This window comes from Rummeliibacillus sp. TYF005, from assembly GCF_003844195.1.
In the GTDB taxonomy this organism is placed as follows: Bacteria; Bacillota; Bacilli; order Bacillales_A; family Planococcaceae; genus Rummeliibacillus.
In genome coordinates this window covers 1-57,671 of the sequence record NZ_ML122551.1, presented here as the reverse complement: position 1 = coordinate 57,671, position 57,671 = coordinate 1, and the positions used below count along the sequence as shown (strand labels likewise).

The following is a 57,671-nucleotide window of genomic DNA, read 5'->3' as shown; positions in this document are numbered from 1 at the left end:
TTAAGGTTTATCGCACTATATAATTTCTAAAATTCGTATATTAATGTCACCTTTCTATTTACACTCCTATGAAATGATTGTTATATACCATAAAATAACATGCTATTTAAAAGAAATATATTTTATACTAATGTAACCTAAGGTATTTTGAGGAGGAATTTTACGTATGTTTTCGACAACAGCAGTTGGAATCGATTTAGGCACAGCCAATACGTTAGTATATACAAAAAATAAAGGTATTATTTTAAATGAACCATCCGTTGTAGCTTATAATATTAATACAAATGAAATTGTTGCAACCGGTAAAGAAGCAAAAGAAATGGTAGGGAAAACACCCCAAAGTATTCGAGCAATCCGTCCTCTTAAAGATGGTGTAATTGCAGATTTTGATATGACCGCTGCCATGATTAAATCTATGATGGAAAAAGTGGCAAAGAAAATGGGATCTTCCTTACGTAAACCAAATGTTGTCGTTTGTACACCATCTGGCGCTACTTCTGTTGAACGACTAGCAATTCAAGACGTCGTGAAACAATGTGGAGCCAAAGAAGTTCACCTAATAGAGGAACCCGTTGCTGCAGCAATTGGTGCAGAATTACCAGTTAGTGATCCAATTGCAAGTGTGATTGTTGATATTGGTGGGGGTACAACAGAAGTTGGTATTATTTCATTTGGTGGGATTGTTACATCTAATACCATGAAACTAGGTGGCGACCATATGAATGAAGAGATTATTCAATTCGCCCGCAAAGAGTTTAATGTTTTAATAGGAGAACCAACAGCAGAAAAAATCAAACAAGAAATTGGGTATGCATTAATAGAACACCCTTCTGAAATAATTGAAGTATGTGGTCGCGATATCGTAACAGGTCTTCCAAAAACTATTGCAGTATCATCATTGCAAATTCAAAATTGTTTAAAAGAAAATCTATTATCTATTTTAGAGTTAATCAGTAGATCTTTAGAAAGTTGTCCCCCAGAATTATCTGGTGATATCGTAGATCGCGGTATTGTTCTAACTGGCGGAGGTTCTCTATTAAAAGGAATGGCTGAATGGCTTTCTAAAAAATTAGATGTTCCCGTTCATTTAGCTCCTGAACCATTAGAATCCGTTGTAATAGGAACAGGAAAAGCATTAGATACGATTCATTTACTAAAAAAATAAAATTTTCAGTATTTCCTTTTTCTAAGTAGTTATTTTACAATTAGAAAGAGGAGGAGATACAGTTATGTCTATTTTAAACGAAGTCATTACATTCAATAAATCGTTCGTAGAAGAAAAACGATATGAACCTTATATTACTAGTAAATATCCTGATAAACATTTTGTTATTCTAACTTGTATGGATACACGGCTTGTCGAATTATTGCCAAAAGCGATGAATCTTCGCAATGGTGATGTTAAGATAATTAAAAGTGCTGGTGCAACACTCAATCATCCGTTTGGCGGTATTATGCGAAGCTTGCTTGTTGCAATATACGAACTTCAAGCAGATGAAGTTTTTGTAATCGGGCATTATGACTGTGGTATGAGTGCAGTAAACCCAGATAAAATGCTTCAAAAGATGATAGATCGTGGAATTACACAAGATACACTCGATTTGCTTACTTATTCAGGTGTCGATTTAAAACAATGGTTACATGGGTTTGAGGATGTACAAGAAAATGTTCAACATAGCGTTGAAATGATAAAAAACCATCCATTAGTATTGGACTCAATCCCCGTTCACGGTTTAGTCATTGATCCTAAGACGGGTAAATTAGATATAATTGTAGACGGCTCAAAGATATAAAAAACAGCGATTTCCTTATGAGGAAATCGCTGTTTTTGTATTTATCTCATCACTATAAATATTATTTAAGAAATACATCATACAGTAAAAGCACAAGTTTTCAATAATTCGACAGATTTCCCAGGAAATCTTCAATATCATTTATATTACATTCCATTGAATAATCTATGGAATTTGGTCCTCCATCTCCGCCAAGCGGCCTTACCCTTTCAATAGTCCCCTTCCATTAGTGCATATAAATAATGGTCTTGCCATTTCCCATTAATATAAAGTAGTTTACGCAATAACCCTTCCCTTAAATAACCTGCTTTTTCTAATACGCGGACAGATGCTACATTTTTGGGAGAAACATATGCCTCCAATCGATGAATACAAAGATCTTCAAATGCAAATTTTGAAACAAGTGAAAGTGCTTCGGATACAATCCCTTTTCCAGTATGTGCCTCATCCATTGAATAGCCTACAAAAGCACTGGAGAAAGGGAGACGTCTAATCGAATATATAGAAATATGCCCTATTATCTCCGTACTCCCAGAAGCGAAAATACCAAAACTATATTCCCGATTCGCGCGCATTTGCCTTATAGACTCTTGAATTTTCTTTATTTGGACTTTTTCAGTGTAGTATTCAGGTGGATGTAATGGCTCATGGATTGACCAGTAATGCATATTACGTGCAACCATTTGAGTATATGGTGTTACATCCGCTAACTCTAAAGTACGCAAATAACAACGTTGTCCCTCTAAAAATACCATACAGTATTATCCATCCTTTTCGATATATTGAAGATATCATTTGAATATTGTAAAAGGTCGTTTAACAAGAGATTCAGAATTCCATACTTAAACACTGAAGTAAATATAAAATTCATGCATAAAATTAAGTGACAAAGTCTCTTTCAACTAGAACCAAAATAAATTTTTCTTTTACTATTTTGTTTATCTATGATAAAACTATGTAAACTTAAATATTATACTTCTTTAGTTAAAGATTCTGTAGGATCTGTAACTTGCAAGCCCTGACGTTCGCATTCTTTTTTTACATGTTTTATCGTCTCTTTAAGAACTTGTATACGTGCGTATTTTTTATCATTGCCCTCGATTAAAATCCAAGGTGCATTCTTTTGATCTGTTTTATCGAACATATCATTAGCAGCCTCAATATATAAAGGCCATTTATCTCGATTACGCCAATCTTCATCCGTAAGCTTCCACTTTTTATAAGGATCTTCTTGACGCTCTTTAAATCTATTTAACTGTTCTTCATTTGATACTTGTATCCAGAATTTCAATACAATGTAATGATCATCTGTTAACAATTTTTCGAATTGATTGATTTCTTCATAAGCACGTCCCCATTCGTCTTTTGAAGCAAATCCTTCAATTCTTTCAACAAGTACTCGTCCATACCACGTACGATCGAAAATACCTATCTGTCCTCTTGCAGGAAGTCGTTTCCAAAATCGATGAAGATGATTATACTTTAACTCTTCTTGAGTAGGAGCAGCTATAGGATGTACTATATATCCCCTTGGATCTAAGCGCTGTGTTAATCTCTTAATAGCGCCGCCCTTCCCTGCTGCATCCATCCCTTCAAAACCTATTATCAATCCAATATTATGCTTAAATAGGAATTGTTGAATGTTCAGCATTTCAAATTGGAGCTTTTTTAGTTCTTTCTTATAGGAGATTTTATCGTCTAGCTTTTTATTTAAATCCAGCTTTTCAATATGTGTAGTCACTTTATCCACTCCTTTTTATATCTTTATAATATTTTACCGCAATGTTCACTAAAATGGTATTTGTTGTTACACTAAAACGATTGTATACTATAGAGTGACTAATTATTTATGGAATTTGATGTACATCATATCAATTATTAGATTGTTTCACTAATCTAATCAGAAAGGAGAGATTGTATTGGGCAGACTATTGATCGTAACCATTATATATTTGGCCATGGTTACATTTAGCATAGCTGCTAACATTATTCCACTTAATGGCCATACAACAAGTGAGATCTCCAATAGCTATACTGTCCTATTTAGTCCTGCAGGGTACGTTAATATTATTCGGGTATTTATCTATATTATTTTGACCTATTGGATTTATCTTTTGTGGAAAAATCGTCGTACCGAATACCATATAACATTTATGCAAACTGTTTATTTTGTCACGAGTTCGGTACTTAATATTTTATGGATTTACTTATGGCATTATGAATATTTTACCTGGTCAGTTATCATTATTATTTTAATGTTATTATCCTTGATAGGTTTGTATTTTACCTATCCCGTTTGGAATCGGTCATGGGTAGGACGCTTACCCATTTCTATATACCTTGCATGGGAAAGTATTGTCACTTTTATGAACATCGCTTTCCTGTTTACCCATAATCATTGGAGCTTCTTAGATTTAAGCGAACCTTTATGGGCAGTAATTATGCTTACATTTGGAGCAGCAATTGCATTACATGTCAGATTTCATTATGAAGATATCCTTTTCCCTATTATTTATATTTGGACTTTTATTGGAATTGCATTTAAGAATGGTTTTGAAGAATTACTTGTTACAACTGCTGCTCTTTTCTTGAGTGGTGTACTTGTTGTAGGAATTATTTTTATCAAAAAACAAAAGCCCTCTGAATAAATTCAGAGAGCTTGAATAAGTGGCTTAATGGTTTCAAACTTTTAAGCTGCTTTTTATTTTAACTTTTTCTAGTCAATTTTTGTTGTAATAATTGGTTCGCCTTTTGTAACAATGATTGTATGTTCAAGTTGAGCGACTAAAGATTTATCTGGTGTAATAAAAGTCCAGCCATCACCAGCTTCTACAATATGCTCAGCTTTTTGTGAGATAAATGGTTCTACTGCTAATACCATTCCCTCTTTAAGAATTGTACGATCCCAAGCATCAAAGTAATTTAACACATATTGTGGTTCTTCATGTAGAGAGTGTCCAACACCATGTCCAGTTAAATTCATAATAACTGATAACCCATTATCATGAGCTTCTCGTTCTACTGCTTTACCAATTTGGCTTAAACGAGAACCAGCTTTAACCTTTTTCATAGCACGATCAAATGCACTTTGTGCTACATCACAAATTTTTTGAACTTCTGGTTTTTCAACATCTCCAACGATAAATGAAATACCTGTATCTGCATAATAACCGTTAACATGACCTGACACATCAATATTAATCAAGTCACCGGCTTTAAGTTTATGATGATTTGGAATACCATGTGCCACTTGTTCATTAACACTAATACAAGTGTATCCTGGGAAATCATATTCTGCTTTTGGTCCTGAAACGGCACCTTTTTCTTCGAATAATTTACCAGCTAAATCGTCTAATTCTTTTGTTGTAACACCTGGTTTTGTTGCAGCTTTCATCGCTTCACGAATTTCAGCCATTGCACGGCCTGCTTTCATTAAAGCATCTATTTCTTCTTTCGTTTTTGCAATCATTTGTAACGATCCCTTCTCATTTTATCTACTCTTAACTATACCACAATTTACGAAAAGCAGTTTTAGAAAACCTTTCCTAAGCTTATAGCTATCATATTATAGATACATGAAAAGTTTACTTATACAAACATTTTCCATCGACATCATGAAATTAAAAAAATCTTATCGAATAAAATAACCTAGTTCCTATTAGTATAGAAAACTAGGCTTATTTCTTATCCTCTTTATCTTTTATGTTCTAGTAACTTTGGCGCTGTAGTGAAGAGAAGAGATGCTACAATGATTGTTAATATAATTGCCGGTATCATATAGGAACCATTATAAATAATTGAATATAAGTATACATTTTGCTTTCCAGCATATTCTGCAAAGAATACAATACCAGCCACTGTGTGTGCAATATAGCGTAATAATCCCCCTATAAAAGTACCGAGTGTAATATACGCTACCATTTGCTTTTTCTTTCCTTCTTTACTAACCTTAAGTAATTGACGTCGGATGATTCCGGCTAAACCTACAACTGTAAAAGCAAAGAAATAATCGATAAAGCCTTGTAATGGGGTTAAAATATAGCCCCCCATTATTGCTTGTAAAGTTCCTATTAGGAATCCAGTTACAAGACCTGGTATTGTTCCCCATCGAAAAGACATCAACACAATTGGTACCATCACAAGACTAATAGAACCTCCCTGAGCCCATAGTCTAAATGAGAGCTGGTCTAAAACTAAACCAATCGCTGCAAAAATTGCAATTTCAATCATCATTAATAATTTCTTATTGTTCAATTTTCATCCTCCTTAGTTCAGATGTAGATCACATAAGTCCTAAAGTGTATTCTGGTATTGCCAGAATTAGATATTTCACCATAAAAAAACGACATCAGGATAGCCCTGACATCGAAATAGTCGGTTTTCTATCCACATTCCTACGCAAGCATTAACTTACAGGTTCAAAGGGTTAGAACTTCGGGTTCACTCTCAGCCGTCCTTTACGGCTCCCCTTGTGGTCGATACATCATTAAATTTTTTTGAACATATTTATTGTACTTAACTTATGCTGGAAATTCAATAGCGAATAATCCTTTGTCTCTTGTAAAAAACAAATGAATCTTTTATTCGCTTTTATCCGTAGATGTATATGAATGATTGAATGGAGGTGATGAATGTGAATAATAATCGTGTATTATCATCGCTTTGTTATTTTAGTGTATTTTTTGCTGGGCTTATTTTACCATTAATCGTTTTCTTTGTTGCAAATGAACCTGAAGTTAAAAGACATGCAAAACGTGCTTTTCTCTCTCACCTATTGCTAATCATACCTACAATTATTGGTGTAATAATCTTCATAGTTGTTGTAATGAGTTTTGGTTTTCAGTCAAGTAGTTATGAGTCAATTGGATTAAATTCAAATGGTTTGTCATACTCATCAAGTGGTGATACATTTATCATAATTGCATGGTTAATATTTATTGTCTTTGAAGTAATTTTATCCCTTGCAGTGTTTATATGGAATATTGTTCAAGGCATAAAAGTTCTTAAAGCTTAGATACTATCTATATGGGGATTTATCATGTCGAAATACAGAGAATCCAAAGAATGGAGTGCATATTATGCAAGTAAGAAAAGTTGTAAAAGCTGCTATAAAAATCGCACCAATCGTTTATCCAATCATCATAAAAGCCATTGACGCTAGAAAGAAGAAAAATCCTTTAAAAAAATAATGATAATTTCTCAATTTATTACTAGAATTAAAAAGCCCTTCAATAATAAGCCGTACATTCTTATAGGCTGTCATTGAAGGGTTTTTATCTTGTTCAGCAATGCAGTTTAGAATGCCCAACTTCCTTTTCTAAAGATAGGCTCTACAGTTCCATCAGGTAGAACACCATCAATATCCATCTCTCCACTACCTACCATGAAGTCCTCATGCGTAATAGAAGTATTGATGCCTTTTTCTTCAAGTTGCTCTTTTGAAAGCGCGCTCCCACCTTCATAGCATGTTGGATAAGCTTCACCGATTGCTAAGTGGTTGGATGCATTTTCGTCAAATAATGTATTGTAATATAGGATGTTCGATGCTGAAATTGGTGATTCATGTGGTACAAGTGCTACCTCACCGAGATATCGTGATCCTTCATCTGCTTTTGTTAGTTCTTGAAGAAGTTCTGCACCTACTCTAGCTTCTGTTTTTACAATCTTACCGTTTTCAAAAGTAATTTTAAAATGATCGATAATATTACCTTGGAAAGCAAGTGGTTTGGTATTTGACACATAGCCATTAACACCATATTTTGATGGCATTGTATATACTTCTTCAGTTGGCATATTAGCGACAAACGATGTACCTTCTGGTGTGTAGCTTGCCCCTGTGCACCAAATATGCTTATCAGGTAATTCGACTGTTAAATCTGTTCCTGGTGCTGTGTAATGTAATTTTGCATATCGTTTTTTATTTAATATAGCTGCGCGTTCATCTAAATTTTTTAAATGTTGTTCCCAATTATCGATTACATTTCCTTCACCGATATGTACTGTTTTAAAAATAGCTTCCCATAAAGCTGGTACTTGTTCTTCTTCTTTTAGATTTGGAAATACCTTTGCAGCCCATTTTTTAGAAGGTACAGCAATAATTGACCAAGCTATTTTATCATTCATAACAGCATCACGATAGTTTTCTAAAGCTTTGCCAGATGCTTTTTGATGAGCAGATAATTTTTCAACTGGAACACCTGTTAAATTATCTGGATCTGCTGCGTCAATCCAAAGTAATGCCCCTTTTCGCTCAATTAGTTCATCTCGTTGTTCACTAATCCAACGAGGAAATTTTGCGAACTCAGCATCTGGTGCATTATCAAAAAACTGACGGTTTATCACATCATCCGAAAAATTAACTGTTACACGAGCTGCTCCTACTTCGTAAGCTTTTTTAACAACTAACCTTGTAAATTCGACAGTATCTGTAGTTGTATTAATAAGGAGTGTTTGACCTTTTTGAACATTGGCACCCACTTTAACAGTTAACTCAGCAAATTGCTCTAACTTCTCTTCAAATGTCATTAATCAGTTACCTCACTTTTTTTTATTGTTTAGACGGTTCTTTTTGCTAAAAAACTTTTTGTTTTCCTGTTTTTTAAAAGAATTTCCAAATGAGCTACTTTCACTTTTCTTTTTAGAATATGAGCCTGAAGATTTATTATTCCCTCTCTTTTGTTTAGGAGGTTTTACTTCCGCATGTCCTTCGATTAATTGACCATTAGACCAAATTTTTTCAACTGGTTTAATAGATAATTCTCGCATACGTTTATGATAGGCTTGTTCTTCATGATAAGCTAATAATGTAATAACCTCACCGTCAGCTCCAGCACGACCAGTACGTCCTGAACGATGCACATATTGTTCTTTTGTATATGGAACATCCACATGGATAACATGTGTTAACCCTTTAATATCTAAACCACGTGCCGCAATATCTGTTGCAATTAGGACTCGTGCTTCTCCTTTACGGAAACTATCTAATGAGGTTTTTCTTTCTTCCTTCTTCATCTCAGAATGTAGTGCAACGATTGGTGCATTACGGAAATCCAGTTTAGATTTTTTCATTAGTAGTTGATCTAAATTATTTATAAAAGCAAGGGCTCTCACGCCTGATATATGTGAAATTTTACGAAGAAACTCTGTTTTATCTCGTTGTTCAAGCTTTACAAAAGAATGTACTACCTTGCTATCACCTAGTAAGTCTTTTTCAACCTCTACTTGAAGTCTGATTGGATCATGAAGCATACGTTTTGCAACTAACTCAATTTCATCTGTTATTGTAGCTGATACAACCGCTACTTGGCGATTATGATCAGCACCATCGATAAAAGATTTTACAATTACTCGATAGTCCCTACTTAGTAACTGATCACCTTCATCTAAAATGATTGTAGTCAGTTCATGCAGTTTCAACTTTCTTTCATTAACAAGCTCATTTAATCTTCCTGGTGTACCAACTGCAATTGTTGGTTTCTTTTTTAACTTTTCAATTTGTCTTTGTGGATTTGCTCCACCAATTAAAGGGACAACAGTAATAGGTGTGCCAGCAATCCATTCACGAATAACCTCTACAATTTGCATACATAATTCTTGAGATGGCGCTATGATTAAAGCTTGAGTTGCTTTTTTTGTTCCATCTACTTTTTGAAGTAACGGTAATAAGTAAGCTAATGTTTTACCTGTACCTGTTGGAGATTCAGCTACAACATCCTTACCTTCTATAAGTGCTGGAATCATTTGATCTTGTATTGGCATAGTGGATGGGAAGCTCCACTTTTTTTGTAAGTCTTCATTTAATAAATTTAGGAATGTCATTGTTTCCCACACCTTCTCTCAGTGTAATTTTATGATGATTTGTTTCATATATAATGAAATTGATTTATTTAAAAAGTATTTAAGTAAAAACCTGCCCTCCGAAAAGGACAGGTGTTTCAATTTAGTCTAATAGTTCATATCCACAACTAGTAATTGCAGTGTCTGCTAATACAATTAGTGCATCGATATATAAATTACTATCTAGAGATAAATCACGATTCACAACAGATAGTTCTGTGCATCCTAATATAATATAGTCACAACCTGCTTTTATCATAGCCGTCTCAATGGGTTGCCATTGTTCTTTTGAGATTTTCTTTCCTGCTTTTACATAGTCATAGATCACTGACATAAGGTCTTTTTGCATTTCTTTGTCTGGTACAATTGGTTCTATTCCTTCATCGAGTAAAGCCTCTTGATATAAGTTAGAAGTCAAAGTACCGATTGTTGCAAGAATCCCCACACGTTTTGCATTCAATAGGTGTGCTTTCTTTGCAGTTTCTCGAATCATATGCAGAACGGGAACAGGTGAACCTTCTTGTAAACCTTCATAAAATCTATGCGCTGTATTACAAGGAATACATATCATATCTGCTCCTGCGTTTGCAAGCTTATGAGCATCTTCTACCATCACTGGTAGTGGATTTGGTTTAGAGTGATCTAAGATGTAATCTGTTCTATCAGGAATACGTGTATCATTATCAATGATAAAGTGCATATGTTCTTGATCTCTAAACGCAAAAGTTCTTCGGACAATTGTTTCGCCTAGGAGCATTGTTGCTAAAGGTCCAACTCCGCCAATAATGCCAAGTACTTTCTTTTTCATAACTTAAGACAGACCTTTATTGTTAAAATATTTTTTGTATTTACGGTAATAATTTAAGCTATTTAATGTTAGCTTGTACCAACGTTTGAAATTCATATCTTCTTTATAGAATAATGAGTTTGTTGCTTTTCCTTCTTTAATAAGCTTACGTGCTTTTGCTTTTAACTCTTTATTTTGTGCATATTTAAATAATACGCCATTTGGAATGATACTCCACAAATGTTCGTTATTCGCATAGGTACATTCTTGTTGAATGTGCAACATACGGTCATCAGCAACATATTGCATTAAGTTATAGCCTGCAGCCGTTACATAATAGCTACTACGTCCATTACGTAGATTAATCTCGAATAATTTATACTTACCGTCACGGTAGTCATATTTCATATCGAAGTTTGCAATACCTGTAAAACCTATGTCTTCTAGGAAGAAACGAACTTGGTCCATCAAGTCTTTATCATAAGTAGTAATGATTGCAGCATAACTACCTATACCTTCTGGAGAGTGTTCTTCAAGAATTGGGTTACCTAGGCACATTAGCTTCACTTTACCATCTGTTGCAACATATGCATTCAATACACGCATATATGAGTCATCTCCAGGGATAAACTCTTGAATGATTAAGTGATCTTTATAAGAAGAACTATAGATTGCTTTTAATATAGCATCTTTTTCAGCTTCATCATGAGCAACGAATACTTTCTTCTTACCAGGGAATTTACATGCCCAATAAGCAACGGAGTTAGATGCCTTAATAATGATTGGGTAGTCAAATTTCACTTGGAAGTTTTCATATGTCTCAAACGTACAAGTGTCTGTTTTAGGATAACTGAAGTTATATTTTTCGCACATTTTATAGAAATTTTCTTTTAGTAAAATGCGATCCATCAAAGATTCATCAATGTATGGAACTGTGAAATATTGTTCTAGGGCTGGTTTGTTCTTAATAATGAGTTTGACATAATCATCGCCACAACCCATTAATAGCAAATCTTTGTTTTCGTATTCTTTTGCTAATTTTTTCATTTCTTCTACAAAGTTTTCTTTTAAGTTTGGAACTTGTTTGAAGTGTAGAATATTACTGTTTTGTGTTGCTGTTAAATGTGCTCGTCCAACTACGATTGCTTTAATGCCATAAGCTTCATAAAAAGCTCGTGCCATACCATATGCATTCATATCTGATCCGATTAATATTGGTAAAAATGGTTGTTCTGCCATTTCTGATCATCTCACTTATTTGTACTTATTTTAATGCCATTAGTTTATCATATTTTGCGTTTATAAACGAACAATGTCTTAAATTGTTATAGTTTATTTTTCTATCGAAATTGCTTGTGAACCCATTTCTTTGTAGCTTTTGAAAAATTTTGTCGTATCATGAGAAACGTAGCCATGAAGTGGATCCATAACGATAACTTTATCATCCTCATACCCAGTTAGCACTACTACATGTAAATTTCTATACATTTTAGGTTTACGGTCGGTCCCTTTAATATACCAGCCTTCTTTTTTCTTTGGCTTTGATAAATCCAATGTTACCCACATCATCACCGGTATACCTTGTTGAACAGTTTCTATTATTTTCTTTTTGCTAGCACCAGTAAGATTCGTCACTTGAAGATTTGATTTATAATCTCTTGCTACTTTTTTTGCAGTTTTTGTGATCGCTGGAGCAAAAATATATGTACCTGTTAACTTGTCTGCAGGATTTCCTGCGTATGCTTTGTTTGGATCTGGACCTATTCGTTTTCCATTTTTATCAACAATCTCTTCTGTCGGCAAATATTTCTTAGCCATCTTCATCTTAGAAAGATTTAAACCGTAATAGTTAAATGCAGCTGTCATTGCTGTTATTTCACAACCGTGTGGAAGTTGGGGATTTTGCAGTACAACAGGAACTTCAATACGCTGATTTTCCTTTTGATAGTAGGTTTCAAGAACGACATAGGAAGTATCTTTTTTTACTTTTACTATCTTTGCTACACTATTAGTTTTTTTTACAAGCCCTAAGTCATCATTAGAAGATGGTACAAATAAATAACGTCTACCGGCTTTTAAATGAGGGAGTTTCACTTGCCCCTCAGAATCACTAGTAGCAGTAGTAACTAATTCATCTGTCTCTATATCTCTTACGCTAACTTTCATATTAGGAATAGGTTCTCTGCTTCCAAATGCGACAATTAGTACTTTAATGCCTTCATCTATTTTCTCTTCTTTTGCTGGTAAAATACTTGAACATCCACTTGTCATAATTGCAAAAAGCATTATAAAGCAAAAGAGGAGCAAATGCCGAGGCATTATACTTCTCTTCACCATGGTCGACAATCTCCTTTTAAGCTAAAGGAATTATTAGCCGAAGTATTTTTTATACCATACTAAGAACATGTAAATTGTCCACACTTTACGTTGGTTTTTCGCTTTACCTTCGTAGTGATCTGTTAATAATTTAACAATTGCTCGTTGATCGAAGAATTGAGCAGCTTCAGGTGATTCAAATGTAGCTTTAATTTGGTTAAAGTATTTATCTTCTTTTAACCAAAGTCTGATAGGTACAGGGAAACCAATTTTTTTACGATGTGCCCATTCATCTGGTAGCGCTCTTTGTGACGCTTGACGGAATGCATATTTTGTATCTTTTTCGTTCACTCGATAATGTGATGGAACTTTAGAAGCTACTTTCATAATTTCGCGGTCAAGGAATGGAACACGTAACTCAATTGAATGAGCCATACTCATTTTATCTGCTTTTAATAGAATGTCATCTACTAACCAAAGATTTAAATCTAGAATTTGTTTTTTAGTTAAGTCATCTTCACCAGCTGCCTTTTTGTAAATTGGCATTACAATATCTGCAACAGATGGCGCATGATTGTACTTATCTGTTAAAATGTCAGTCGCTTCATGTTCTTCGAAAATATGAGCTTGTCCAATAAATGTTTGTTCTACAGGAAGACCACCGCGCATTAGGAAGTGTTTTCCGCGCATTTCTGGAAGAGCTTTAGCTACTTCTGCGATTGGACGACGGATAAATTGTGGGATTTTTTTGTATTTACGCATTGTAGGAAGTTCATCGTATTCTGCGTAACCTCCAAATAATTCATCTGCACCTTCACCTGAAAGTACAACTTTAACATGTTTGCGAGCAAGTTCTGCTAAGAAATATAAAGGAACAATAGATGGATTTGAGTGTGGTTCATCCATCATATATTGAATCTCATCTAATTTGTTGAAGCATACCTCTGGGTCTAGTACTTCATTTACATTTTCAATACCTAATTCTTTTGATAATTCTTTTGCATTATCAATTTCTGAGAATTTTTCTGCTGCGAAACCAACAGAGAATGTTTTGTCTGGTTTTAATACTGAAGCTACATAACTTGAGTCAACACCAGATGATAAGAATGAACCTACAAGAACGTCAGGATCTGAGAACTCATGAGCTTTAATAGATTCACGAACTGTTGAGTCAATTTCTTCTACGATTTCATCAAGAGGACGTTCTTCTGGGTTGAATTTAGGTTCCCAATATCGAGTGATTTCCAATTTACCATCTTCATATGTTAAGTAATGAGCTGCTGGTAATTTAAATACACCTTTAAAGAATGTTTCTTTTAAAACTGGGAATTGGAATGTTAAATAAGGTTTTAATGCTTTTTCATTTAAAACTTTTTCAAAATGTGGGTGTGGTAAGAAACTTTTAATTTCTGAACCAAATAGTAATGTTCCGTTCATTTTAGCATAATAGAATGGTTTAATACCGAACATATCACGAGCTGCAAATAAACGTTTTTTATTACGATCCCAAATAACGAATGCGAACATACCACGCAATTTTTGTACTAATTTAGTGCCATATTCTTCATATCCATGAAGTAAAACTTCACTGTCTGTATCTGTTTTAAAAATATGACCTGCTGCAAGTAGATCTTTTCTAATTTCCTTGAAATTATAAATTTCACCGTTGAAGATTAATACTAATGATTGATCTTCGTTATAGAGTGGTTGACTCCCATTTGCTAAGTCAATAATACTTAAACGACGGAAACCAAGTGCTGCTTGACCATCTGTAAATTTCCCTGCTGAGTCTGGTCCACGGTGAATGATTTGGTTCATCATATTCTCTAACACTACGTCAGAGTTTGAAACCTCACCAACAAATCCTGTAAATCCACACATATTTTTTATCTCCTATCTTATTTTCATCTATTTAATTGATACATAATATACATTTTACTGTATTTTTCCTTGATTCGACATCATTTCATTATACTCTTTTTTTCACTTGACATATACCGAAAAAGATTGCCACAATGTAGCAATCTGTTAATTTATATGCTTTTTGTATTCTTTCATCAATTCTTCCAAAGATACTTGATATAATTGCTTATCATTTACTTTAAATACACCAAGATTCATTAGATGATCGATGATATGATTTTTTTTTCGCTCTTCAGCTGTTATTTTCTTGTTGTTCAAAAAATCCCCTTCTTGCCTTACCGTTAGTGACTATTTTCTGATACTCCTCTAAACAAATACTTTAAATCTATTTCTTAAATTAGGTATTTGTTTTACTAAGTACTTATAGATGGCAAAACCGATTATGGCGCCTAATGTGTTCAACCATAAATCATCCACGTCTGTACTTCTATACTGAGGTAGTTGCATTATTTCTATAAACAATGACAATCCTAGTCCAGTAACTAATACAATGAAGAATCTCTCCATTTTACGCCAAAGTAAAGGAAGTAAAAAACCAATTGGCATAAAAATTGCTATGTTACCAAGAAAGTTAATGAAAAACGGTTGCCATAAGTCTAAATAATGAATGGCATTGTACACATCCGTAAAAACACGAAACAAATGAAAGTTTATTCCTAGTGAATCTAGATTTTGAAGTCTCATTTCTGCATATTGAAAACTAACGCCATTTTTCGGAACAATCGTTTCATAAAATAAACCGATTAAGTACACCCATAAAGTCATTATTCCAAATTCATGCCATCGATTGATTAGGACTTTGCTCTTTTTTTCTCTTGATTTAAAGCGTATATACACAACAAATGGAATTGCAATAATCATGACAATCATCATATCAAGTGTATATTGAAGTATATAAGACAACTTCGTCACTCATTTCTTCTTTCTATAATAACAGGACAAATTATATAACAATAAGTTGCAAAAAAACATTAAATTTCTTTTACAACTTCATTTTATCCTCTATAAACATATAAAAGCTTCTATTAAGTAAAGTTTAACTTAATATACTGTCCTATTTATTTTCTACGATACCACATTATTTGTAGCTTCGTACAAAGACTATTTTCCCTTTTCCTATAATTTTTATCGGGATACCTACACAGTATTCAAATAGGTCAGAATCATGTTGAATATCTTCTATATAAAAAGAACCATTACACGTTAGCGAATACTCACATGTAAGGGTCTTATAAATTCACTTTAAAGTTCTACTGTAGATAAGGCTCTTTAGACGAAATAATGATTTCTTTTAATCTTGTTAACTTTTCAATGACAATTTTAGAATACATTTCTACTTCAACTAAATACTTTTCAGCTAATTCTATATTTCCGTCGTTATATGCTTGTACCGCTTGTCTTGCTACTTCATGAACAAGTTGATGGGGTTCCTCGATTTCTTTAAAAACAGGTTCATCACCATATAACTTTTTTCCTTGGGTATAATACCATTTTCCAAGATGAGAATCTCTATAGGATGTAATATCAGCAACTGTCATCTTTTCAAAACCTAGTAAAAGATTATAAATACGCCATCTCCATAAAAGATGATCTGTAATAGTCAAAGATACGATATCTTCCTGACTTATAATAAAGTTCTTTGAAATAGTGTTAATACGGTAATTATTAATCATTTTACTTAGAGTGTATATTGCTTCACCTGTATCATTTGAAATTTTTCTACTTCTTTTTGCATTTTCGGCAATATTTTGGTTCCTTGTCGTGATATCATTTGCAGCAGCAGCCTGTTGCTGTGATGCGGCTGCAATTTGTTCAATACTTTCTCCTTGATGCTGTAAAGTCTCATTTACTAACGATAAGGTAGTCGTTACTTCCGCTGTTTTCTTAACACTTTTATGTAAGTCTTCTGAAGTTTCATTTGTAAGCGAACTAATATTTTTTGTAATGACCAGAAGACGTTGAATATCTTCGTGAATGGATTGTGCAGATGATTTTGCATTATCAGCTAATTTTCTTACTTCCTCTGCTACAACAGCAAAACCTTTTCCTGCTTCTCCAGCACGAGCAGCTTCAATTGAAGCATTTAATGCTAATAAGTTGGTTTGTTCTGCTATTTCTTTGATAAATTCGACTAATTGTTCAACGTTGTTTACTCTATTTACTAATTCATTAACATTTAACTTTACATTTTCGTGGCCTTGATTTGTTTCTTTTAAGATATCATTGATCGCTTGAAGGGATAATGTTCCATCGCTTAATTCCTCCAATGAATTTTGAGTATTCTTTGATAAATCTATTATTGAAGCTGAAACCTCTTCAATACTTGTTTCAAGCTGTTCCATTGAAACACCAGCCGATATAACATCAAGCTTTTGCTGCTCTTCAAACTGTATTAAATTTTTTATCTGATCTAGTTGTGTGTTATAGGCAATAATTTCTCCCAGTCCGTTTATAATTGAACCTGCTTGGATTTCAATATACGTTTCTACAATAATTTGTTGATCGATACTTACAAGAGTTTCATAAGCGAGAAGGACATCCAACATTTTCGAACGATCATGTTTATACTTTTCTGCGATTAACGGTATAAACACCTGATTTATAATTGTATAGGCTGAAATCATCCAGTCTGGCAATACTCCGATCTTTGCATGTGTATAAGCAATTTTCCGCCGATCAAATATATACTGTAAATCTAATTTACTATCAAATAAGCTCTTTAAATGTTGATCAAAGGTTATCTTCAATCGGTCTACATTAGAATATTGATTGATCACGCTACTAAATTTAGTAAATGCCATCAAACGATTGTAGAAGGTATCTAATATTTCTTTATTGTGTGTTTCATATAATTTTTTTAAATTCTGCACAGCTGCTCTTCTAATAGAAGATAACCCAAGAAAGTCTAATTTCAGTTGAAAACGTTCATTTGCGTCAATATCCGATTCTAACTTCTCTGAATAATATTGATAGTGTTTTTTTGCCTTTGTAAACATCTCTACTTCCTCCTATAACCTTCTCTATAGTTCACACATATCCGACTATATATATTATCCAACAATTGTAAAATTCAATACGATTTATTTATTATAATACACACAAAAACACTTTTATGCACCTTTTAATTTAATTCATTTTAACTATGTATATAGTACTTTATTCATATTATTACCAAAAAAAATCATTTAAATAATAAATGTTTTTGACTTAAAAATAAAAAAGAGCTTCATTAAGAAGCCCTTTTTCATCTTAAAATATATAATTATTATTTCACTATAAAAATTACTGTAGGAACAAAAGATAAAGCGAAGAATAATGCATACCAGCATGAAACTCTTTTTAATGAGAAGGAGCGTCTTTTTTTCTCAGCATAAAAGGCATCAAAGAAAATAGCGCATACCATTGGAATGCTCATACATGCAATGGCTACTAAAAGTATATCAGTATAATTCATTTGGCATCCCCCTTTACATCTGCTTTTAAATGTGACAATTTTATGTCATTATCATACAGCACTTGGACACAAAATGTCAACATTTTATTCACATTTTGGACAAATTTGTTCAAATCATTCCCAATAGTGTAAAGGTTAAGCCATTATTTATAGCTAAGATGTAAAATCAATCAATTCCTTATTGAATTTCTTACGTTCCTCCCAAAAGAGTCCATGACCACTATACTCAAATGGGATAAGCTTTGAACCCTTAATCTTGTCATTTAAAATTTCCGCTTGTGAAAAGGGAATTACTTTATCATGGACTCCATGAACGATTAATGTAGGAACTGTTATCATAGAGAGTTCGGTATCAAATTTCTCATCTCTTAACGTTTTAATAATTGCAGCTGTAGACCAACTCGCCGCATCTAGACCCATTTGGAAAAACCAATCCGAAAAAGGCTTCGTGATATATTGGAAGAAGAATGTGTCTGTGATCTCTCTCATCATATTTGGTCGATCATTATAAGTTTCCGTTAGAAACTTTCTAGCTGTTTCTGATGTAAAACCAGTTGGAGCAGCCGCATCTATAAGAACAAGTTTTGACACTCCATATTCCTTATATCTTGTCATGTAACGAAGAGCTATTGCTCCACCAGTAGAATGCCCCACTAAAATAATATGATCTAGCTGAAGTGTAGATATAACCATAGCAATATCATCTGCTAATCTATTAAAATCATATCCTTCCAACGGCTTATCCGATTGACCAAAACCTCTCCAATCGATTCCTATACAACGAAATCCCATTGAAGGAAGAACATTAAATTGATACTCGAATTGTTTATAATTTAACGGCCATCCATGCAAAAATACAATTGTCTTATCACCTGTTGGATTAATATCTTCTATATATAGTTTGATATCCGTTTCAACAGTTACAAAATACCCCAACCTATTCCACCGTCCTTCTTTTGTTTCTTCCATACTTTATTCATAAATGATGAACATGGTGAATAAGCATTTAACGCTTCAATCTTTTCAATAAAAAAAGCTATCCAGACGTTTCTGGATAACTTTTTTATAGTTAATTGGTTACTCTTTATAAAATTTATAAATTAGTTTCAACTAAACCTGTGAAATCTGGTTTTTCCTTTAGGAATTTTAAGTCATAAGAAGATTGACCAAATTTTTGAATTACATCTTCATCAACATCAGAAGTAAAAGTAATATTACTCATAGCCTTTTTAACAATCTCTTGATCCATATCTTGTTTTGTAAGATCCTTGATTGACTTAATGGCTATTTTTTGTGCTTCATCTGGATTATTGTTGATAAAATCTACTGCTTCTTTTTCAGCTTTAGCAATTCCTTGAGCAATTTCTTTATTATCTTTGATCAATTTATCACTTGTTACTAATACTGTATTAGGTAGTGTTTTACCATAAGCAATTTTATCTGTACTAATAATAACTTTTGCCCCGTTTTTAACAAGAATTGAGGCCCATGGTTCTGGAACCGCAGCTAAGTCTACTTTGCCTGTTTCAAACATTCCTTGATAATTTGCAGGATTTCCTGTGACATGTTTTAATGTTCCACCGATACGAGATGAAGTTAACTTTTTAATAGCTTGATCTTCTAAAGATGTTTCGAATTGTACATCATGCGTACAACCAATTCCTGGTGTGATAAATGTTTTACCAGCTACATCTGATAAATTATCTATGCCGCTTTTCTTACTTGCTACAACAACCGTTCCCCCTACAGATGCACCCCCGATAATTTTTACGTCAGCTCCGCTGAAATAATTATTAATAACAGGACCAGGTCCAACCAGACCCGCGTCAATATCTCCAGATTTTAAAGCAGTCATAAAAGTACCGCCATCAGGGAATGTACGATATTCAACATCCACTTTATCTCCAAGTGCTTTTTCGTAAAAACCTTTTTCACGCGCTACCATGGCTGGTGCATGATCGATATTTGGAAAATAGCCGATAACAACTTTTTCTTTTGTACTTTTCCCATCATTACTTGCCTTTTCATCAGAATTACTTCCACAAGCAGCAAGAACTCCAATCACCAATAGTAAAGTTAGAGACAATATCCATTTTTTCATTTCTTTCATTCCTTTCTTTTATGCTTGTTGCTCGAGTCCCCATTTATCCATGACCCGTTGCTCTATTTTTTGGAATATCAATACATCTACAATTACACCAATCACACCAATGACAACCATAATTGCTATAACCATATCCATTCTTCCAAAATCAGAAGCGTATTTTAATGTGTAACCAAGTCCGGGACCGGCACTTAACAATTCACCTGCCATCAATGCTCGCCATGCAAAAGCCCAAGCAAGTCGAGTGCCAGTTACAGCATAAGGAATAGATGCGGGTAAAATTACTCTAATAAATAAGCTCACCCCTCCTACTCCCATAGTCTGAGCAGCTTTTATATAGAGCGGTGTGACATTTTTAATACCTGTTCTCATATTCACTGTCATCACAATGGCTGCTCCAAGTACAATAATGAAAATAACTGATTTTTCATTTAATCCAAACCACATGATTGCTAAAGGAAGCCACACAATACTCGGAATACTTTGTAAAGCAATGATTAATGATCCTAAAGTTTCGTCAGCTGTTTTGACTTTTGCAAGAAATATCCCTAGTAAAACGCCTATAAGTAGAGCAACAATAAGGCCAATTACTAGTCTAGTAAAACTTGCACCTAAATCTTTTAAAAGAGATCCATCATTAATACTTTCTTTTAAACTCGATAATACATCCATTGGCGAAGGTAAAATAACTGCAGGAATCTCAAATAATTTAATCGCCAATTCCCAAATTACGAAAATCAATAGATAAAAAATAATTCTTTTAATGGCTAGCTTCATATTGTAATTCCTCTTCTACGACTTTATCAATCTCAGCTTTCAATAATTCCATAATCATTTGTTCATATTGAACCATTTCTTCCAGATGCCTATCTCGTGGTCTTTCAATATCAACATGAATATCTTTTAAAATAGTTCCAGGATGTGTCCCCATTACAATAATTCGATCAGACAACTTTACAGCCTCTTGAATGCTATGTGTCACAAATAAGACTGTTTTTTTCGTTTCTAACCAAATATTTTCTAACACATCATGTAATCGAGTTCTAGTTTGTTCATCAAGTGCCCCAAATGGTTCATCCATCAGTAATACTCTGGGGTTCATAGCAAGTGCCCTTGCAATAGAAACCCTTTGCTGCATACCACCAGAGAGTTCATGTGGAGAATGTTTTGCATATGGACTTAACTGAACGAGCTTTAAATACTTTTGTGCAACTACCTTTGCTTCTTTTTTGCTCATTTCCTTGCGAAAAGGAAACATAACATTCTCTTCGACTGACAACCACGGAAACAATGCTGCTTGCTGAAACACCATACCGCGATCCTTCCCAGGCTTCGTTATTCTTTTGCTATCTAGGAAGACATCTCCTGAGCTTGGGGAAAGTAATCCTGCAACAATATTAAGCAAAGTAGATTTTCCACATCCAGAAGGGCCTAAAAGTGAGATAAACTCCCCTTCCTCAACTTTCAAGTTAATATCTTGTAATACTTGTTCCTTGTTTCCACGGTTTTCAAAGCTCTTTTGAACATCTTGTATATTAAGAAACATGAGTATCTACACCTTCTCCTCATCATCCTTATAATTCATAGTTATATAATAGGAATTATAAATTTAATTATATATTCAGCTTTTAAAATGTCAATCAATTTTTCAGAATTATTTTATTATAAAATTTTTCCTGTTTGATTTATTCTTAGGGTCAGCTATAATAAAATCATTACAAACCAACTATTCTTATATAAATCATAGATTATATATGAATAATGCTCGTAGGCAGGAATATATCTTTGAAAAATAATTACCTATTGAAATGGATTTAAAAAATGGAAGGTGACAATAATGAAATACTACAATTCAATCATTGATCTAATCGGTAAAACACCGATTGTAAAATTAAACAAAATACCAGATTCAAACGGTGCGAATGTCTTTATAAAATTAGAATCTTTTAACCCTGGAGGAAGTGTAAAAGACCGTGCAGCTTTGAACATGATTGAACAAGCTGAAAAAGAGGGAAAACTAATTCCAGGTAAAAGTACGATTATCGAGCCAACGTCTGGAAATACAGGGATTGGCCTAGCTATGGTATGCGCAACTAGAGGATATCGTTGCATTATTACAATGCCAGATAATGCTACTAAAGAACGTATCAAAATTATGAAAGCATATGGAGCTGAAGTTCATCTAACACCATCTGCATTACGTATGCAAGGTTCAATCGATGAAGCAAAACGAATTGCAAAAGATATACCAAACCATTTTATCCCGATGCAATTTGAAAACCCTGCTAATGCTGATGCTCACCGCGGAACAACAGCGGTAGAAATTTTAGACACTTTTGATGGGCAATTAGATGCATTCGTATTAACTGCCGGTACTGGCGGTACTGTAACAGGTACTGGTGAAGAGTTAAAAAAACATATCCCAAATTTAAAAATCTATGTAGTTGAGCCAGCAGGATCTCCTGTACTATCTGGCGGTGAACCAGGACCACATAAAATTCCAGGTACAGGTCCTGGATTTATCCCTTCAATCTTAAATAGAAATATTTATGATGAGATTCTTCATATTGAAGATGATGATGCACAAGTAATGGCACGTCGACTTGCTGCTGAGGAAGGGATCTTTGTCGGAGCATCTGGTGCTGCTTCTGCACATATGGCAATCCAAGTAGCAAAGAACCTTCCTTCAACTGCAAATGTTTTATGTTTAGCTCCAGATACAGGTGAGCGTTACCTTTCATCTGATTTATTTGCAGAATAACAACAAAACTTACACTAAAAAGCCTAGTCCAACATAGACTAGGCTTTTTAATATTATTTAGCTATATAAAACATCTGATGGAGATAGAGTTCCCCCTTTCTTTTTACAATCATTTAGCCTTTCAGAGGCTCAAAACTTCCCTCCTTTTAGAGTTATACACTTCTTGACTCTACCAATTTGGTTAAGTAATATTGTTCCTCCCTTGCCATATGATCTGCCATCGACGCAGTGAACGTCCCTAACACTTCAGCACTTAACTCCAATTCTTCTAATTCGAGCAAGAAACTCTTAAACAACTTCATCTCTACATCGACATCATCATTAAATCTGTTTAATGCAGGAAATGTTTGAAGATTCGTACGCAAGTAACCAGTAAGTTCTAATGCTTTAAGGTAAAATTGATCAAAATGTTGTGTAAACGTATGACTCTTTTCTTTTAGCCTTTTTTCCACCCCATCCAAATTATCATTAATTGTACCCGCATGACCTGAGGCATCATTCAACCACAATAAATGGTGATGCAATTCATGAAAAATTGGTGGTACTTCGCCTTTTCTTAAATAATTTAATACATTCTGATACTCTTCCAATTCATTTACCATGTGATTGATAAATGTAGGAGGTAGATGAATACCTATTTTTCCTACAAGTTGCCTTCTAATAATGGATAATTTAAATTGCTTAAGTTCTTCTACCGTTTCAGTAACTTTTTCAGCAAAGGATATAGCGTTCGTTTCGTCCAATAAACTTACTTCTTTATGAAGTTTGTTAAAACTATCTGCAAACGACTGCGCCTTTTCAATATCCTCCTTTTCTGAAATTGGGTACAATGAATCTCGAATAAATTGGCCATGATTCATCAAGATTTCAAGCCAAAAAAGATGTTCAAATTTTGCACTTTTTAAGTAATCTTCTTGCAAACAGCTTACATCTCCTTTTTCGAGTCATCACTAAAATGTATTCAACTATGGATTGTCCTATTAGAAACTTTTAAAAAATAAAAATGTGCAGGACAATGTACAAAAATCGCGTACAAGTCTGTATATTATTTAAGATCAAAAAAAATCCAACGAAAAATGAGTTTCGTTGGATCTCTTTGTTATAAAAATGTCACTATAGAACTTCAGCCAATCTTCTGATACCCTCTTCAATTGTTTCTGGCTCTGAGTTTGTATAATTAAGTCGTAGTGTACTTGCACCTTTCACATTCGTATAGAATGGATCCCCTGGTACAAACGCAACTTTATTTTTAACAGCACGATTAAAGACTTCTACGGATGAAACACCTTCTCCAAGATCTACCCAAAGGAACATACCGCCTTCTGGCTTTGTAAACGTAACATGAGCAGGTAGATATTTTTCCATAGCTGAGATCATTGCGTTACATTGCTTTTTATAAAGCTCAGTTATTTGGCTAATATGTTTTTCATAATCATTATTTGCTAAATAATCATAAATCGCATATTGTGAAATGACATTTGTATGCAAATCGGATGCTTGTTTTGCTGCGATTAAGTGGCCCATTAGTTCTTTATTGGTTGTACATAGATACCCTACTCGCATACCTGGCGATAATGTTTTAGAGAAAGAACCAAATAATACACTATTATCAGATTTACCACCAGCAATATACGGTAAAGATTCGCCTTCAAAACGGAGTTCACCGTATGGATCATCTTCGATTAAAATTGTATTTGTTTTTTTGATGATTTCATAGATTGCTTCTCGTTTCTCTTTTGAATAGGTTAAGCCTGTCGGATTTTGAAAATTAGGAACCATATATAATAATTTTACATCATCATTTTTTAACGTTTCCTCTAATTCTTCTAAATTTAAGCCATCATCTTCAAGACTAATTGGCAAGAATTTCGGTTCAAAAAGTGAGAATGTTTGAATAGCAGCAAGATAACATGGACTTTCTACAGCCACTTTATCACCTTGGTTGATCAATACTTTCCCCATTAAGTCTAACCCTTGTTGTGAACCTGTTGTAATTAAAATATCATCAGCCGTTACATCCATATCGAATCGTTTTTTATAACGGTTAGCAATCCATTGACGTAAAGGCAAATACCCTTGAGTACCAGAGTATTGGAATACCTTTTCACCAGATGTTTGCAGTACGCGATTCATAGAATCCTGAAATTCTGCTATTGGAAAAGAAATAGGATTAGGTAAACCTCCTGCGAAAGAAATAATATCCTTTGCTTCTGTTAATCTCATAACTTCTGCAATAAATGAGCTATCTGTTTTTAACATTCTATCAGAAAAAATTTGTACCATAATCCATTCTCCTTCTTTGCTACATTCATATATTTTATATTATATCAAATCACAAATTATTACGAATTGTCAATATTATTAAGAAAATTTAGGTAAATTAAAATCTTATACGTAAATGAAAACGCTGAGAATTAGCATAGATCTCTCTATTTAAAATCATTTCTTATAAGTTTCTACTATATTATAGATAGAATTGCTATTTTGGTTTATTCGAATATCTTTCGCCTCATTTTCACATTATTTAACAAGATCAATATATCAAAAAAGCTATTGTATTTTACTATCAAATGATGTTATAGTTTTATTAACCTAGTAGTTTGCTAACACACTAGTGAACTAAAGCAAAAAATTTACAATAATATAAGGTGGTTTTATATATGAAACGTTTTGCGATCATAACTATGTTCGTAGTGTCTATATTAGGCATTTTAGCTGGATGCTCCTCTAACAACTCTGCATCAAAAGACGACAAAACTTTAGTTATTGGTGTTGATGATTCTTTTGCTCCAATGGGATTCCGCGATAAGGATAATAATATCGTTGGCTTTGACATTGACTATGCAAAAGCAGCAGCTAAAGAAATGGGTTACAAAGTAAAGATTCAACCTATTGAATGGAAAACAAAAGAATCCGAATTAAGTAGTGGTCGAATTGATTTAATTTGGAACGGATATACTATAACAGATGACCGTAAGAAAAAAGTTAACTTTACTAAACCTTACTTAAAAAATGCTCAAGTAGTTGTAACACTTGCAGATTCAAAACTTTCAAAGTTAAATGATTTAAATGGTAAAGTAGTTGGTTTACAAGCTCAATCTTCAGCAGCTGATGCACTAAACGCAAATGCTATTAAATCTAAATTAAAGAATATCAGTGAGTATTCTGATAATGTTATGGCACTAAATGATTTAAAAAATGGACGTACAGATGCTGTAGTAATTGATGAAGTTGTCATTGATTATTACATGTCAAAAGAAAAAGGCACTTTCAAAATTCTTGATGAATCTTTAGCACCTGAAGAATATGGCGTTGGTGTTAAAAAAGGTAATGACGAATTACTAAACAAATTGCAAAAAGCACTTGATAAGATGAATGAAGACGGCAAAGCAGCTGAAATTTCTAAAAAATGGTTTGGCGAAAATAAAGTATTAAAGTAAAATAAGTAACAGACAAAATCGGGTTTCCTTTTTTGGAAACCTGTTTTGTTTTTAATATGTAGGATTGAAATTCCATTTTCCTATTAAATTATCATGATTGATAAGTAAATGGTGAATTTCATTAGGAGGAACGCTTGTATGAGCTTTGACTATTTCATTTCGATTCTTAAGCCGATGCTCCAAGGATCTCAAATGACTATACTATTATTTATAATTGCCATTGTATTGTCTATACCTCTTGGTTTTTTATTGACATTGGCAGTAAAGAGTAGTTTTAAACCACTGTCCTGGTTAGCACAAGCCTATATTTATGTAATGCGTGGGACACCACTTTTACTACAATTATTGATCATCTGTTTTGGACTACCAATGATTCCTGGAATTGGTCAGTATCTAGTATTAGATCGCTTTACAGCAGCATGCATTGGATTCATCCTTAACTATGCTGCTTACTTTGCGGAAATTTTCCGTGGTGGTCTACTAGCGATTGATAAAGGACAATATGAAGCAGCACAAGTGCTTGGACTAAACAAATTCCAAACAACTACTCGTGTTATTCTTCCACAAATGTTCCGAATCGCTATTCCATCTTTGGCAAACGAATCAGTAACATTAGTAAAAGATACAGCATTATTATATGCCGTGGCTGTTCCTGAACTACTACACTATGCAGAAACTGCAGTAAACCGCGACTTCACGATTTTCCCATTCTTTGTTGCAGGTGCTATCTATTTAATCATGACACTTGTTCTTACACTAATCTTTAAATGGATTGAACGTCGTTTTACATTTGAATAGAGAGGAGTGATCGATTTGGCTATTATTGAAGTATCCAAACTAAAAAAATCATTTGGTAAACTAGATGTATTAAAACAAATTACTTTTGATGTAAACAAAAATGATGTTGTAGCAGTTATCGGTCCCTCTGGATCTGGTAAAAGTACGATGCTTAGAAGTCTTGTTCATCTTGAAGATATTAATGGCGGAAGTATTGCGGTTGCGGGCGACTATCTTGTGAAGGACGGTATTTATGGGAAACCACAAGAGATTAAACAAGTGACATCTAAAATGGGAATGGTTTTTCAACATTTTAATCTATTCCCCCATCTCACTGTCAAAGATAATCTCGAAATGGCTCCTCGTCTTTTAAAAAAGGAATCGTCCAAAGAAATTAGTAATCGTAGTATGGAACTATTAGAAAAAGTTGGACTTGCTAACAAAGCTTCAGCATACCCTGCTAATCTTTCAGGTGGTCAAAAACAACGTGTTGCGATAGCACGAGCACTTATGATGGATCCTGAAATTATGTTATTCGATGAACCAACTTCGGCACTTGACCCTGAGTTAACAGGAGAAGTACTACAAGTTATGAAGGATTTAGCAGAAGAACATATGACAATGATTGTTGTCACACATGAAATGGGATTTGCTAGAGAGGTTGCCAACCGTGTTCTATTTATGGACAATGGTGAAATTCTTGAATCTGGAACGCCTCAAGAATTGTTCGACAACCCTAAATTTGAACGTACAAAAGCTTTCTTAAATCGTAGCTTGAAATAATCTATTTTCAAGGACATGTCAAAAAGGGATAGCCCATAAGTTTTCGACTTATGCGGCTATCCCTTTTCCTATTTATCAAAAGAATTGAAGAAAAAATCTTATTTCTATGGTCTTACTACTAGAACATCACATTTTGCTGAACGAACAATCCCTGTAGTAACACTACCGATTAAAAATCTTTCCACTGCATTAAGACCAGTAGCACCACAAATTATTAAATCAGCTTCTACTTGTTTCGCAATATCTTTTGTTATTGCTGATTTTGGAGAACCATATTCTACGACAATATTGATATTTTCTAAACCTTCAGCTTTCGCATTCTTATAACTTTCTAATAAGTTTGTAGCAAATTCTTCGGCACGTTTCTTTTCTTCTGTAAAATTATATGCTTCAAGCGCTGAATATACACGGGAATCAATGACATTTACTAAATGTAGTGTTGCATTGTTTCGCTTTGCAATTTCAACCCCTCTTTTGAAAGCTGCTTCAGCTTCTTTAGAACCATCAATACCAACAATAATATTTTTATAATTTAATGTCATAACTTTATACCTCCCTTTAATAAGTAAATTATATCATTCCAACATTTACAGAAGTTGGTCCTAATTTGTGAACATTAGGTTTACAATTATTACAATTTAAATATATTTTTTCAATAATGTTAAGAATATTTCAATTTATATCTATCTTTTGAATCAGAAATAAACTATAATGGTATTTATTAACATAAAGAAACTCTAATAATATAGTAGTTTCTAATAGGAGGAATTTTGTGAAATCGATATCAAAAAAATTCGTAGCCGCTAGTTTGACCTGTGCACTAGCCATTACACCGATCAGTAGTATATCAGCTTCCGCTAAAACAGGTTCTGCTTCAACAATACTTCAAAAGCTTGGAGAGCAAGATCAAAGTTCAAACAAAAGAACAGCCAATTATAGTGAAGACACTCTTATTATCAAATATTCAAGCCCCTTGACTCAAACAGAACACCAAAAAGCTGGAGGTACTGTTTTAAAACAAATTTCCGGTTTAAAATATGTAGCTATTAAGGTTAAAAACAAGAAAAAACTTCAAAAAACTATCCAAAACTATCAAAAGAATAAGAAAGTTGTTTCTGTTGGTCTAAGTCCAAAATACAAACTAACCGGTACAGTAGATCCAAAAGTAAGTGAGCAATATATGCATAGCATACTAAAAACTTCAAATGCTCAAAAACTTGCTGGTAAACATCAAGTAAAAGTAGCTGTAATTGATACTGGACTTGATAAAAAACATCCTGAGATTAAAAGTTCTATTATTAAAAGTACAAATATTATCGATCCGATGAATCCTACTACCCCAGATACTCATGGAACTCATGTTGCTGGCATTATTGCAGGTAAAAAAGATAACGGCATTGGTGGTTACGGAGTAGATCCGGCAGCGAAAATTCTTTCATTAGACGTATTTGGCGGTGATGCTTGGACTTTTGATTATACAATTGCGAATGCTATCTTAGAAGCGGTCAATCAAGGTGCGGATGTCATTAACATGAGCTTAGGTGGATCATTCCCTTCAGAGGTTTTAAAAGAAGCTGTCGATAAAGCTATTAGCAAAGGTGTTATTATCGTGGCAGCAGCTGGTAATGACGCATCTGATATGGATTTCTACCCAGCTAAATATGAGGGAGTAATAAGTGTAGGTTCTATTAATAAGGATAAAAAACTAAGTTATTATTCAAATTATGGTCCTGCAACCGATGTAGTTGCACCTGGTGAAGATGTATATTCTTCTTATTACGATACGAAAAAAGGATCTACTTTTACAAAGTTAAGTGGAACATCTATGGCATCTCCTGTTGTGGCTGGTACTGTCGCTTTACTATTATCAAAGCATCCAAATTTAAAACCTGCAGAGGTCGAATATATTCTTGAAAAGACGGCAACTGATTTAGGTGAAAAGGGTTTTGATAATAAGTATGGTAATGGTTTAGTAAATCCTGTTGCCGCACTAAAATTTGATGTCAAAAAGATTCCTTCTTTAGTAACTTCAACTTGGGGTGAAAAAGAAATATTAAATAATGCAGAAACAGTTGGATCCCCTGCAGAAGTCACACATAACTTCACTAAACCATCGGAGCAAAAATGGGTGAAACTTCCTGTTGAAAAAGGCCAATATATTCAAGCTTCTTTATCTGGGTCTTCAAAATATGACTACAAAATGAGCATTCAGTTCTTTGGTGACAGTCAACAACAAAAAACAGATGTCAATGATGTTACTGAAGGAAAAACGGAAGGAAAACTAATTCAAGCTCCATTTAGTGGAACCGTTGCAATTGGCATAAAAGATGTCAATGGTAGCTATGATGATTCAAGTGCAAAACAGTCCCATGCTACGCTAAAAGTTCAAAAGCTCGATCAATTACCTGATGATGAATCGACAATTAGCGAACCTATCGCTATCGAAAGTTTACCTTTTAGTAAAGATGGTCTCTATTTGACTGATGAAAAAGGTGATGAAGATTACTTCCACTTTACATCAAAAGATGCACAATTTATGAAGTTTAGCACAACAGGCATCCCAGGAGTTGATATTGGACTAGCTGTTTATGAAAAAGAACAATTATTCCCTCCAGTTACTGATGATAACGGGAATCCGCTCCCTTCTGGCGAAACTGAAGAAGTAAATCCAGAAGATGTGTCACCACTAAGTTCAAGCAATACAGGTGGATATGGGGCAAGCGAGACGGTAACATTCCAAACAGAGCCTAACAAAGAATATTATTTAAAAGTTACTAGCAAATCTTCTTTCGCAGATATGGATATTTTCCAATTATTCAGCGGATTTTATGGAAGTGAACCAAGACAATCAGCACTACCATATAGCGTAAACTTAGTTGGCAAAACGATTCCAGCAGACGAAGACAATTTTAGTGGTTATAAATCAACAGATGATGATTTAGTATCCATTATCAATACGAATACAGGTTCAAAGATATCAATAATTTCAGGTTTAGATGATTGGGATGATTCTGAGCTAATTGGCCAATTAGAAACAGTTGCATTACCGTATCAATTAGGTGGTTCAGCACAAGGATATCTTCAAAATACAGAAGACCAAGACTGGTTTAAAGTAAATCTGACTACAAATGGTGTCTATAAGTTTAATATACCAACGCCTACTAGTAACATTCCATATGTTACATTATTTGAAGTAGTCAAGGATAAAGACGAAAATGGTAAAGAATATCAATTTCTTTCAACAGTAGCAACTAATGAGGATTGGTATTCATGGGATGAGTGGATTACAAACAATTTTATGGCTAGCCTAGAAAAAGATAAAACTTATTACATGTCCATTAGCCCTAACCCAGAAACAGGGCAAATCCCATACGATGGCTATCAAATTACGTCAAAACTTTTAGCTGAAAATCCTGGAGATAAATATGAAAATAATAATGGTCCAGAAAACGCGAAAGACTTCCCAAAAAATGGTGTAACAGCAAACTTTGGAACAACAAATGATGTAGACAGCTATTATTTCACTGCAGCGGAAAGCGCTGTATACGGAGTAAAATTCTCTAGAACTACATTAACTTCATCACTGAAAGCGAAGTATCCAAAAGACCTTTTAGCTCCATACTATGGTTATATTGAAATTTCAGAAGATGTTAACAAAAACCGTAAATTAGATGAACAAGATATGGACCGTACTTCATACATTTTGAATATGACTGAAGATGGAACAACTACAGGTTCCTTTGAAGCTAAAAAAGGAAAATCATATTTCGTTACTACGTACGCTTCTATTGATTCAATGGCAGGATTAACACTATGGCCATATCAATTAAAAATCAATGCAGTCAACAAAGTAGATGAAGACGCTAAATCTAAAATCACTAAATACAAACCATCTAAGCCATTAAAACTAAAGAAAAATAGTAGTAAGTCTTACTCAGCTACTGGTTATTTCAATGCAGGTTATGAAAATGGTGATTCAGACTGGTACGTTTATAAATCTACAAAAACTAATCAAGTAACACTTTCGCTTGATGCAGGAAAAGAAATAGATGGTGTCATTGAAGTTTATCGTAATGGTAAAAGAGTGGCAAAATCTGATATCTACGAACAAGGAGATAAAGAAATCCTTAACTTAAAGATGAAAAAAGGAACTTACTATGTGAAAGTTCGAGACTCAAAAGGAAGAGCTTCTATTGATTCTTACAAATTATCTTTAAAACTTAAATAATCATTTAGAGAAGCCCCAAAAGCTCTATACGCTTTTGGGGCTTTTTTTGTTCTCCTATTTGAAATTGCTTCAATTTTAATCCCCCTTCTAAATCGATCTTACTTCTTAGTGATTTAGACAATCGAATTACAATGTAGTTTTCGTATAGGAAAAAGAATAGCTAGCTATACTAAAAATGACAGACTATACGACAAAACTTTACTGATTTTCACATGGAATTACTGCTGAAAATACAATCGGATTGGTAGGAGGAATTACTATTGGATAAGACAAAAGATTTATTATCTATTTATGCCTTAGGCGGTATCAACGAAATTGGTAAAAATATGTACGCAATTCAATATGCTGATGATATTTTACTTGTTGACTGTGGTGGGAAATTTCCGGATGAGAGTCTATTAGGGATTGATCTAATCATACCTGATATCACTTACTTGCTCGAAAACAAAGAAAAAGTTCGTGCACTAATTGTTACTCATGGACATGAAGACCATATTGGAGGTATTCCTTATTTTCTAAAAAAATTAAATATCCCTATTTATGCGACTCGTTTCACATTAGGGTTGATTGAAATAAAATTAAAAGAGCATAAAATTCTAAGAGAGACGAACCTTATAAAAATCCATGCTGAATCTAAATTACATTTTGGCCCAATTTCAATCACATTTTTTAGAACAAGTCATAGTATTCCTGATTGTCTTGGTATTGTTTTTCATACGCCAGAAGGAGTCGTTGTACATACAGGCGATTTCAAATTTGACCTAACGCCTGTTAATGATCAGGTTTCTGATATTCATAAAATGGCTAAAATCGGGTCAGATGGTGTGTTAGCACTAATATCTGAAAGTACAAACGCAGAACGACCGGGCTCAACACCATCGGAAAAAGAAGTTAAAAAACATATAGAAGATGCCTTTTTAAGTGCTCATCGAAAAATCATCATTTCTACTTTTGCTTCTAATGTAAATCGTATTCAACAAATTGTTGAAGCAACAAAAGTAACTAATCGTAAGCTTGCGCTACTTGGAAGAAGTATGGTGAATGTTGTTTCTGTCGCAATCGAAAGAGGGTATTTGAACATTCCTCCTGATATGCTAATTGATGCACGTAAAGTCATGCAACTCCCTCCAGAGGAAGTGGTTGTTCTTTGTACAGGTAGCCAAGGTGAACCTCTTGCAGCACTTTCCCGCATGTCCAATTCTGATAATCGAGATGTTCAAATTCTGCCTGATGATACTGTTATTCTATCTGCTTCCCCTATTCCTGGAAATGAAAATGATGTATCTCGCGTTGTGGACAACTTATTCCAACTCGGAGCTAAAGTTATCTATGGCTCGTCGAGTGTGACCGGTATGCATGTTTCTGGTCATGGATACCAAGAAGATTTAAAATTGATGATTACGTTGATGAAACCAAAATACTTTATCCCCATTCATGGCGAATTTAGAATGCTATACCTGCATCGTGAATTAGCTGAATCTGTAGGTGTAGAAAGGGATCATACATTCATTATCAAAAATGGCGATGTAGTTGATATTGAAAACGGTGAAGCTAGGCAAACTCGTAAAATCCCTGCTGGAGACACATATGTGGATAGTGTAGATATCGGAGAAGTTGGAGAGATTGTGTTACGTGACAGAAAGCAACTCTCAGAAGATGGTATGCTTGTCATTGTTCTAACGATTAGTAAAACAGATGGAACAATCATTTCTCAACCTGATACCATTTCTCGTGGATTTGTCTATGCCAAGGATTTTGAAAATTTACTGAGAAACGTAAATCGTCTAGTTGTAGCAACAGTACAAGACATTCAAGAGGAAGAAGCAAAACAGTGGAATGTTGTCAAAAGGAAAGTAAAAAAAGCTGTTGGACAATATCTATTTACACAAACAAGAAGAAAACCAATGATTTTACCTATTATTATTGAAATTTAAATTTCTGCCAATATAAAAGCAGCCGATAAAAGCATTTTTTGCTTTTTATCGACTGCTTTTCCTATGCAAAATCTAATTTTGAATCTTGAGCTTAATAAATCGAAGTTAACTAGTTAATACTTACTTACAATTATTTCTTCACAGTTACTTTTTTTGCTTTACTTGTATTACCAGCTTTATCTTTCGCTGTTACATATAATACCGTACCTGCTTTTTGTTTTTTGATTTTCACTGAAAAGCTACCCTTACTATTGGCTTTTGCTTTTCCGATTGTTTTACTTTTTACTTTTACTGTTACTGTAGAACCTTTTTCAGCTTTCCCTTTAACAGTTGTTGATTTACTTGTTACTGTATTGACCTTCGGTGTAGATGGCGCAATTTTATCTTTTACAGTAACTTTTACAATTTTACTTGAGCGCTTTGCAGAATCGACTGCAGTAATATATAGCTTAGCACCTGCTTTTTGTTTTTTAATCTTTATTTTAAATTGGCCTTTGCTATTTACTTTGTCTTGACCAATTACTTTTTTGGATGCATTTTTGATCACTACTGTTAACTTAGCCTTAGCTGTTCCAGTTACATATGTTGTCTTGTTACTGATTGAATTTACTTTTGGTGCTTTTGGAGATTTGTCTTTTTCAACATAAATGTTTAGTACTGATTTGATCGTACCTGTTGAGTCTTTTATCGTTACTTGAAGTTTTTGATCTTTTTTCTGTGCTGGGATTTTAATAGTAAATGTTCCTTTAGAAGAAGCCGTTGCTTTTCCAATTACACTTTTACCCTTTTTCACTTCAACTTTTGCACCTTTTACAGCTGAACCAGAAAGAGTTGTCTTCTTTTCAATTATCGGATTGATCTTTACTTTTAAATCAACTGTGCTATATGCATTGTAAGCATTTAAACGACCGTAACCTGAAACAAGATCCTTACCTACAGGTAGATCAAAATCATCAAACTCACTCATAGCACTTCCGATGATATCCATAAGGCTTTCACTTGCATCTTCATTATCTTTTTCTTTAAATGCAACATTGTCAGCACTTTGATGTAAAAGTGTTCTGATTTCAGATACCTTCAATTTTGAATTTCCGGATAATAGTAGTCCTGCTATAGCTGTTACGTGAGGAGTTGCCATTGACGTACCACTCATATAAGTAACATTTCCATTTGGTACAAGACTAGGAATATTCGTCCCTGGTGCAACTATATCTAGTTTTTCTCCATAATTAGAGTAATCTGAGACAATATCAAAGTTATTAGTAGCTCCTACTGAAATAACATATTGAGAACTTGCAGGATAAGATAAACCAAATTGTCCATCATTTCCACTTGCAGCAATTATCACAACATTTTTAGATGCTGCGTATTTTAATGCGTACTCTATTGTTCGGCTATATTCTCCACCAAGACTTAAGTTGATCACTTTTGCCCCATGGTTAGCAGCATATACAATACCATTGGCGATTTGTTCACTATCTCCTGAACCATCAGCATCTAAAACTTTTACTGGCATAATTTTAGTATGTTGATTGATACCTTCCATCGAATAGCCATTGTTAGATTCTGCTGCAATAATACCAGTAACATGTGTACCATGGCCATTATCATCTAACGGAAGTGAATCTTGACTTACATAGTTTTTCCCGATATCCATACGAACATGATGTTTCAAATCTGCAAGCGAGTTATCGACACCTGTATCAACTACTGCAATTGTTGTATCTTTTACAGTTCTTTTTCCTAATAATTGTTGCATTTTTTCATTACGAATATCTGCATCTTTTACACCTTCATCTTTTCCAAGGTTTTTCAATGACCATTGGTAAGACGTTTGAACATCGTTTGAAAAGGCACGATATGTTTTTACAGGTTCAACATATTCGACTTCAGGGAGTTTTTCAACTTGTTCAACTGTTGCTTTAAGGTTTTTAGCTTGAGCTTTAGCACTCATACTAGAGTTCTTGTCACTATCTAAATTAACTACATATATGTTATCTACTATTTCATCGTTTGAATCTATAGATGATAATGTTGATAATGTATTGTTACCACTAATTTTGTCTTGTACTGATTTTAATGATTTGCCGTCTTTTAATTTAAGAATATATTTATTAGTATTATTTGTGTTAGGAAGTGTATTGACTACTCTTTTTGTAACATCTACTAGTCGTTCACCAGCAAGATTAGATGACATTCCTGCTTTCTTCGATAGAGTGTTCATTTGAGTTTGTAATTTAGTTGGTACTGCATTATTAACAATATTAAATAGTTCGTTGATTGCATTTGCTTCTGTTTTACTAATCACTCTTGAACTACTTCCACCGTTTTTGTTCAGTTCAGTTATAAGCGGTTGTATTACAACTAAATTTTCATATAGATCTTGCTTGATGTTTTTGTTAAAAGCCATTTTTGCTAAGATAAACGGTGTTGCTTTGTAATATAAAGATGATAATGCTTGTCCCTCTTTTGTCTTTAAAAGTATACCATCGCGGAAAAGGCGAATATCTTTTAGCATTTCTTTTGCACTTTTCTTACCTTCAACACTAGCCTCAATTGCACAATTAGAACCTGTTGCATCTAGTGTAGTTGGCGGTAATTTTACTGATTCTGACTTAAGAGTATAGCTTGCAGAACCTAAGTCTGAGTTTTCTACTGATTCTGTATTAAGACTCACATCTGGCATTGAGTAATCAGTCAAATCATCCACCATACCGTTGTATTCTACTTTTATGTAGTAGGGACCATCCCAGGCATATGGAAACTGAATAGTAGTAGCTTCTCCAGGTATTGTTCCGGTCGTATATTGTTCAAATGTATCATCTGCTAGTGCTTTTTCTTTACTAGAATAAACAGATAAATTGATCACTTGATCGCTATTTAACGTTAATTTTATATGTGAATATTTTGAAATTTGTTCTTTAGTTGGTGTGATTTTATACCAATGGATTCCAGGTGATTCAAAAACCCCATCAATCTGGTTACTATCTGTTACGGATGTTGCATCTTCAATTGAAGTTGTTGGAAGTGTATCTGCATAATATTTTTGTGGTAATGTAAAGCCAAATACTAATGCAAATATAAGCATCCAAATTGCTATTTTACTTGTATTTTTCATCTTCACCTAAATACCTCCTTTTCTTTTTTAAGGAAATTGCTTTCTACTCTATCATAACGAGAATTCTCTAATACTTCAAAGTAATATTATAGTTATAAAATAATCTGTACTATATTCTCAGAAAATATCATTATAATTTACTAAAAATTAACTGATTAGTTCTTTTCCTTATATAACATACTCCCTACGATAAAGTGAAATCCCTATCAATAGAGATATTACTACGTACGAATTTCCCATTTATGATAGATTTGATTCTTTAATAGATTTATGCTTGACTAGTCGGATATTATGCATTATTTTTCTCTTTATTTCACTTTTGCTCGTTATCTATAAAAATCTGAACTGATATGAAAATAATTTTTGCAAAATTAATTTTACAGCACACTAAAGCCCATGAAGCTAATTATTCATGGGCTTTTCATCATAAATACTTCTTAGTATTCTTTTTTCCATCATAAGAATAGAGTACAAATTTGTCCTCTACAACTGTTCTTATATGAACAGGACGTCCCCATAATTGATAAATGTATGGTAAGACATGATCTAAATAATGTGGATCAAGTTCCATACCTTCATATCCATGCACTAAATATAATTCACCGTTACGTAAATAATCGCCATTTTCGACAAAGATATATGGAAAACCACCATTTACTCGCATTGACACTAATTGATCTCTAATTTCCTCGTAGTCCTTAGTTGTAATTCGATAATCTGATCCTTGTTTACTAAACAAGTAGAGATCCTCTTGTTTAACTAAATCCTTTGTTAAATAGTTTCGTATAAATGACATATCTGACTCTACTTCTCGCACTTCAAAGATTTTTTCTCTACCTGAGTTTGGTTTGATACCTGCTCTTTTCATTTCCTCTGTTGGATTGTCGTATCGTTGTTCAATATCTTCGAATATTTTGATGCCTAAATAATATGGGTTAATAGATGTTTTAGAAGGCTGAACAACACCTGCATTTAATTTGGCATATTCTATTGTTTCTTCTGTTTTTAAATTAAGTTCTCTCATAATACGTTGATGCCAGTACGAAGCCCAGCCCTCATTCATGATTTTAGTTTCTAATTGTGGCCAGAAATAGAGCATCTCTTCTCTCATCATCGTTAATATATCTCTCTGCCAATCCTCTAATTCCGTGCTGTACATTTCGATAAAAAGTAGTAAATCCTTTTCTGGTTTTGGAGGGAACTTTTTCTTTTTATATCTGATTTTACTTTCCTTCTTAGGTTGATCTAAACTCCATAGTCCATCATATGGGGTCTTTGCAGTTGTTAGTTCATCATCTTCCTCTTCTTCATATTCGTTGTACATTAATTTTGGACGTAAAATTGAGGGGTCGATATGCTCTTGTATAGATAAGACTGCATCTAAAAATTGCTCTACTTCGTCTTTTCCATAAAGCATTTCATAATGAGCAATTCGCTCTGCAGTTGCTGTCATACTTTCAACCATATCTCTTCTTGTATTAGAGAAACGCACATTATTTTTGAAAAAGTCACAATGTGCTAAAACGTGGGCAATGATTAACTTATTTTGCGTAAGTGTGTTTGTATCAAGCAAAAATGCATAACACGGGTTTGAATTAATAACAAGTTCATAGATTTGGCTTAAACCTAAATCATATTGTAGCTTCATCTTATGAAATTGTTTTCCAAAGCTCCAATGTGAAAAACGAGTAGGCATACCATATGCCCCGAATGTATAGATAATATCGGCCGGGCATATTTCATAGCGCATTGGGTAGAAGTCTAATCCAAACCCCAACGCAACTTCTGTAATTTCATCTATTGCTTTATGAAGTTCCTTTTCCATTTATGGAATCCCTCCGCACCATTTTTTAAAATAGGCTCCGTTGAACAATACTGTTGAGTTTTGAAAGGCTAGTAATATCCTAGACTTTTCGTTAAAAAACGAAGATAGATTATTTTGCAGTAGCTTCAGGTTGTTCTTTTTGGAAAAAGCATTTTAATGCTTCATACACGTCGCTTTTACTTTTCAAAACATAATGTCTAAATTTCTTATTTTCAATTTTTTTATAGTTATACATAAGGGTTGAAAAACGATTATGTGGGTTTACTTCACCATAGCCAAACATACTTGAAACCTTCATCAATTCTTGAACTAAACGAACACAAATCTCATTGTCTGTTGACATATTTTCACCATCTGAAAAATGAACGGGATAAATATTATATCTTGCTGGATTATATTTTTCCTGTATCAATTCCAATGCTTTTGAATAAGCAGATGAACAAATCGTCCCTCCACTTTCTCCTTTTGTAAAAAACTCTTCTTCCGTTACCACTTTGGCCATTGTATGATGCGCTATAAATTCAATTTCAACCGTTTCATACTTCGAACGTAAAAATCTTGTCATCCAAAAGAAGAAACTTCTTGCACAATATTTTTCAAAACTTCCCATCGATCCACTTGTATCCATCATAGCCAATACTACTGCTCTAGATTCAGGCTTTACTACCTCATCCCATGTCTTGAAACGTAAATCATCATTATGAATAGGAGCAATGGACGCATTTCCTTTCATCGCATTACGTTTAATGGCGTTTAAAATTGTTCGCTTTTTATCGATATTTCCCATAAGCCCTTTTTTGCGAATATCATTGAATTCTATTTTTTCAGTTGTAATATCCGCTTTTTCTTTCTCTTGTAAGTTCGGTAACTCTAATTCTTTAAATAGCACATTTTGGACTTCTTCAATGCTCACTTCTGCTTCATAATAATCTTCGCCGGCAGCATCGCCTGCTTTTTTTCCTCTTCCTGGTCCTTGTTGTTTCTCTCCGCTGCCATCACGGGCTACAACATCACCAATCTTGCTATCCCCTTTTCCTTGGCCAACGTGCTTCGACTTACCGTAGTTATAGCGAATTTTATATTCATCTAAGGAACGAATTGGTATTTTGATAACATCGCGCCCGTTTGACATAATAATGTTTTCTTCACTAACTATGTCAGGTAAATTATTTTGAATGGCTTCTTTTACTTTTTCCATATGACGTTGTTGATCTTGGTGTCCTTTACGATGAAGAGACCAATTTTCCTGAGATATGACAAATTGCTTATTCGAATTTTCAGTCATTTTCATCCTCACCTATCTATTATTAAAAAATTTTTTACTCACATATTCATCATCTAGAAAGCTATCATTTTAATCCTAGTTGTAGAAAAAATCCTTTTCTTATACTATGCTAACTTTTATAATTATTTAACTTTTTAAGATAAAAAAATGGAGTGTCCTAAAAATTATGTGGACACTCCTATTCGGTGCTTAACGATTCAATAAGCTACCTACATATTGTAACAATTCGTTAGCTGAAGTTGAGTTATACCCATGTTCATCGATTAATGTAGCAACAACCTCATTGATCTTCTTAAGTTGTGTTTCATCTGGTGTTTTTGAAGAAGTTGTAATCTTCACAACATCTTTCAAATCGGCAAACAATTTCTTTTGTATAGCTTCTCTTAATCTTTCATGAGAATTATACTCAAAACGTTTTCCTTTTCTTGCATAAGCGGATATACGTATAAGGATTTCTTCGCGGAATCCTTTTTTCGCGTTCTCTGAAATGCCTATTTGCTCTTCAATCGAACGCATTAACTTTTCATCAGGATTCATCTCTTCACCAGTAAGAGGATCGCGCAATTTGTTTTTGTTACAGAAGGCTTCGACATTATCAAGATAATTATTCATCAGTGTTTTTGCAGATTCTTCATAGGAATAAACAAATGCTTTTTGTACCTCATTTTTCGCAATTTCATCATATTCTCTTCTTGCAACAGCAATGTAATTCATATATTTTTCTTTATCTTCTTGGCTAATAGATGCATGTTGGTCAAGCCCATCCTTAAGTGACAGTAATACATCTAATGCATTGATAGATGGAACTTTCTTACGAATAATTGCAGAAGAAATTCGATTAATAATATAACGTGGATCGATTCCATTCATACCTTCATTTGGATATTCCTTTTTTAAATCATCCACATCCACTGAGTTATATCCCTCAACACTTTCTCCATCGTATAGACGCATTTTCTTAACTAAATCGATACCTTGCTTTTTCGGAATTTCAAGTCGAGTTAATACTGAGAAAATTGCTGCAGCTTTTAGCGCATGAGGTGCGATATGAATATGCTTCATGTCACTTTCTCTAATCATTTTTTCATAAATTTTTTCTTCTTGACTGACTTTTAAGTTATAAGGTATAGGCATGACAATAATTCTCGAATGCAGTGCTTCGTTCTTTTTATTGGAGATAAACGAGCGATATTCTGTTTCGTTTGTATGAGCAACAATCAGTTCGTCTGCACTAATTAATGCAAATCTTCCTGCTTTAAAGTTACCTTCTTGGGTGAGAGATAAAAGGTTCCATAAGAATTTTTCGTCTAATTTCAGCATTTCTTGGAATTCCATCATACCTCGGTTAGCTTTGTTTAACTCCCCATCGAAACGGTAAGCGCGTGGATCTGATTCAGAGCCAAACTCTGCAATTGTAGAAAAATCGATACTACCTGTTAAGTCGGCTATGTCTTGCGATTTAGGATCAGATGGTGTGAATGTTCCAATACCAACACGTTTGTCTTCAGAGAAGAAAATCCTTTCAACCATCACATCTTCAATGCGTCCCCCATACTCTTGCTCAAGTCGCATTGTGTTCAATGGAGATAAATTCCCCTCTATACGAATACCAAATTCGTCAAAGAAATCATCTCGCAGGTGATGAGGAATAAGGTGCAGTGGATCTTCATGCATCGGACATCCCTTAATGGCATAAACGGCTCCCTCATCTGTTCGTGAATATTGCTCCAATCCTCTTTTTAGTAATGTCACAATTGTCGATTTACCACCACTTACTGGTCCCATTAATAATAAAATCCGTTTACGCACATCTAATCTTCTAGCTGCTGGATGAAAATATTCCTCAACCAGTCTTTCAATTGCTGATTCAAGCCCAAAAATTTCTTTTCCAAAAAATTGATATAACTTTTTCCCGTCTTTTTCCTCTAAACCAGAACTTTTAATCATATTGTACACGCGCGAATGTGCTGTTTGAGCTACTTCAGGTCTTTCTTTTACAATATTTAAATACTCAGCAAAAGTCCCTTCCCATCTAAGCCTGTTTTCTTCTTCACGATAACTCTTAAACTTGTTTAAGATGTCTATAGCTTTTCCCTCCATTCAGGCCTGTTTTATTTCATAGTATGAAATTGGAGGGTTAATGATAACCATTACTATTTTTTTGATGAATTTTATTTAGAGAAAAACTACTCTTTATGGTAAAAATCTTTTTTCTTTGTGATGAAAATTGTTTTGCTTTATTTAACTAGTCATCATTTGTTAATCAAAAAAGACTTGAACCTACATCAATAGGATAGACAAACTGATAAACAATATGTAATTTTTGCTCATGGAAAATGAATTTTCGGATATTCTAATTGATATGGAAAGGAGGATGTATAAATTTGCCCAGGAATTTACTTTCTGTAATAACTTGTATCATGATATTTAGCACATTATTCTCTTTGGATGCATACGCAAAAGAAACCACTCCTTCAAGAGAAGAGATTTTGAAGCAGCGGATGAACCATTACGTACAATATGAACGTTTACTTGTTCCTTGGTATTTTTTGGCTGCCGTTGATCAATATGAGCGGAATATACAATTAGTTCGAAAAGATATCCCCAAACGTAATAGCGTCATCGCTATTCAATTTTCGGACGAATTCTGGGCTGGTCCATTCAATCCTTTAGTTCAAGATACTTCACCAGCAACGATTAATTATTTTGGCGGAATGGGGCTTGACGGAAATAAGGATGGTATTGCAAACTCTGATGATGATAAAGATGTCATGTTTACAATGGCAACATATCTAAGTCAATTTGGTCCTACCCTAAATGACTTCAAATTAGCATTATGGGATTATTACAAAGACGATAAAGTAGTAAACCAAATCTTAACTAATGCAAAATTATTTGAGCATTTTAATACCCTCAACTTGGACAAGCATTCATTTCCGATTACACTTGGCTACGATTACAGCTATAGAGGAACTTGGGGAGCCAACCGAGGATGGGGTGGAAGAAGAATTCACGAAGGAACAGATGTATTTGCTGGGTATGGAACTCCTGTACTCTCTGCTTCCTATGGTGTAGTTGAAACAAAAGGATGGAATCAGTTTGGCGGATGGCGAATTGGTATAAGGGATCAAAATAATTCTTATCATTACTATGCCCATTTATCTTCATACAGCAAAGACATTCAAGTAGGCGGTATTGTAGAGCCTGGAAAAGTTATCGGATTTGTCGGTAGTTCTGGATATGGAAAAGAAGGTACATCAGGTAAATTCCCACCACATCTCCATTACGGCATTTATAAATTTAATGGTCGTACTGAATGGGCGTTTGATCCTTACCCATCCCTTTTACTATGGGAAAGACAAACAAAAGAAGCGAAACAAAAGCAAAATGGTTAATCTTATTCAAGAAAAAGCAGTTGGAGGATGATACCTCTTCCAACTGTTTTTTTATGATTATTATATGTAATTTAGCCCTTTTAAACAGACGTTTAACAATTTATTAAAATCTGTTGTTATTTTTAATTTAATAGAATAAATCTATAACTTTTTAGACATACTAATAGAAAACTAATAATGGAAGGATGATTTTGTTTGAATCATTTGGAGCAGCACATTACAAATAATAATAACCTTGTATATGAAGACGTTAGAAATAAAATAACATCTATTATTTATAGCCTCCATTTTGACTGTTGTTATCATGTTGAAGACTGTATTATCGATTTACATAAACTACTATTAACATTAGACGATTTGGAAGGCTCTCTATAGTAATAAAAGAAGCCACAAATTTGTTGGCTTCTCCGTATTTCTATTATTAATCAATATATAATTCAGTCACTTGCACATGAGGTGGAAGTAAAGGGTGAGTTTTAATCATATTTACATTAGATTTCAACGTTTCTACTATATTATTAGTGTTTTGTAGCCATTCGCTAACACTATTTCCTGCAAATTCAGGCTTACAAGTTTTAAATAAATAATCTAGCTCTTGTATTTTATCTTTCATTTTTTTATTCTCATATATTCTACTTACTACTTCTTTTGTATTCCGTGCATATTTTTTTGAAGCAACTACAAAAATTTCTTCAATATTTTCTTTATAAACAGCTATAATTATTTCTCTCATTATCTCATCAAAATATTGTGAAATTAATGCCCCATTATTTTCTACTACTACTAAATTTTCAGGGTCCATAATATTAGCCTGTTTCATCAAAAATTCCAATTTGTATTCGCCATCTATTATGAATAGAGTTTTCTTTTTTCCATTTCTACACATTAACTTCACCTCAATTTTTGTCTAGGATAATTTACTTTGCAAATCAGCTGAAAGTTTAAACAGCATTACACGTTCTCCAGTTTTAGTACTAAGGTCGGTGTGAAAACTTACTACTTCTTCACCTGTAATATCTAGAATGATTTGTTTTAATTCATCCAAACCTGATTCTACCAAGCTATTACGGTGTTCTTTTACTGATAGTAGTCCTTCCTTATTTTTGCACACGGAGTATTCAGCTTTTGTCAGGATCCCACGTAAATCTACAATAATCATATCGCGTAATATATCAGACTTAACTGAAACTGATCCCCGTCCTAGATAACTCTTTTCCCAATGAGTTAATGCTTTACTTATTTCTGATTCCATAGTTCCTTTTGTTTTATCCATTGTTCCTATCCCCTATAAATAATCATTTTGTGATAACAGTTATAATACCATAACATCAAAGTAAATGATTATGACCAGCTTATCCATGTGCCATCAGAATCAATTGATGATAATCGAATCCAACCATGGTGTATTTTTTGAAGAAATGCTGGATTACTTTCTAATAGCCTTTGGATATGTTTTTTGGGGGCTTGAATCACTACCAATAAGCGCAAAGGTTCATGATAGGCCTCATCATCCGATTTCATAACAGACTGCCATGGAAGACCAAATAATAGATCACTTGCATTCCCCTGCATAACTCCTGCACCTGCAGTTATAGTTTGAGTAGTCTTGTTGCCACTTCCGTAATAATGAGGTGCTACAGTAGATGCAAAATATTGCAGGTTAATCCATTGTGCAACTTTAGCTGGTCCTGCAATAATTTTGGCCAGTATTTCACCATTCTCATCATACTTCCAATTATAATTATGAAGGAAAGCCCTACCTTCCAAATCACATGCTTCAGTAAGTTTACGTTCCCCAATGATAAATGCTGCATTACGGGACAATCCCCATTCCGGGCGTACCTCACTCCAGTCCTCTGCAAAACGTTGAATCTCTTCACTCGGATTTTTGCAATTTGTTTCTAAAGTAGGTAATTGAACGATTCTTTCTGCATTTGCTTCTTTTCGAACTTCTGGCAATTTTGTTTGTACATACTCTAATGATTCTTGTGCTTCTTCAGTAAGTTCTGGAACATAAACAAAATGAAGCTCATCGAGTGATGTGATATGCTCAGCTGCTACAAAAATAGTATCTTGAGGAATAATAATATGATCTTGTTTTAACATTTCTCTTACTTTAGGGAGATTACATAAAGTTGCTAATACACGTGCATTAAATGCACTAGAAGCTCCACCACATGCACCACAATCTAGAGAAGAAGAGTACGGATTATTTGTACTATGACTAGCATGACCACAAATAACAACTAATGGTGCAAAGTGATCTGTCAGCCCCATCATTTTCAAAGCTTGTCGTGCATAAAATAGTTGCTCTTTTTCAGAAAATCCTACTGGTAACTCAGCGTCAATTGTATGCATATGGTCAAGTGAAAGTTTTGTAGCTGGCTTGTGTAACCATTTTTCTCTCATCTTACGTATTGCTTTGCCAGCTTTCTGTGGCACAAAACTTCTCGCTAAGGTTTGTAAGCTTAGCCAAGGGCCACTAATCTCTGGCAATAATAAGTTTGTAAACATGTTATGTTTCATCGTATGGAATGTATGATTCAGAGAATTAGCTGTATTTTCACGTTCCTTATATTGTTTTAAGTCGGTATCAGATGCTGCCTCAACTACTTTATATTGAGGTTTAAACATAATAGGTAAAGATTCATGACTATGCTTACTTCCGAGTTTTGTTGTTTCAATCGGTAAACCAAAAAAGCCAGCTGTTCCAAATGTTTCGAAAGGACCAACTTTTTCTAGTTGTCGACGGAAAGGTTCTGATCGCACATCGATACAAAAAGCAAATTGTGCCTTAATAGAATCTGTTTGTACTTTTACTTTTCTTTGCTGTGATGAGATCATTTCTTTTATTTGAGATTCATATGTTTTCTCCCACGCCTCTAACCAAAGTCGACTGCAAACAAATTCATCAAAACGGTCAGCAAGTAACAAACGCGCTCTTGTTTCTGTAGCTGTTAATTTTGACCAATCAGAAATTTGCATATTGCCCCATCTAGTCCAATTGAGTAGCAATGACTCAATAGATACTTCCTCATCTTTTTGAGATTGTAGTGGGAGAAATGATTGAACCATTGCATACTCCATAGATACTCGAACTGCTAAATATTCTAATAATAGTTTTTCTTCTTGAGTAGATTGTTGAGAACGCCAAAGCATCATCCCAGCCCAACCTGGTAAAGCAAGTAAATGAGCTTCTAGATAATCTTGTCTTTGAGATTCAGGAACTTTTAAATCAATTAGCATATCCCTTAAAGCGTGTTCTGCATCTTCAGGTAAATGCTTCAATTGTTTACGCAAATGGTGATTTAGTGCTGGATCATATGGAACTATTTCCTTCCAAGCTTTATAAAACCCCTGTTCTCGATTAGGCATAGACCACACAGCTTGTGATTCATCCAAATACAATTTACACCATTTAATCATGTGTATATTTAGTTCCTCAGCTATTTTTTCTTTCCCCATCTTTTCGATACGTTGACTAATTGTAAGAACTGTATAATTTCGAGGGATTTGTGGTTTATAATGATTGAGTTTTAATGCTATTTTTTTTAATTCATCTTGTGAAAAATGATCATTTTGCTGATGAATCTTAAGTGCGTGAAGGCAGTATTGCTCAGCAACGCTTCTTGGTAATTCTAAACCTTGTCGATCAAGCCAAGCTGACACTCCTGCTTCTAAATATTTTGGATCAATCTTATCTTTTTCATATGCAGAAAATAGCATTTCTTTATTTGGGTAAATGTCTACATCACATGTATCTTTTAATCGACGCGCTACTTGTTCAAAGGTTTGGTGTTCTAATTCTGACCAAGGACTACGAGCTGCGAATTGGTTGATGTTTCCTAACGGTACGATTGTATCACTAGCGGCTTTCACTAAATCATTAATATCAAAACTAAGGTAATTATTTTCCTTTTCAAAGTTTAAATTTAATGCTGTACTCAATGTACGTTACCTCCTCGAGATAGTAATTGTGTCAGATATTTTGGGTGACTTTCTACTAAATTACCTTTCGGTTCACCTAAACGTATTAACCAAAGATAAATAGTAATTGATGTCTTGGAATTTTTACGAATTGACCATATTCCAATGACACTTGCAACGATTAAAATGCTTAAAAGTAAAATCCCCATAAAAATAGATTGTGTAGTTTCGCTCGGGATGACACCATACAAAAAACTATGGAATCCTGTATGCACTAATTGGAATATAATTGCCGCTCCAACAAATAAAATCGCTCCTACGATTCTTCCAATATGTCCAGCCCCAAAAGCAACAAGTTGTGTCCAAGCAAGAGCTACAGACCACCCTAAAATAATTGCACTTACGAATTGATACCCATCAGTAGGAGAAGTAAGCCAAAATGCAATGCCTAAACCTAATCCTAATACCCCACCGAATATCATCCAGATCACTGAAGAAAGTTGGCGTTTATGAACTATTGGTTCTCTTCGTTTAGCAGCTGAACCAGCTTGTAAGAATAACGTCGACTTAAACAGGCCATGTAATACTGCATGAGTAATGGCAGCTAAATATGCTCCTAAAGCACATTCGATTAACATGAATCCCATTTGTGCTATCGTAGAACCTACAAGTTGGCGTTTATAGTCAACTTGTACGAGCATAATCCCTGTTCCAACTAACACGGAAACACTAGATAGAATAAGTAAAACAACTTGTACTGAATCACCATTAAAAAGTGGTGCAAAACGTGTCAGCATGATACTTCCTGCATTTACAATACCTGCATGCATAACAGCTGAAATAGGTGTCGGAGCAACTACTGAGTCTAGCAACCACCGTTGGAAAGGCCATTGTGCTGCAGGAATAAAAATTGATAACAACAGTAAAAGATTAATCGATGTTTTCTCCCAAGTTTTGAATTGTTCGAGGCTTTCTTGACTTAGTATTTGTGACAAATGCCAATGCCCCGTAACTTGCTCAATCCATACAATTGCGATTAATAAGATCAACCAACTGATGGCAAAATATCTACTCGAAATCTTAGAAGCATGCCGAGCAACTTTCCATTCCTTCCTCATGCCGATTAGCAATACTAATCCAAGAAGTGTAACACCCCATCCAAGCATAAGTAATCGCAAATCATCACTTAACCATGCGAGAGAATCTGCAATTGTCATGACTGTTAATAATGCAAAATACTTTCGATAAGCCCGATTTCCAAATAAATAATGCACCGAATAACGTTGAACGATTAACCCAATGGTTAAAACAAATGTTGACCATAGCCATGATAAAGAATCAAAATGCCAAGGCCCTATTATCACGCTCTCATTATTAAAAACTAATGCCAATAAAGCAATAATTGGTGGTAATGCAATAATACCTATATGAACGCGTATATAACTTACAGGAATTCTTGGTACTAACAAGATTAATGCACTAACTACGGAAACAGCTAACAATATAAAAAATATTGTTATCCATGGAATCATCTCAAAAAAATTCAACATCCAACATCCTCCCCTTGAATGGATGAAAGGCAAATAAAATTCGCCAGTTATTCCTATTTTTAAAGAATAAAATATTTGATAAAACAAAAACCGATAATCTCTAAATTCAACGGATTACACCATTGAATTTTGGAAATTATCGGTTTACTTTTAACTAGCCCAAAAGGGTTTTTAATAGCCTACCTAATATTTATTAAGCTTCCTATTATTCTGGAAACTTTAAAATCTATTGTCGTATTGTTAGTATATAGATTAACTTTTTCAAATAGCCATATCAGATATAACTCTTTGCTAAAGCTCTATATATTTGAAGAAAACATCTTGTAAATGACTTCTTGAAAAAATGATACTATTAATGAAAGATTCTGTCAAGTTAAAGTATAAGACAGTTAGATGAAATACTTTTTGTTATACTACAGAAATGAGCTCATACATTTTTTCATATTTCCACACTATATTTATGTATGAAAATGATAATTATTATCAATAATATTTATAACAAAAGGGCATGTCTGAAAAAACCTTTTGAGACACGCCCTTTGCTATGAATGTTTGAAAGTAGGGCTGTCCTGTGGATTTCACTTAGACACCCAAGATATACTAAAATTACTTTCTTGGTTTAAATGTTTTACAATCTGTCTCCTCAGTAGTAGAGGCCTGTCCCCCTCTATTGCTGACTACATAAATTTCATGTGCAGTGCATTGATTTCCTTTTTGCCAAAAAGTACAGTTACTTACTTCACAAAGAACATCTTTTGCCATCGTACAACACCTCCTTCAAAGACTAGTATTGACAGGAATCACTATGATGATACTATATGCAATTGACGAAATTTCTCAATCTTCTTTCCTTCCATAAAAAAAACACAAAAAGACCTTTTGAGTCTTTTTGTGCTTTAAATACTTTTTCATTTCAAGTTATACTACTGCAACCCTCTTAATATTTCAAAGGAAATAATCTTAAACAAATATTATCCCATACCTGGAATCCAACCAGGTCTATTTAACATTTTCCACATTGGATCTGGTATAACAAGTTCTTTCTGTTTTGTTTGATCCATTTCAGTTGAAATATTGTGATCACCAGCTTCGGCTTTTTTGACCCAATCTGGTTCGATCAAAAGTTCTCGCCCAAGTGCAAGTAAATCGATTCCTGATTCACTTGCCTTTTCAGCATCTTCCAACGAATAAATAGAGCCAACTCCTATAAATGGAGTACGTCCATTAATCGTTTCCAACAAAATTTCAACACGTGATTTATTTTTATCTCCACTAAAGCGATGAGGTTTTGTAAAGAATTCTGTTTGTGAAACATGTAAATACGTTAATCCCTTATCTGCTAATGCATCAACTAGTTTCACAGTTTGGTCCATCGTGATTCCCGTTTCTTCTTCCTCTTCTGGTGAGAATCTGTAACCAACGACAAACGGTTTTGTCGCGTATTTTTCAACAACACGTTTTACTTCATCCACAATCTCTAATGGGAATCGCATACGGTTTTCGATAGAACCACCGTATTCATCTGTCCGACGATTGGTATAACCTGAGAAAAATTGTTGAAGTAAATACGTATTTGCTCCATGAATTTCAACTCCATCATACCCAGCTTCAATTGCGCGACGAGTAGTTTCTCCATACGCATTAATAATTTCTTTAATCTCTTCTATTGTTAAGGGACGTGGTGTCACATTGCCAGGAAAAGCAACGTCACTCGCACTTACAAGTTCGCCATTCGGTACTTCTTCTGGAATAGAACGTCTACCACCATGATAAATTTGTAATACTGCCTTTGCTCCACCTTCATGAATAGCATCAGCCACGCGTTTTAAACTTGGTATAAATTGATCAGCATATCCTGCAAACTGACCAGGGAAACCTTTTCCATTTTCTGCGACATATGTACAAGCAGTCACTACCATGCCAACACCATTCGAACGTCGTGCATAGTATGCCACTTCTTCATCTGATACTGTACCATCGGCATTACTAGAATAATTGGTCATTGGTGCCATAACAATTCGATTTCTTAAAGAGATACCATTTGGAAATGTATAGTTTTCAAACAAATTCATCAATTATCAGCTCCTCAATATAATATCTATAGGGATTCTTCAACCCTTTTATCCTTTCACCTTAAAGGCAATTGTTTACTTATATAATTTCAACATGGATAATATTTACTTATATCGTATCCATATAGATTTTATGTGTCAAAGAATTGGATTGGTTGTATCTTTTATAATCCAATCAGCTGCACTAAGTAAGTCTGGAAATACGGCATCAGCAAGAGAGTCACTTTCCCCAAGGAATATCCCTTTAGTTCCAGCTTTTTTTCCTGCCATTATATCTGTATCAGTGTCACCGACCATATAGGATTTGGTCAAATCCACATCATATTTGTAAGCAAGATCTTCAATCAGCTTGCTGTTTGGTTTTCGACAAGCGCAACCTTCTTTTGGCTTATGAGGACAATATACAACTTCGTCTATGATTGCGCCTTTCTTCTTTAACTCCTTTATCATATAATCATGAATCTGGATCAGTTGCTTTTCTTTCATAAATCCCAATCCTACTCCACCTTGGTTCGTTACGACAAATATGTAGTCAAAATAACCATTCAAATTTTTTATAGCCTCCGGAACACCTGGTAGAAAATATAAATCCTTTGGTTTATTCACAAATTTTACTCTCTTCGTTAAAACTTCATTGATCACTCCATCTCTATCGAGAAATACTGCTTTTTTCATCTACATCACACCCTTAATATTCTCTGGAGCTTAGTATTACCAGTAATATTGTTTTTAATAAATATGTGTCGTTATTGTTATGGAATGCTTTTAGGACCCAAATCATATAAAGTTCTGCTGTATTCACTCAACTAGTAGAATTTGTTAAAATATACTTAAATCAAGTCTCTGAAGGAAGATATGGATGGATCAATTACAAACACCGTTATTTGATGCTTTAGAAAAATTTAATAAGCTTACTAAAGTTTCCTATCATGTTCCGGGCCATAAAAACGGACAAGTCTTTTTAAAAAGAGGAAGCGAATTATATAATTCTGTGCTTTCAGTAGATGCGACAGAGTTGACAGGATTAGACGATTTGCATGCTCCTGAGGGGCCTATATTTGAGGCTGAGGCGCTCCTTGCAGATTTATATCATGCGAAAAAAAGTTACTTTCTCGTCAACGGATCGACCGTTGGAAATCTTGCGATGATTTTAGCAACTTGCACTGATGGAGATACGGTTATTGTCCAACGAAACTGCCATAAGTCCATTCTCCATGGGCTTATGCTAGCAAATGTGAAACCTGTCTTTATTACCCCTAGCTATGAGGAAAAATGGGGAATTGCTAGTGGAATTGATGCCAAAGTAGTAAGGGATGCCTTAACATTGTATCCCGAAACCAAGGCAATAATTTTGACTTATCCCAATTATTACGGGTTTGCTGGGGATTTATCCGAAATTGTCACATTGGCCCATGAAAGAGATATACCTTTATTAGTTGATGAAGCACACGGTGCACATTTCATACTAGGAGATTCTTTTCCTAATAGTGCACTGACTTTTGGGGCAGATTTAGTTGTTCAGTCTGCTCATAAAACTTTACCTGCCATGACAATGGGTTCTTATTTGCATGCCAATAGTTCATTGATAGATGTACAAAAAGTTGAATTCTATTTGCAAATGTTGCAATCGAGTAGCCCCTCTTATCCAATCATGGGATCACTTGATTTGGCACGGGCCTATTTAGCTTCCTATACGAAAATAGATCAACAATTATTAATGAAAAAGATTGCTTTATTTAAGGAAAGCCTAGCTACTATTCAGGAAATTGAACTATTAGAACCATCAGCACAATTTAATGCAGATCCTTTGAAAGTGACGATCCAGTCAAAAAGAGGCATCTCCGGATTTGAGCTACAATCTTTTCTTGAAGAAAAAGGAATCTATACAGAACTAGCAGATGCTCGAAATGTCTTATTTGTTTTGCCTTTGTTAAAAAAAGACGCAGATTACCCTTTTCGCCAAACCGTTCACTTAATCGCAAATGCAGTAAAAGGACAAATCGGAAACCATATTGATGTTATAAATTATAAAAAATCAAATGAAATTACGGCACTATCTATATCCTATGCCGAGATGAAACAGACTATCACAAAACAAGTGCCTTTTCATGAAGCCATTGGAAAGATTTCAAGTGAAATGGTGATTCCCTACCCTCCAGGGATTCCACTTATTATGGCAGGTGAGCTTATTACTGAAGAAAAAATAAATTCTTTAATGAACTTATTAGCACTGCATTGTCGCTTTCATGGTGGAACATTTATAAAAGAGGGGAAACTAATCGTTTACGACAAAAGCTAAAAAAACTCCTTTGCAGATTTAAACTGCAAGGAGTTTTTCATTTTGATATCAAACCTATTTTAAGTTACCAGGTACTGATTTCATGATTCGTCCAGATTTCACTTTACTTACTGGAGAAGTTGCAGGGCGTAAAACGCGCATCCCTTTCACCTCCTTTCTATAAAGAGGCCAATTATTCTTTTTATATCACAAATTAAATTATACTTAAAAATTATTGAACTGTTTGAAGGCTATTTTTCCAAACAAGATTTAATACTTTTTTGATATTTTTCTTTTCTGAAGGACAAGGTCTTTCACCAGATACTACACGATACCATGGACAGTGATTTCCTTGACATACTGGACGATAAAAACAAGATTGACATACTGAATCTGTTTCTTCACCAGACATTACCCAAGAAGCAATTTTGTCATAGTCAAGATCCATTGTTCCATCCGCATGAATATGTCCAACATGGTTGACTTCTTCATCTAGTACAGTCGTACATTTATATAATTGACCATCAGAACCAATGACCATTGCATTTGGTTTTGCTGCATAACAAACGGAAGCTGTTGGCATAAGTGAGCCAGTAATCATATTACTCATGCTAAGCCCTTCATCCATTGCTGTTTCAGTGAATTCCCAGATTTTTTTATTGGCAGTAATATGAGTACATGTAGGGATTTCATCATTATGTTCCCCACCCCATCTACCGACTGGACGGAAGAATAGACCAAAACGTTTGTCATCTGCAAAATATTCTTTTAAAAACTGGATCAAATCGCCAGTTTCTTGTAAATTATCTTCATCGAAATTGACACGAATGGTCATATCAAATTGTCCATCTACTTCTCTAATTGCTTTTAGATTTTCGATAATTCTTTCAAACGTCCCTTGACCGCCAGCCATATGACGACGACTATCATGAACTGCTTGAACACCATCAATTGTCACCATGTATTGACGTACTTCCCAAGAAAGTAACTTTTCAAACACTTCTTTTGTTAAGAAGAAACCATTTGTAACAATATCAGCAGAATAATCGATTTTGTTTTCTTTTGCTTCTGCCATGAACGTATTGGATAATTCTTCTATAATCCCTAATTCGAGTAGTGGTTCACCGCCGAACCAGCTAATATGTAAATTATTTAATGTATTTGCTCGTTCTTTTACTAATGCTTTTATACCGCTCTTCGTTTCATCTGTCATTTTTCCACGTGCAAATGTTTCATAACAATACGTACAACGGAAGTTACATTGTTCGGTTGTCATCAAAATAAGGTGCAACATATCTGTGCGGTGCATCGATTGGTGCAAATACTCAGCTCTTCTTTTTTCATCTACATTTTCAGGAACGATAAATCCATTATCGAATAGAGCTTTTTTTACATCACTATCTAAAACCTCTGTACCAGTTCTTTTTAAGGAACCCATAACCTCTGCTTTTTCTTTATCTGTAAAATCAACAATAGCACCCGTATAGCTATTGTATAAAATGACACCACCATCATCTGTTTTAGACAATGCATTAAACTTTGATGGTACATATCTGTTGTTATTCTCCAAAATTCACAACCCCCTTGTTCAATCATTTTTATTCTTTTTCTAACACTTCTATTCCCAAGATGTACTATTATTTTTTCTTTAAAAATAGCAAGATATTAGAAGTATAAAAATGAACAGTTAATGTAAAAACTACTTCATCATTAAAATTAGGAGCAGTTAATAATATCTTACCATAAAACTAGATATCAGCAATTCCAAATTGTTTTAAATGTTAGTAATGCTTCATTTATTAGAAAGATTCAAACGATTCAAGCTAAAACTTTGCAAAATTCAGAAGCAAGATATTATTAATAAGGCCAATCTTATTTTATGATTCCCCTTGAAAAGTCCTTTCTCTTATGACTGCCCCAAATCTCTTTTAATTCAAAAATTTGGTGTAAAAAATAGTAAGGTACCATCTCTCCATCTTCAACCATTTGCATTAGTTCCTGCTGTTCTACCCATTTAACAGCCTGTACTTCTTCTTCCTGTAATTGTAGTTCTTCAATGTTTACATCTTGGGTAATCATATAATAATCATCAAATCCATTAGGGAAATTTATCGTAAATCGTGGTCTTTCATTTGATAGGTTAATAACTAGTCCTAATTCTTCCTTTACTTCCCTTTCTGCCGCATTTTGACTAGTATCTCCTGCTACTGCAGAACCAGCAGCTGATAAATCCCACATATTTGGCCATCCTTTTTTCCAAGGCTGTCTTTGTTGGATTAATAACTGATTTTTACTATTAAAGATACAGACATGGACTACCAGATGATAGTCTCCTTCATCCATTTGATCCCCTCTTCTATGTAATCTACCGGTTAGTCTACGATTTATATCATAAACATCCCATAATTCATCTTCATTTTCTCCTCTTGTCATAGTGCATCCTCCTTTAAAAATTAAATTACTTATGCAAAAAATTTTATTAACCAAACAATACTATAAATTAGGATACTAACTAAAATAAATCCTGCCATAAAATATGAAAAACTTTTTAGCAAACATTTACCTACTTCGTAAATAGTTGTTGCTAATTCATCAACTATTCTTCTCATCCCCATATCCCTCCCTAGCTAAGTATATCGTAAGGTCCTTATATATTTTATAATTACCTGTTATAACACAACTAATATTTATGACATTGCAATCCTGTAAAAAAAGTGGTATCATTCCATTAAATTAAATATTCACTTATTTCAATATTTTCTTTGAAGTAAGGATAGAGGAGCAAAAACCATTAGTACACAATTGGAGGATAATGAGATCCGTTGATGATTGTGAAAAGGGGGATTTGCCGAAGTGGAGAGAACCTCATTTTTCTCGAAGCTGGTTCTGTTGTTGAATAAATACAGAACTGTCATGTAGTTATCTATATGGAGGGCTATCATACGCACAGAAATGAAACTGTTTCTACTGCAACAACGTAGCCTCGTTGTTGCTTTTTTGCGTTAACTTACTAATTGCCCTTCTCCCTCTAGTTTATTTATATAAAATAATGAAGGATGTGGAGAAGTATGAATTTTGGACAAATTTTAACGGCTATGGTGACACCATTTGATCAGAAAGGTGAAATCGATTTTCCTGCTGCAGAAAACTTGATAAATCATTTAATCGCAAATGGCACAGATGGGATTGTAGTGGCTGGAACAACAGGTGAATCTCCTACACTATCTACAGAGGAAAAAGTAGAATTATTTAAATTTGTTGTGAGAATAGTGGACGGAAGAGTTCCTGTTGTAGCGGGTACAGGATCTAATAATACAAGTGCTTCAATTGAATTGACAAAACAAGCTGAAAATGCTGGTGTCGATGCAATTATGCTAGTCGTTCCTTACTATAACAAACCTTCTCAAGAAGGATTATATCAACACTTTAAAGCCATCGCTGAAGAAACAACACTGCCAATCATTTTATATAATATTCCTGGCCGCAGCGTGATTAATATGGCAGTCGATACAACTGTACGCCTAGCTCAAATTCCTAATATCGTTGCGATTAAAGATGCTAGTGGTAACTTAGATGCAATGGCTGAAACCATTAGCCGAACACCCGAAGATTTTGCAGTATATTCTGGTGATGACAGTTTAACATTACCTGCACTATCAATTGGTGCCACAGGTGTCATTTCCGTTGCATCACACATTATTGGCAACGAAATGCAAGCAATGATTTCAAAATTCAAAAATGGCAATACAACAGAAGCTGCTCAAGATCATCGTAAGCTTCTACCAATTTTCAAAGGATTATTTGCCGCTCCAAACCCATCACCGGTGAAAGCAGCATTGAATATTAAAGGAGTCCCAGTTGGTGGCGTTCGCTTACCTATTATTCCTTTAAATGATGAAGAGACATGCGCTTTACAAGAAGTATTGAAAGTAGTGGATGAAAAAGAAGAAATAACATTATAAGTAAATCTTCATTTACTATCAGTATTTATATTCAACAAAGCTCACGCATATCAAATAAGATAAGCGTGAGTTTTTTATTTGGAGTTTCAAAGTTCGGTTCTATACTAATTGTTGGGGTTGTCA

Annotated in this window: 48 protein-coding genes and 2 riboswitches; of the genes, 13 read left to right on the top strand and 35 right to left on the bottom strand. The window is 34.1% G+C overall.

Annotation, left to right across the window (positions count from 1 at the left end; translation table 11 throughout):
- Nucleotides 1-166: 166 nt before the first annotated feature.
- Together mreBH and CW357_RS07780 are read left to right on the top strand one after the other, a co-directional pair.
- Nucleotides 167-1,165 carry a rod-share determining protein MreBH gene (mreBH, locus tag CW357_RS07785; protein WP_119414473.1) on the top strand — a complete coding sequence of 333 codons (999 nt, stop codon included), beginning with the start codon at nucleotides 167-169 and terminating at the stop codon, nucleotides 1,163-1,165.
- A 64-nt stretch (nucleotides 1,166-1,229) separates the two neighbouring features.
- Nucleotides 1,230-1,793, top strand: coding sequence for a beta-class carbonic anhydrase (locus CW357_RS07780; protein ID WP_119414472.1), 564 nt, complete (start codon nucleotides 1,230-1,232; stop codon nucleotides 1,791-1,793).
- Between the two features lie 209 nt (nucleotides 1,794-2,002).
- Here CW357_RS07780 and CW357_RS07775 read toward each other — a convergent pair whose 3' ends face one another.
- Entirely contained in the window at nucleotides 2,003-2,548 is a 546-nt protein-coding gene (locus tag CW357_RS07775) for a GNAT family N-acetyltransferase (RefSeq protein ID WP_124217748.1), read from the bottom strand.
- Nucleotides 2,549-2,763: 215 nt separating this feature from the next.
- Nucleotides 2,764-3,534, bottom strand: a complete 771-nt coding sequence (locus CW357_RS07770; protein ID WP_119414470.1) for a polyphosphate kinase 2 family protein — start codon at nucleotides 3,532-3,534, stop codon at nucleotides 2,764-2,766.
- Nucleotides 3,535-3,712: 178 nt separating this feature from the next.
- Here CW357_RS07770 and CW357_RS07765 point away from each other — a divergent pair, with 178 nt between their 5' ends.
- Nucleotides 3,713-4,441 carry a tryptophan-rich sensory protein gene (locus CW357_RS07765; protein ID WP_233548005.1) on the top strand — a complete coding sequence of 243 codons (729 nt, stop codon included), beginning with the start codon at nucleotides 3,713-3,715 and terminating at the stop codon, nucleotides 4,439-4,441.
- A gap of 68 nt (nucleotides 4,442-4,509) precedes the next feature.
- Here CW357_RS07765 and map read toward each other — a convergent pair whose 3' ends face one another.
- Nucleotides 4,510-5,262: a type I methionyl aminopeptidase gene (gene map / locus CW357_RS07760; protein WP_119414469.1), complete on the bottom strand. Its 753-nt coding sequence runs from the start codon at nucleotides 5,260-5,262 to the stop codon at nucleotides 4,510-4,512.
- Nucleotides 5,263-5,486: 224 nt separating this feature from the next.
- On the bottom strand, nucleotides 5,487-6,047 hold the full coding sequence (thiT, locus tag CW357_RS07755) for an energy-coupled thiamine transporter ThiT (RefSeq protein WP_124217747.1): 561 nt from the start codon (nucleotides 6,045-6,047) through the stop codon (nucleotides 5,487-5,489).
- 120 nt (nucleotides 6,048-6,167) lie between these two features.
- Nucleotides 6,168-6,273: riboswitch (TPP riboswitch) on the bottom strand.
- A 153-nt stretch (nucleotides 6,274-6,426) separates the two neighbouring features.
- Here thiT and CW357_RS07750 point away from each other — a divergent pair.
- Nucleotides 6,427-6,807, top strand: coding sequence for a magnetosome magnetite crystal formation protein family (locus CW357_RS07750; RefSeq protein ID WP_164489567.1), 381 nt, complete (start codon nucleotides 6,427-6,429; stop codon nucleotides 6,805-6,807).
- A gap of 281 nt (nucleotides 6,808-7,088) precedes the next feature.
- Here the strand turns inward: CW357_RS07750 and CW357_RS07745 are convergent, their stop codons facing one another.
- From CW357_RS07745 to CW357_RS07680, 14 genes are all read right to left on the bottom strand, one after another.
- Nucleotides 7,089-8,318: an aminopeptidase gene (locus CW357_RS07745; protein WP_119414466.1), complete on the bottom strand. Its 1,230-nt coding sequence runs from the start codon at nucleotides 8,316-8,318 to the stop codon at nucleotides 7,089-7,091.
- Between the two features lie 12 nt (nucleotides 8,319-8,330).
- Nucleotides 8,331-9,611, bottom strand: a complete 1,281-nt coding sequence (locus tag CW357_RS07740) for a DEAD/DEAH box helicase (protein WP_119414465.1) — start codon at nucleotides 9,609-9,611, stop codon at nucleotides 8,331-8,333.
- A gap of 121 nt (nucleotides 9,612-9,732) precedes the next feature.
- The gene (locus tag CW357_RS07735) at nucleotides 9,733-10,437 is read right to left on the bottom strand and encodes a cysteate racemase (RefSeq protein WP_119414464.1); all 705 of its coding nucleotides are present in this window, start codon (nucleotides 10,435-10,437) and stop codon (nucleotides 9,733-9,735) included.
- Nucleotides 10,438-10,440: 3 nt separating this feature from the next.
- Nucleotides 10,441-11,655: a carboxylate--amine ligase gene (locus tag CW357_RS07730; RefSeq protein WP_124217745.1), complete on the bottom strand. Its 1,215-nt coding sequence runs from the start codon at nucleotides 11,653-11,655 to the stop codon at nucleotides 10,441-10,443.
- Between the two features lie 93 nt (nucleotides 11,656-11,748).
- Nucleotides 11,749-12,753, bottom strand: coding sequence for a C39 family peptidase (locus tag CW357_RS07725; protein WP_119414462.1), 1,005 nt, complete (start codon nucleotides 12,751-12,753; stop codon nucleotides 11,749-11,751).
- Nucleotides 12,754-12,786: 33 nt separating this feature from the next.
- Nucleotides 12,787-14,613 carry an asparagine synthase (glutamine-hydrolyzing) gene (gene asnB, locus CW357_RS07720; protein ID WP_119414461.1) on the bottom strand — a complete coding sequence of 609 codons (1,827 nt, stop codon included), beginning with the start codon at nucleotides 14,611-14,613 and terminating at the stop codon, nucleotides 12,787-12,789.
- A gap of 147 nt (nucleotides 14,614-14,760) precedes the next feature.
- Entirely contained in the window at nucleotides 14,761-14,913 is a 153-nt protein-coding gene (locus CW357_RS07715) for a Fur-regulated basic protein FbpA (RefSeq protein WP_119414460.1), read from the bottom strand.
- A gap of 48 nt (nucleotides 14,914-14,961) precedes the next feature.
- Entirely contained in the window at nucleotides 14,962-15,567 is a 606-nt protein-coding gene (locus CW357_RS07710; RefSeq protein ID WP_233548004.1) for a VanZ family protein, read from the bottom strand.
- 338 nt (nucleotides 15,568-15,905) lie between these two features.
- Nucleotides 15,906-17,651 carry a methyl-accepting chemotaxis protein gene (locus tag CW357_RS07705; RefSeq protein WP_119414459.1) on the bottom strand — a complete coding sequence of 582 codons (1,746 nt, stop codon included), beginning with the start codon at nucleotides 17,649-17,651 and terminating at the stop codon, nucleotides 15,906-15,908.
- Nucleotides 17,652-17,920: 269 nt separating this feature from the next.
- Nucleotides 17,921-18,109 carry a hypothetical protein gene (locus tag CW357_RS07700; RefSeq protein WP_119414450.1) on the bottom strand — a complete coding sequence of 63 codons (189 nt, stop codon included), beginning with the start codon at nucleotides 18,107-18,109 and terminating at the stop codon, nucleotides 17,921-17,923.
- A 153-nt stretch (nucleotides 18,110-18,262) separates the two neighbouring features.
- Nucleotides 18,263-19,045: an alpha/beta fold hydrolase gene (locus tag CW357_RS07695; RefSeq protein WP_119414449.1), complete on the bottom strand. Its 783-nt coding sequence runs from the start codon at nucleotides 19,043-19,045 to the stop codon at nucleotides 18,263-18,265.
- A gap of 157 nt (nucleotides 19,046-19,202) precedes the next feature.
- Nucleotides 19,203-20,210 (bottom strand): ABC transporter substrate-binding protein, encoded by a 1,008-nt coding sequence (locus CW357_RS07690; RefSeq protein ID WP_119414448.1) that lies wholly within the window; start codon nucleotides 20,208-20,210, stop codon nucleotides 19,203-19,205.
- A gap of 18 nt (nucleotides 20,211-20,228) precedes the next feature.
- A complete protein-coding gene (locus CW357_RS07685) occupies nucleotides 20,229-20,990 on the bottom strand; it encodes an ABC transporter permease (protein ID WP_124217744.1) in 762 nt (253 codons plus the stop codon).
- The gene (locus tag CW357_RS07680; protein ID WP_119414446.1) at nucleotides 20,974-21,759 is read right to left on the bottom strand and encodes an ABC transporter ATP-binding protein; all 786 of its coding nucleotides are present in this window, start codon (nucleotides 21,757-21,759) and stop codon (nucleotides 20,974-20,976) included. The genes CW357_RS07685 and CW357_RS07680 overlap by 17 nt, the downstream gene beginning before the upstream one ends.
- A gap of 291 nt (nucleotides 21,760-22,050) precedes the next feature.
- On the opposite strand from CW357_RS07680, the gene cysK reads away from it, so the two are divergent.
- Entirely contained in the window at nucleotides 22,051-22,974 is a 924-nt protein-coding gene (cysK, locus tag CW357_RS07675; protein ID WP_119414445.1) for a cysteine synthase A, read from the top strand.
- Between the two features lie 152 nt (nucleotides 22,975-23,126).
- On the opposite strand, the gene CW357_RS07670 is transcribed toward cysK, so the two are convergent.
- Entirely contained in the window at nucleotides 23,127-23,834 is a 708-nt protein-coding gene (locus CW357_RS07670; RefSeq protein ID WP_369973732.1) for a DUF2935 domain-containing protein, read from the bottom strand.
- Nucleotides 23,835-24,087: 253 nt separating this feature from the next.
- A complete protein-coding gene (locus CW357_RS07665; RefSeq protein ID WP_124217743.1) occupies nucleotides 24,088-25,257 on the bottom strand; it encodes an aminotransferase-like domain-containing protein in 1,170 nt (389 codons plus the stop codon).
- 377 nt (nucleotides 25,258-25,634) lie between these two features.
- On the opposite strand from CW357_RS07665, the gene CW357_RS07660 reads away from it, so the two are divergent.
- The 3 genes from CW357_RS07660 to CW357_RS07650 all read left to right on the top strand — a co-directional run bounded on the left by CW357_RS07660 (nucleotide 25,635) and on the right by CW357_RS07650 (nucleotide 27,974).
- Nucleotides 25,635-26,414, top strand: a complete 780-nt coding sequence (locus tag CW357_RS07660) for an amino acid ABC transporter substrate-binding protein (protein ID WP_124217742.1) — start codon at nucleotides 25,635-25,637, stop codon at nucleotides 26,412-26,414.
- Nucleotides 26,415-26,552: 138 nt separating this feature from the next.
- Complete coding sequence (locus tag CW357_RS07655; RefSeq protein WP_124217741.1) at nucleotides 26,553-27,212, top strand: amino acid ABC transporter permease; 660 nt, start codon at nucleotides 26,553-26,555, stop codon at nucleotides 27,210-27,212.
- A 15-nt stretch (nucleotides 27,213-27,227) separates the two neighbouring features.
- Entirely contained in the window at nucleotides 27,228-27,974 is a 747-nt protein-coding gene (locus CW357_RS07650; protein WP_119414440.1) for an amino acid ABC transporter ATP-binding protein, read from the top strand.
- A gap of 104 nt (nucleotides 27,975-28,078) precedes the next feature.
- Here CW357_RS07650 and CW357_RS07645 read toward each other — a convergent pair whose 3' ends face one another.
- Entirely contained in the window at nucleotides 28,079-28,516 is a 438-nt protein-coding gene (locus tag CW357_RS07645; protein ID WP_119414439.1) for a universal stress protein, read from the bottom strand.
- 230 nt (nucleotides 28,517-28,746) lie between these two features.
- Here CW357_RS07645 and CW357_RS07640 point away from each other — a divergent pair, with 230 nt between their 5' ends.
- Together CW357_RS07640 and CW357_RS07635 are read left to right on the top strand one after the other, a co-directional pair.
- Entirely contained in the window at nucleotides 28,747-32,202 is a 3,456-nt protein-coding gene (locus CW357_RS07640; RefSeq protein ID WP_124217740.1) for a S8 family peptidase, read from the top strand.
- 260 nt (nucleotides 32,203-32,462) lie between these two features.
- Entirely contained in the window at nucleotides 32,463-34,136 is a 1,674-nt protein-coding gene (locus tag CW357_RS07635; protein ID WP_119414437.1) for a ribonuclease J, read from the top strand.
- Between the two features lie 130 nt (nucleotides 34,137-34,266).
- Here the strand turns inward: CW357_RS07635 and CW357_RS07630 are convergent, their stop codons facing one another.
- The 4 genes from CW357_RS07630 to CW357_RS07615 all read right to left on the bottom strand — a co-directional run bounded on the left by CW357_RS07630 (nucleotide 34,267) and on the right by CW357_RS07615 (nucleotide 42,449).
- Complete coding sequence (locus tag CW357_RS07630) at nucleotides 34,267-37,254, bottom strand: S8 family serine peptidase (protein WP_241155059.1); 2,988 nt, start codon at nucleotides 37,252-37,254, stop codon at nucleotides 34,267-34,269.
- Nucleotides 37,255-37,678: 424 nt separating this feature from the next.
- The gene (locus tag CW357_RS07625; protein ID WP_119414435.1) at nucleotides 37,679-39,079 is read right to left on the bottom strand and encodes a SpoVR family protein; all 1,401 of its coding nucleotides are present in this window, start codon (nucleotides 39,077-39,079) and stop codon (nucleotides 37,679-37,681) included.
- Between the two features lie 109 nt (nucleotides 39,080-39,188).
- A complete protein-coding gene (yhbH, locus tag CW357_RS07620; RefSeq protein WP_119414434.1) occupies nucleotides 39,189-40,364 on the bottom strand; it encodes a sporulation protein YhbH in 1,176 nt (391 codons plus the stop codon).
- Between the two features lie 189 nt (nucleotides 40,365-40,553).
- Nucleotides 40,554-42,449 carry a PrkA family serine protein kinase gene (locus CW357_RS07615; protein WP_119414502.1) on the bottom strand — a complete coding sequence of 632 codons (1,896 nt, stop codon included), beginning with the start codon at nucleotides 42,447-42,449 and terminating at the stop codon, nucleotides 40,554-40,556.
- 299 nt (nucleotides 42,450-42,748) lie between these two features.
- Between CW357_RS07615 and CW357_RS07610 the strand changes: the two genes are divergently transcribed.
- A complete protein-coding gene (locus tag CW357_RS07610; RefSeq protein ID WP_371683905.1) occupies nucleotides 42,749-43,759 on the top strand; it encodes a M23 family metallopeptidase in 1,011 nt (336 codons plus the stop codon).
- 421 nt (nucleotides 43,760-44,180) lie between these two features.
- Here the strand turns inward: CW357_RS07610 and CW357_RS07605 are convergent, their stop codons facing one another.
- The 7 genes from CW357_RS07605 to CW357_RS07575 form a co-directional block, all read right to left on the bottom strand.
- Complete coding sequence (locus CW357_RS07605; RefSeq protein WP_164489566.1) at nucleotides 44,181-44,645, bottom strand: carbonic anhydrase; 465 nt, start codon at nucleotides 44,643-44,645, stop codon at nucleotides 44,181-44,183.
- A 21-nt stretch (nucleotides 44,646-44,666) separates the two neighbouring features.
- Complete coding sequence (locus tag CW357_RS07600; protein ID WP_119414432.1) at nucleotides 44,667-45,032, bottom strand: Na-translocating system protein MpsC family protein; 366 nt, start codon at nucleotides 45,030-45,032, stop codon at nucleotides 44,667-44,669.
- Between the two features lie 68 nt (nucleotides 45,033-45,100).
- On the bottom strand, nucleotides 45,101-47,707 hold the full coding sequence (locus CW357_RS07595; RefSeq protein ID WP_124217737.1) for a DUF2309 domain-containing protein: 2,607 nt from the start codon (nucleotides 47,705-47,707) through the stop codon (nucleotides 45,101-45,103).
- On the bottom strand, nucleotides 47,704-49,236 hold the full coding sequence (locus CW357_RS07590; protein ID WP_124217736.1) for an NADH dehydrogenase subunit 5: 1,533 nt from the start codon (nucleotides 49,234-49,236) through the stop codon (nucleotides 47,704-47,706). The genes CW357_RS07595 and CW357_RS07590 overlap by 4 nt, the downstream gene beginning before the upstream one ends.
- Before the next feature lie 606 nt (nucleotides 49,237-49,842).
- Nucleotides 49,843-49,998 (bottom strand): DUF1540 domain-containing protein, encoded by a 156-nt coding sequence (locus CW357_RS07585; RefSeq protein WP_119414429.1) that lies wholly within the window; start codon nucleotides 49,996-49,998, stop codon nucleotides 49,843-49,845.
- 209 nt (nucleotides 49,999-50,207) lie between these two features.
- Nucleotides 50,208-51,308, bottom strand: a complete 1,101-nt coding sequence (locus CW357_RS07580; RefSeq protein WP_124217735.1) for an NADH-dependent flavin oxidoreductase — start codon at nucleotides 51,306-51,308, stop codon at nucleotides 50,208-50,210.
- 138 nt (nucleotides 51,309-51,446) lie between these two features.
- Complete coding sequence (locus tag CW357_RS07575; RefSeq protein WP_124217734.1) at nucleotides 51,447-51,983, bottom strand: D-glycero-alpha-D-manno-heptose-1,7-bisphosphate 7-phosphatase; 537 nt, start codon at nucleotides 51,981-51,983, stop codon at nucleotides 51,447-51,449.
- Between the two features lie 184 nt (nucleotides 51,984-52,167).
- Between CW357_RS07575 and CW357_RS07570 the strand changes: the two genes are divergently transcribed.
- Nucleotides 52,168-53,607 carry an aminotransferase class I/II-fold pyridoxal phosphate-dependent enzyme gene (locus CW357_RS07570; RefSeq protein ID WP_124217733.1) on the top strand — a complete coding sequence of 480 codons (1,440 nt, stop codon included), beginning with the start codon at nucleotides 52,168-52,170 and terminating at the stop codon, nucleotides 53,605-53,607.
- Nucleotides 53,608-53,818: 211 nt separating this feature from the next.
- Here the strand turns inward: CW357_RS07570 and CW357_RS07565 are convergent, their stop codons facing one another.
- The 3 genes from CW357_RS07565 to CW357_RS18220 form a co-directional block, all read right to left on the bottom strand.
- Entirely contained in the window at nucleotides 53,819-55,159 is a 1,341-nt protein-coding gene (locus CW357_RS07565) for a radical SAM protein (RefSeq protein WP_371683923.1), read from the bottom strand.
- 299 nt (nucleotides 55,160-55,458) lie between these two features.
- Nucleotides 55,459-56,019, bottom strand: coding sequence for an NUDIX hydrolase (locus tag CW357_RS07560; RefSeq protein WP_124217731.1), 561 nt, complete (start codon nucleotides 56,017-56,019; stop codon nucleotides 55,459-55,461).
- 29 nt (nucleotides 56,020-56,048) lie between these two features.
- Nucleotides 56,049-56,195 carry a hypothetical protein gene (locus CW357_RS18220; protein ID WP_158582305.1) on the bottom strand — a complete coding sequence of 49 codons (147 nt, stop codon included), beginning with the start codon at nucleotides 56,193-56,195 and terminating at the stop codon, nucleotides 56,049-56,051.
- A gap of 157 nt (nucleotides 56,196-56,352) precedes the next feature.
- Nucleotides 56,353-56,532: riboswitch (Lysine riboswitch) on the top strand.
- Nucleotides 56,533-56,654: 122 nt separating this feature from the next.
- On the opposite strand from CW357_RS18220, the gene dapA reads away from it, so the two are divergent.
- On the top strand, nucleotides 56,655-57,548 hold the full coding sequence (dapA, locus tag CW357_RS07555; protein WP_119414424.1) for a 4-hydroxy-tetrahydrodipicolinate synthase: 894 nt from the start codon (nucleotides 56,655-56,657) through the stop codon (nucleotides 57,546-57,548).
- The last annotated feature ends 123 nt before the right edge of the window (nucleotides 57,549-57,671 follow it).

Bases quoted from the DNA above. Each gene is read 5' to 3' on its own strand.
- CW357_RS07745 (WP_119414466.1), bottom strand. From the start codon at position 8,318: ATGACATTTGAAGAGAAGTTAGAGCAATTTGCTGAGTTAACTGTTAAA.
- CW357_RS07690 (WP_119414448.1), bottom strand. From the start codon at position 20,210: ATGAAAAAATGGATATTGTCTCTAACTTTACTATTGGTGATTGGAGTT.
- CW357_RS07725 (WP_119414462.1), bottom strand. From the start codon at position 12,753: ATGGTGAAGAGAAGTATAATGCCTCGGCATTTGCTCCTCTTTTGCTTT.
- CW357_RS07685 (WP_124217744.1), bottom strand. From the start codon at position 20,990: ATGAAGCTAGCCATTAAAAGAATTATTTTTTATCTATTGATTTTCGTA.
- CW357_RS07560 (WP_124217731.1), bottom strand. From the start codon at position 56,019: ATGACAAGAGGAGAAAATGAAGATGAATTATGGGATGTTTATGATATA.
- CW357_RS07780 (WP_119414472.1), top strand. From the start codon at position 1,230: ATGTCTATTTTAAACGAAGTCATTACATTCAATAAATCGTTCGTAGAA.
- cysK (WP_119414445.1), top strand. From the start codon at position 22,051: ATGAAATACTACAATTCAATCATTGATCTAATCGGTAAAACACCGATT.
- CW357_RS07660 (WP_124217742.1), top strand. From the start codon at position 25,635: ATGAAACGTTTTGCGATCATAACTATGTTCGTAGTGTCTATATTAGGC.
- yhbH (WP_119414434.1), bottom strand. From the start codon at position 40,364: ATGACTGAAAATTCGAATAAGCAATTTGTCATATCTCAGGAAAATTGG.
- CW357_RS07590 (WP_124217736.1), bottom strand. From the start codon at position 49,236: ATGTTGAATTTTTTTGAGATGATTCCATGGATAACAATATTTTTTATA.
- CW357_RS07575 (WP_124217734.1), bottom strand. From the start codon at position 51,983: ATGAAAAAAGCAGTATTTCTCGATAGAGATGGAGTGATCAATGAAGTT.
- dapA (WP_119414424.1), top strand. From the start codon at position 56,655: ATGAATTTTGGACAAATTTTAACGGCTATGGTGACACCATTTGATCAG.
- map (WP_119414469.1), bottom strand. From the start codon at position 5,262: ATGATTGCAAAAACGAAAGAAGAAATAGATGCTTTAATGAAAGCAGGC.
- CW357_RS07580 (WP_124217735.1), bottom strand. From the start codon at position 51,308: ATGAATTTGTTTGAAAACTATACATTTCCAAATGGTATCTCTTTAAGA.
- CW357_RS07775 (WP_124217748.1), bottom strand. From the start codon at position 2,548: ATGGTATTTTTAGAGGGACAACGTTGTTATTTGCGTACTTTAGAGTTA.
- CW357_RS07700 (WP_119414450.1), bottom strand. From the start codon at position 18,109: ATGAATTATACTGATATACTTTTAGTAGCCATTGCATGTATGAGCATT.
- CW357_RS07645 (WP_119414439.1), bottom strand. From the start codon at position 28,516: ATGACATTAAATTATAAAAATATTATTGTTGGTATTGATGGTTCTAAA.
- CW357_RS07730 (WP_124217745.1), bottom strand. From the start codon at position 11,655: ATGGCAGAACAACCATTTTTACCAATATTAATCGGATCAGATATGAAT.
- CW357_RS07740 (WP_119414465.1), bottom strand. From the start codon at position 9,611: ATGACATTCCTAAATTTATTAAATGAAGACTTACAAAAAAAGTGGAGC.
- CW357_RS07585 (WP_119414429.1), bottom strand. From the start codon at position 49,998: ATGGCAAAAGATGTTCTTTGTGAAGTAAGTAACTGTACTTTTTGGCAA.
- asnB (WP_119414461.1), bottom strand. From the start codon at position 14,613: ATGTGTGGATTTACAGGATTTGTTGGTGAGGTTTCAAACTCTGACGTA.
- CW357_RS07665 (WP_124217743.1), bottom strand. From the start codon at position 25,257: ATGGTACAAATTTTTTCTGATAGAATGTTAAAAACAGATAGCTCATTT.
- CW357_RS07570 (WP_124217733.1), top strand. From the start codon at position 52,168: ATGGATCAATTACAAACACCGTTATTTGATGCTTTAGAAAAATTTAAT.
- mreBH (WP_119414473.1), top strand. From the start codon at position 167: ATGTTTTCGACAACAGCAGTTGGAATCGATTTAGGCACAGCCAATACG.
- CW357_RS07630 (WP_241155059.1), bottom strand. From the start codon at position 37,254: ATGAAAAATACAAGTAAAATAGCAATTTGGATGCTTATATTTGCATTA.
- CW357_RS07605 (WP_164489566.1), bottom strand. From the start codon at position 44,645: ATGTGTAGAAATGGAAAAAAGAAAACTCTATTCATAATAGATGGCGAA.
- CW357_RS07670 (WP_369973732.1), bottom strand. From the start codon at position 23,834: ATGAATCATGGCCAATTTATTCGAGATTCATTGTACCCAATTTCAGAA.
- CW357_RS07705 (WP_119414459.1), bottom strand. From the start codon at position 17,651: ATGTTTACAAAGGCAAAAAAACACTATCAATATTATTCAGAGAAGTTA.
- CW357_RS07655 (WP_124217741.1), top strand. From the start codon at position 26,553: ATGAGCTTTGACTATTTCATTTCGATTCTTAAGCCGATGCTCCAAGGA.
- CW357_RS07600 (WP_119414432.1), bottom strand. From the start codon at position 45,032: ATGGATAAAACAAAAGGAACTATGGAATCAGAAATAAGTAAAGCATTA.
- CW357_RS18220 (WP_158582305.1), bottom strand. From the start codon at position 56,195: ATGAGAAGAATAGTTGATGAATTAGCAACAACTATTTACGAAGTAGGT.
- CW357_RS07735 (WP_119414464.1), bottom strand. From the start codon at position 10,437: ATGAAAAAGAAAGTACTTGGCATTATTGGCGGAGTTGGACCTTTAGCA.
- CW357_RS07625 (WP_119414435.1), bottom strand. From the start codon at position 39,079: ATGGAAAAGGAACTTCATAAAGCAATAGATGAAATTACAGAAGTTGCG.
- CW357_RS07680 (WP_119414446.1), bottom strand. From the start codon at position 21,759: ATGTTTCTTAATATACAAGATGTTCAAAAGAGCTTTGAAAACCGTGGA.